This window comes from Paraburkholderia lacunae (assembly GCF_003353175.1).
Lineage (GTDB): Bacteria > Pseudomonadota > Gammaproteobacteria > Burkholderiales > Burkholderiaceae > Paraburkholderia > Paraburkholderia lacunae.
Genome location: NZ_QHKS01000025.1, coordinates 1 through 55,694 on the forward strand (window position 1 = coordinate 1; position 55,694 = coordinate 55,694).

A 55,694-nucleotide genomic window follows, 5' to 3' on the forward strand; every position below is an offset into this window, starting at 1 on the left:
GAACTTTCGCTACGCCGTCAACAGGTTTTTCCAGCTTTTCCAACCTGCCCGCCTCGCTGAAAGCCTTGCCACTGCTGGCTCTCCCGCCTCCCGCGCCCCGTTGTCCGGAGCACGAAAGAGCGAAATTCTAGCGAGCCGGACGAAGGCTTGCAAGCGTTATTTTGACAAGCGTATTAACGATGCTTGAAGACCGGCTTGCGCTTCTCCACGAACGCAGCCATTCCCTCCTTCTGATCTTCGGTCGCAAAGAGCGAATGGAATAGCCGGCGCTCGAAATGCACACCTTCGGCTAGCGTGGTTTCGTACGCGCGATTGACCGACTCCTTCACCATCATGACTGCCGGAAGCGGGAATTCCGCAATCGTCGCAGCCGCAGCGATCGCCTCGTCAATAAGAGAGGCCGCGGGAATCACTCGCGAGACCAGTCCCGCCCGCTCAGCTTCCGCGGCATCCATGAAACGGGCCGTCAAACAGAGATCCATCGCTTTTGCCTTGGAAACGGCACGCGGCAACCGTTGCGTGCCGCCGGCCCCCGGCATGATGCCCAGCTTGATTTCCGGCTGGCCGAACTTCGCGGTGTCGGCGGCGAAAATGATGTCGCACATCATCGCCAGTTCGCAGCCGCCGCCAAGCGCAAAGCCGGCCACCGCAGCAATGATTGGCTTGCGGATAGAGCGCACGGCCTCCCAATTGCGCGTGATGTAGTCCCCCTTGTAGACATCCATATATGAATAGGTCGCCATCATGCCGATGTCGGCGCCGGCAGCAAACGCTTTCTCGCTGCCCGTCACCACGATTGCACCGATCGCTTCGTCGGCGTCGAATTCGCGCAGCGCCGCACCCAATTCGTCCATCAGCGCGTCGTTCAACGCGTTCAACGCCTTCGGGCGATTCAGCGTGACCAGGCCGACTCGTCCCCGCGTCTCAACCAGAATGCTCTCGTAAGCCATGCTGCCTCCTAGTGTGAATGGCACGCGAAAACGCTTCGCGCGGCCGTCTTAATGATGCTAACATTCACCAACCAACCGGTCGGTCAATTATTAGACAGGCTTTTCCCAACGTACAGCCAAGCTCCTCTGCTATGACACATCCGCTATTCACCAAGCACGAAGCCACGTTGCAAACGGCACTCACCGCGGTCGAGACGCGCGGCTACTGGAGCCCGTTCGTCGAGATGCCCAGCCCGAAAGTGTACGGGGAAACAGCTAACGCCGACGGCGAAGCCGCGTTCAAGGCACACCTGAACAAGACTTTCGAACTGGACCAACCGTCGACCGGCAAAAGCGTCGGCGCCGAGGTTTCCCCATTCGGGTTCCCGCTCGGCGTCCGCTATCCAAAGGCCGATGCGGACACGCTGATCGCAGCCGCCGCTGCCGCGCAGCGCGATTGGCGCGCCGCCGGCCCACAGGCGTGGATCGGCGTGTGCCTCGAGATTCTCGCCCGCGTGAATCGCGCCAGCTTCGAAATCGGTTACAGCGTGATGCACACAACCGGCCAGGCCTTCATGATGGCCTTCCAGGCCGGCGGCCCGCACGCACAGGACCGAGCGCTCGAAGCCGTCGTGTATGCGTGGGATCAATTGCGCCGCATCCCCGCAGACGCCCACTGGGAAAAGCCGCAGGGGAAAAATCCGCCGCTCGCGATGCACAAGCGCTACACCGTCGTGCCGCGCGGCACCGGACTTGTGCTCGGCTGCTGCACCTTCCCCACATGGAATGGCTATCCCGGCCTGTTCGCCGATCTGGCCACCGGCAACACGGTCATCGTCAAACCACACCCGGGCGCAATACTGCCGCTCGCACTGACCGTGCGAATCGCGCGTGAGGTCCTGCGCGAAGCAGGCTTCGATCCGAATGTCGTCACGCTGCTGGCGACGGATCCGAATGATGGCCCGCTCGTCCAGGATCTGGCCTTGCGCCCGGAGATCAAGCTCATCGACTTCACCGGCAGCACGCAAAACGGCACGTGGCTCGAACGCAATGCGCATCAGGCGCAGGTCTACACCGAAAAGGCCGGTGTCAACCAGATCGTGATCGACTCGGTCGACGACATCAAAGCCGCCGCCCGCAATATTGCGTTCTCGCTTGCGCTGTACTCGGGCCAGATGTGCACCGCTCCACAAAACATCTACGTACCGCGCGATGGCATCCGCACCGCCGAAGGCACACTCGGGTTCGACGAGGTCGCTCAAGCTATTGCCAACGCCGTGCAAAAACTGGTTGCCGACCCGGCCCGCGCCGTCGAACTGCTCGGCGCAATTCAGAACGAAGGCGTAACCCAGCGTATCGACGAAGCCAGCACGCTCGGGCATGTTCTCGTTGAAAGCCAATCGCTCGAACATCCGGCTTTTGCCAGCGCCCGTGTGCGCACACCGCTCGTGCTACAACTGGATGCCGCCACCGACCATGCACAGTTCACCAAAGAATGGTTCGGCCCGATCTCGTTCGTGATCGCGACGGACTCGACCGCGCAGTCGCTCGACCTGGCCGGCGCAATTGCCGCCGAGCACGGCGCGCTGACTCTGTCGGTCTACAGCACGAACGAAGCCGTGCTCGAAGAGGCCCACGAAGCGTCGATTCGCGGCGGCGTGGCGCTGTCGATCAACCTGACGGGCGGCGTGTTCGTCAATCAATCGGCGGCGTTCTCCGACTTCCACGGTACAGGCGCGAATCCGGCTGCAAACGCCGCGCTCGCCGACGCCGCATTCGTCGCGAACCGCTTCCGCGTTGTTCAGAGCCGCGTTCATGTTGAACCGAAAGCAGCGTCGGCGGTAGCTGGCTGAGCCGCATAAGACAAAAGCACAGCCCGCGTCCTATGTCGGTTGGCCGAATGGACCGAGCCGTACCCCCCAACTAACATGAGACATCGGATTGGCAACTCATGCCAATTCGCCCCAGCAGGAATCTCACATGAACGACGCCTTCATTTGCGACGCGATTCGTACCCCCATCGGCCGCTACGGCGGCGCCCTGAAGGATGTCCGCGCCGACGACCTCGGCGCGGTACCGATCAAGGCGCTGATCGAGCGCAATCCAGAGGTGGACTGGCTCGCGCTGGACGACGTGATCTATGGCTGCGCCAATCAGGCCGGTGAAGACAACCGCAACGTTGCCCGCATGTCGGCATTGCTGGCCGGGTTGCCCACCAGCGCGCCGGGCGCGACCATCAACCGCCTGTGCGGCTCGGGCATGGACGCAGTCGGCACTGCTGCGCGAGCCATCAAGGCGGGTGAGGCGCGTCTGATGATCGCGGGCGGCGTCGAAAGCATGACGCGCGCGCCGTTCGTGATGGGCAAGGCCAGCAGCGCGTTTTCGCGGCAAGCCGAAATTCACGACACGACCATCGGCTGGCGCTTCATCAACCCGCTGATGAAACGCCAATACGGCGTCGATTCGATGCCAGAAACCGCGGAAAACGTCGCTGTCGAATTCGGCATAAGCCGCGCGGATCAGGATGCGTTTGCACTTTCGAGCCAGCAAAAGGCGGCCCGCGCCCAGCGCGACGGCACGCTGGCTCAAGAAATTGTCAGCGTTGAAATTGCGCAGAAGAAAGGCGATCCCGTGCGCGTGACGCTCGACGAACACCCGCGCGAGACTTCGCTCGAAAGCCTCGCCAAGCTCAAAGGCGTGGTCCGCGCCGACGGCAGCGTGACCGCCGGCAATGCATCGGGCGTGAACGACGGCGCCTGCGCGCTGTTGCTCGCGAATCAGGAGGCTGCCGATCAATACGGTCTGCGTCGCCGCGCACGCGTGGTGGGCATGGCAACAGCGGGGGTCGAGCCGCGCGTCATGGGCATCGGCCCGGCGCCGGCCACGCAAAAGCTGCTGAAACACCTGGGCATGTCGCTCGATCAATTCGACGTGATCGAGCTTAACGAAGCTTTCGCATCGCAAGGCCTCGCAGTTCTGCGCTTGCTCGGACTGCGCGACGACGATCCGCGTGTGAATCCAAACGGCGGAGCGATTGCGCTCGGCCATCCGCTCGGCGCGTCGGGCGCGCGTCTGATCACCACGGCGCTCTATCAGCTGGAACGAATCAACGGCCGCTATGCGCTTTGCACGATGTGTATCGGCGTCGGCCAAGGCATCGCATTGGCGATCGAACGCGTCTGAGCGCCGTCGTCGCGAGCACCGGTCAAAGAGACTTTGAGGAGACACCCAATGTCATATGAAGCGATTCGCGTCGATCTCGACGCCTCGAGCCACGTAGCGACCATCACGCTAAACCGCCCGGACAAGCTCAACAGCTTTACGCGCGCAATGCATCAGGAACTGAGCGCCGCGCTCGACCAGCTTGAAGCATCAGGCGCGCGTGCGCTCGTGTTGACCGGTGCGGGCCGCGGCTTCTGCGCCGGCCAGGATCTCGCGGACCTCGACTTCACGCCGGGCGCGATGACCGACCTCGGCAAGCTGATCGACGAGCACTTCAATCCGCTGATTCGCCGGCTGCAAGCGCTGCCGTTGCCGGTGGTCGCAGCGGTCAACGGCACGGCCGCCGGCGCCGGCGCCAATCTCGCGCTGGCTTGCGATCTGGTGCTTGCCGCCCGCTCAGCCAGCTTCATCCAGGCGTTCGTGAAGATTGGTCTGGTGCCGGACTCGGGCGGTACCTGGTTTCTACCGCAGCGTGTCGGCATGGCGCGCGCGTTGGGCCTCGCCATCACCGGCGACAAACTGAGCGCGGAGAAAGCCGAAAGCTGGGGGCTGATCTGGCAAGCGGTCGACGACACGGAGCTCGCCGCTACAGCAGCCAGACTGGCGACCCAACTTGCGCAGCAACCCACGCGCGCCATCGCCGCAATCAAGCAAGCCATGCGCGCGGGCGCAACGCAAACCCTCGACCAGCAGCTCGATCTCGAACGCGATCTGCAGCGTGAACTCGGCGCGTCTCACGATTACGCGGAAGGTGTGCAAGCGTTCGTAGAAAAGCGCGCGCCGCGTTTCGAGGGCCGCTGACATGTCCACGCAACCGAACCGCCCTGCCCAGATGACGCCGGACGAACTCGCCCGCGCGACCGCCACCGCCATGTACGAAAACGACGCTTGCAGCCGTGCGCTCGGACTTGAAGTGGAGGAGGTGCGCGCCGGATATGCGCGCTTGCGCATGACTGTGCGCGACAACTTCCTGAACGGCCATCAGATCTGCCACGGCGGCCTGATTTTCACGCTCGCCGATTCCACGTTCGCTTTCGCCTGCAACACCCACAACATCAACACGGTTGCGGCCGGCTGCTCGATCGAGTTTCTGCGACCGGTCAAAGGCGGCGATGTGCTGACTGCCGAAGCCATCGAGCAAACGCTGAGCGGCCGCACCGGCATCTACGATATCCGGGTGACGAATCTTGCCAGGCAAACCGTCGCGATGTTTCGCGGCAAATCGGCGCAAATCAAAGGCAACCTGATTCCTACGGGTGACTGAAGGTGCATCGATAGCAGCCCGTCACCCGACTCTCGCGCACCAACGCGCACCGCATATCAGACTTAAGCATTGAGGCAGCAAGGAGACATTCGATGACCACCGCCCTCCCTCTCGATCCCATCGAGACCGCCAGCCGCGACGAACTTGCCGCGCTCCAACTCGAACGGCTCAAGTGGTCGCTGAACCACGCCTATGAGAACTCGCCGGTTTATCGGCACAAATTCGACGAAGCTGGTGTCCACCCGAGCGATCTGAAGACCCTCGCGGACCTGTCGCGTTTCCCCTTCACCACCAAGAAGGATCTGCGCGACAACTACCCGTTCGGCATGTTCGCCGTACCGCAGGAGCAGATCTCGCGAATCCACGCGTCATCGGGTACGACGGGCAAACCGACCGTAGTCGGCTACACCGCGCGCGATATCGATACGTGGGCGAATCTCGTGGCGCGTTCGATCCGCGCCGCCGGGGCGAAGCGCGGCGACAAAGTACACGTGAGCTACGGCTATGGCCTCTTCACCGGCGGCCTCGGTGCGCATTACGGCGCCGAGCGCGCGGGCCTGACGGTAATCCCGTTTGGCGGCGGCCAGACCGAAAAGCAGGTGCAACTGATTCAGGATTTCCGCCCGGACATCATCATGGTGACGCCGAGCTACATGCTCTCGATCGCTGACGAACTCGAGCGGCAAGGCGTCGATCCGGCCAGTTGCTCGCTGCGCATCGGCATCTTCGGCGCGGAGCCGTGGACCAACGACATGCGCCTGGCGATCGAAAAACGCATGGGCATCGACGCGGTCGATATCTACGGTTTGTCCGAAGTGATGGGGCCCGGCGTGGCGTCGGAGTGTGTCGAAACCAAAGACGGCCCGACCATCTGGGAAGATCACTTCTATCCCGAGATCATCGATCCCGAAACCGGCAAGGTGCTGCCGGACGGCGAACTCGGCGAACTGGTGTTTACGTCGTTGACCAAGGAAGCGCTGCCGATCGTCCGTTACCGGACACGCGATCTGACGCGCCTCTTGCCAGGAACCGCACGCACCATGCGCCGGATGGAAAAGATCACCGGCCGCTCAGACGACATGATGATCGTGCGCGGCGTCAACGTCTTCCCGACGCAGATCGAAGAACTGCTGCTCAAGCAGCATGCCCTCGCGCCTCACTACCAGATCGTGCTGACCAAGGAAGGTCCACTCGACGTGTTGACGCTGAACGTCGAACCCTGCCCGGAAACGGCGCCGGATACGGCCGCGCTGAACACGGCAAAACAGGCGCTGACTTATGACATCAAGGCGCTGATCGGCGTCAGCGCGGTAGTCAACGTGTTGGCGGTGAACGGAATCGAGCGTTCGGTGGGCAAGGCGCGTCGAGTGGTCGACAAGCGGAAATCCGGACTCTAGGCTTGCGAACGGCGGCTGGTGCCTGCGCGACTGCAAAAATGCACCAGCCGAAGCAGCACGTCATAGCAGCAAATAAAGCAAGGGTGGCCTCTCCAACCAGGAAATGCCGCCCTCACGCCTCTGCCGCCGAACCATCAGGAATTCGGCAGCAACAACCACATCCGGCCACCCTGCTTCATCTTGCCGGCGAGATCTCCGGCATCGTCGCCGAGACCCCAGAAGTAGTCGGCGCGCACACCGCCTTTGATCGCGGAACCCGTGTCCTGCGCAAAGACGAGGCGATTCATCGGCGAGTTCGTCAACGGACGCGTGGTCTGCAAAAACACCGGCGTACCGAGGGGAATCGAAGTCGGATCAACCGCGATCGACCGCTCCGGCGTGAGCGGCACGCCGAGTGCGCCAATGGGACCGTCGGCGCCGCCGATCGGCACGCTCTCGCTGGACGGCATTTCACGAAAGAACACGAAGCGCGGATTCGTGTCGAGCAGCGCGTCGACCCGTGTCGGATTAGCGCGTGCCCATGCCTTGATGCCCTGCATGGTCGCCTGCGCCGGCGTGAGCTCGCCGCGATCGAGCAGCCACCGTCCAATCGACTTGTACGGCTGATTGTTCGTGCCGCCAAAGCCGACCCGCATCACGCTGCCGTCTTCCATCACGATGCGTCCCGACCCTTGCACCTGCAGAAAGAACGCTTCGATCGGATCGTCGACCCACACCAGTTCATTGCCGTTGAGCACGCCCGCGCGCTCGAGTTGCGCACGCGCCGGCAGCGGCGCGCCCGCGCGATAACTGGACGGCCAGCGATACAGCGCAGTCTGGTACACGCCGTGCCGCGTGCGCGATCCGCGCAGCAGCGGCTCGTAGTAGCCGGTGACGAGACCGTCGAGTGTGCCGTCGTTGTTGGCTAGCTGGAAAGGCGTGAAATAGGCTTCGAAAAATGCACGGGCGCTGGTGACGTCGAGATCGTCGATTTGCGAAGCCGCCGCACAGGCGCGCGCCCAGTTCGGCTGGCGCGCCAGTCTCACGCAGTTTTGCCGCAGCGCGGCCGTCGCGCCGATCAACGAGTCATCCTGCCAACCCGGCACCTGCTGCCAGGCCACTGCTGTGAGCCGCGCCGGGGCGATCTGTCCGGGTATGATCGCGGCGCCTGTGGGCGGCGAAACCGAAGACCGGAGCGCGCCGCCGCCACCGCAGGAAGCAAGCATGACAGCAACCGAAAGCGCCCCGAGCCATGCTCCGGCCGTGCGGACAAAACGCATACAATATTCGTTCTTGATGGAAACCGCCATGTCTGATCTGTTCGACGAATACCCGATGCTCATCTTCGCGTTGGAATCGCTCCTCGCGCTCTTCCTGCTCGTCTTTATCGTTGTGTGGACGTCGTCCGGCAAGAAAAAAGCCGCGCGCGCCAACCACGGCAGTGAACGGCAAAAGCAGCAAAAACCGCAGTGAAGCTGCGCAGCCAAGCTTTTTAAAGACCGCGGGACGCGCCTCCGGTTCAATGCAACGTGCGCGGCATGCGCAGGATGAACTCGGGTACGGGCGCGTCGAAGCGCTCGCCGTCCTCCGCCACGCAAAAATACTCTCCGCGCATTGTCCCGACGGGCGTGGCGATCACCGCCCAACTCGTATATTCGAACTGCTCACCGGGTTTGAGCAGCGGCTGATGGCCGACCACGCCAAGGCCTTTCACCTCCTGCACTTTCTTGTCGCTATCGGTGATCACCCAGTGGCGCGCAATCAGTTGCGCAGGCACCTGGCCGCTGTTACGGATAGTCAGCGTGTATGCGAACGCATACTGGCGGCGCTCCGGGTCTGACTCTTCGGGCAGATACTGCACCTTCGCCGAGACGCTGAATTCGTACTGGCTCATCCTGATTCCGGTCTGATGAAACGGGGCTGGAAAATCGCTGGGAAGCCCGAATGCCAATGGTTTGCGGGCGCATTGGCGAGCCTCGCTTATGGTTTGGCATTCTGCTTGATGCGCGGCATGCCCGCAACCGGACAAATCCCTTTGGCCAAGGGCGGTTAAGGCGTTTGGTCGCGTTTGGTCGCGTTTGGTCGCTTTTGGCACGCAATCCGGGACCGGCCTCGAACCGTCCGCTACCCGGTTCCCCGGCGTACAAACCGGTAAAATGGCGCTTTCCCGCCTGCATCCACCCCTGCCATGACGCAATTCCGCATCGCTCCCAGCATCCTATCCGCCGATTTCGCCCGCTTGGGTGAAGAAGTCCGCAACGTCGTCGCCGCCGGCGCCGACTGGATTCACTTCGACGTAATGGACAACCACTATGTGCCGAACCTGACGATCGGCCCGCTCGTCTGCGAAGCGATCCGCCCGCACGTAGACGTGCCGATCGACGTGCATCTGATGGTGCGTCCGGTCGACCGCATCGTGCCGGACTTCGCCAAGGCCGGCGCGAACCTGATCAGCTTTCACCCGGAAGGCTCGGACCATATCGACCGCACGCTGTCGCTGATTCGCGACCACGGCTGCAAGGCCGGCCTTGTGTTCAATCCGGCCACGTCGCTGAATTATCTGGACCACGTGATGGACAAACTCGATCTCGTGCTGATCATGTCGGTGAATCCGGGCTTCGGCGGCCAGTCGTTCATTCCCGAAGCGCTCAACAAGCTGCGCGAGGCGCGCAAGCGCATCGACGCGTACAAGGAAAAGACCGGCCGCGAAATTCATCTCGAGGTGGACGGAGGCGTTAAAGTCGACAACATTGCCGAGATCGCGGCAGCCGGCGCGGACACATTCGTGGCCGGCTCGGCGATCTTCGGAGCGCCGGATCACAAGGTTGTGATCGACAAGATGCGCGCCGCACTCGCCAACGTTCAACACTAACTATGATGGCTGCGTTCCCTGCCCCGAGTTTCACCGGCCCGCGCCTGCAAGCAGCGATCATCGACCTGGACGGCACGATGATCGATACCGCCGACGATTTCACCGCTGGCCTGAACGGCATGCTCGCGCAACTCGACGCGACGGAAACCTCGCGTGAGGAAGTGGTGGGCTATGTTGGCAAGGGTTCGGAGCACCTGATCCGCAGCGTGCTGGCGCCGCGTTTCGAAGCGAACCATGCGCAAGACCGCTTCGACGAGGCGCTCGCCATCTACCAGGCGGAATACGCGAAGATCAACGGCTTGCACACGCGGCTCTATCCCGGCGTCGAAGCCGGCCTGATCTCGATGCGCGATGCCGGCCTCAAGCTCGCCTGCGTGACCAACAAGCCGCACCGTTTCGCAGTGGAATTGCTGCAGCAGTACAGGCTCAGTCAGTATTTCAGCGTCGTGCTCGGCGGCGACAGCCTGCCGAAAAAGAAGCCGGATCCGTTGCCGATGCTCACGGCGGCGGCCCAGCTCGGCGTCGCACCGCAAGCCACCGTCGCCATCGGAGATTCGGAAAACGATGCGCTGGCGGGCCGCGCCGCGGGCATGGCGACGCTGACGGTGCCGTACGGCTACAACCATGGCCAAGCTATACAAACAATAAAATCCGATGGTATAGTTGCCTCGCTGCTCGACGCCGCCAAGGCGATCGCAGCGCACCATTCCACGACTTGAAAAGTCCTTCATCCTCATGTTTCTGAATAAAAAACGGAGTCTGATTAGCATCGACCGGGGAGCCTGGCCCTGGCGTCGCTGGTCGCGCTAACCTCGCCTGAGGTACGCTGAAGCTCGTCTTCGGCAACCGTTTTTTACTTCGCTGCGCTCACGCGTTTTTTCCATCACCTTGTATCGCTGCATCGGTTGATTCGGCCAACGTGTACCCATAAGGTATCGCTGTGCGCTGAAACCCCTTGCACGCGTCGATGGGAAACTCGCGCCGGTCGGTATCATCGGATCTACAAGCCGAACCCACGCCTGACCGGCCGCGCAATGCCCCGCTTTGTCCGACGCACGCTGCCGCCGGACCTATGAACAGGATCGGAACATGACCGAACTCGAATTCCAGTCCCTCGCCAATGAGGGCTTCAACCGCATTCCGCTGATCGCCGAAGCGCTCGCCGACCTCGAAACGCCGCTTTCGCTCTACCTGAAGCTCGCGCAAAGCGAACGCAACGGCGCCAACTCGTTCCTGCTGGAATCGGTGGTGGGCGGCGAACGCTTCGGCCGCTATTCGTTTATCGGCCTGCCCGCGCGCACCTTGCTGCGCACCCGCAACGGCGTCTCGGAAGTCGTGCGCGACGGCAAGGTCGTCGAAACGCATGAGGGCGATCCGCTCGAGTTCATCCAGCAATTCCAGAGCCGCTTCAAGGTCGCGCAACGGCCGGGTCTGCCGCGTTTCGCGGGCGGCCTCGCCGGTTATTTCGGCTACGACGCGGTGCGCTACATCGAGAAAAAGCTCGCGCACACCGCGCCGAACGACGATCTGAACCTGCCCGACATCCAGTTGCTGCTGACCGAAGAAGTCGCCGTGATCGACAACCTGGCGGGCAAGCTCTATCTGGTGATCTACGCCGATCCGGCGCAGCCCGAGGCCTACACGCGCGCCAAACAGCGCCTGCGTGAATTGCGCCAGCGTTTGCGCTCGACCGTGCAACCGCCGGTTACGTCGGCGAGCGTGCGCACCGAGACTTACCGCGAGTTCGCAAAAGACGACTATCTGGCCGCCGTACGCAAGGCGAAGGAATACATCGCCGCCGGCGAACTGATGCAAGTGCAGGTCGGCCAGCGCCTGACCAAACCGTACCGCGACAACCCGCTGTCGCTGTATCGCGCGCTGCGTTCGCTGAATCCGTCGCCGTACATGTATTACTACAACTTCGGCGACTTCCACGTGGTTGGCGCGTCGCCGGAAATTCTGGTGCGCCAGGAAAAGCGCGGCGAGGATCGCATCGTCACGATCCGGCCGCTCGCCGGCACGCGTCCGCGCGGCAATACGCCGGAACGCGATGCGGAACTCGCCACCGAACTGCTGAACGATCCGAAGGAAATCGCCGAGCACGTGATGCTGATCGACCTCGCGCGTAACGACGTGGGCCGCATCGCACAGATCGGCTCAGTGGTGGTCACCGACAAGATGGTGATCGAAAAGTACTCGCATGTGCAGCACATCGTGAGTTCGGTCGAAGGCAAGCTGAAACCCGGCACCACCAATTTCGACGTGCTGCGCGCCACCTTCCCGGCCGGCACGCTGTCCGGCGCGCCGAAAGTTCGCGCAATGGAACTGATCGACGAGCTTGAACCCGTGAAGCGCGGCCTGTACGGCGGAGCGGTCGGCTATCTGTCGTTCACCGGCGAAATGGATCTGGCGATCACGATCCGCACCGGCGTGATCGCGAACGGCAATCTGTATGTGCAGGCGGCAGCGGGTGTGGTCGCGGATTCGGTGCCGGAATCCGAATGGCAAGAGACCGAGAACAAGGCGCGCGCCGTGTTGCGCGCTGCCGAACAAGTTCAAGACGGCCTAGATAGCGACTTCTGACCGGAGACAGACCATGCTGCTCATGATCGACAATTACGACTCGTTCACCTACAACCTGGTGCAGTACTTCGGCGAACTCGGCGAAGACGTGCGCACCTTCCGGAACGACGAAATCACGCTGGACGAAATCGCGCAGCTCAACCCCGAGCGCATCTGCCTGTCGCCCGGCCCGAGCAACCCGCAACACGCCGGCATCACACTCGATGTGCTGCGCGAATTCGCCGGCAAGACGCCGATTCTCGGCGTGTGCCTCGGTCATCAGGCAATCGGCGAGGCATTCGGCGGGCGCGTGGTGCGCGCCCAGACCATCATGCACGGCAAGGTGAGCACGATCGAAACCGACTGCAAAGGCGTATTCGCCGACCTGCCGAAGCATTTCGTCGTGACCCGCTACCACTCGCTCGCGATCGAACGCGAATCGCTGCCCGACTGTCTCGAAGTGTCCGCGTGGACCGAGGACGGCGAGATCATGGGCGTGCGTCATAAGGAGCTGGCCGTGGAAGGCGTGCAGTTCCATCCAGAATCGATCCTGTCCGAACACGGCCACGCGCTGCTTGAAAATTTCGTGAAGCAGTCGAAGCTGGCCCATCGCAACGCTTGATGAAGAGAGACGACATCATGACAATTACGCCCCAGGAAGCGTTGCAGCGCACGATCGAGCACCGCGAAATTTTCCACGACGAAATGCTGCATCTGATGCGGCTCATCATGCGCGGCGAACTCTCGCCCGTGATGGCGGCGGCGATCATCACCGGCTTGCGCGTCAAAAAAGAGACCATCGGCGAAATCACCGCAGCCGCCACGGTGATGCGTGAATTTGCCAGGCACGTGGACGTGCAGGACAACTCGAACTTCGTCGATATCGTCGGCACCGGCGGTGACGGCTCGCACACCTTCAACATTTCCACCGCGACGATGTTCGTCTCCGCGGCGGCCGGCGCGAAGGTCGCGAAGCACGGCAACCGCGGCGTGTCGAGCAAGTCGGGCAGCGCGGACGTGCTCGAAGCGCTCGGCGTGAATATCGATCTGCAACCGGAACAGGTGGCGGCGTCGATTGCGGAAACCGGCATGGGTTTCATGTTCGCGCCGAATCATCATCCGGCGATGAAAAACATCGCGCCGGTGCGCCGCGAACTCGGCGTGCGGACCATCTTCAACATTCTCGGACCGCTGACCAACCCGGCCGGCGCGCCGAATCAGCTGATGGGCGTGTTTCACGCCGACCTCGTCGGCATTCAGGTGCGCGTGATGCAGCGCCTCGGCGCGAAGCACGTGCTGGTGGTGTACGGTATGGACGGCATGGACGAGGTTTCGCTCGGCGCGGCGACGCAAGTCGGCGAGCTGCGCGACGGTGAAGTGCACGAGTACGAGATCCATCCAGAAGACTTCGGCATGCAGATGGTGTCGAACCGCACGCTGAAAGTGGCCGACGCCGCCGAATCCAAAGTGATGCTGCTCGAAGCGCTGGACAACAAGCCGGGCGTCGCGCGTGAAATCGTCACGCTGAACGCAGGCACCGCGCTGTATTCGGCGAACGTGGCCGCATCGATTGCGGACGGCATCCAGTTGGCGCGGGAAGCGATCGCGAGCGGCAAGGCCCGTGCGAAGGTCGACGAACTGATCCGCTTCACCCAGCAATTCAAGCAGTAACTTTTGTAGCGAGATACTCATGAGCGACATCCTGGACCGCATCGTTGCGGTCAAACGCGAAGAAGTCCGCGCGGCCGAACGGAGCGCGCCGCTCGAAGAACTGCGCCTCGAAGCGTCCTCGCGCGATAGCCGCGATTTCGTCGGCGCATTGCGCGCGAAGCACGCGGCCGGCCTCGCCGCCGTGATCGCCGAGGTGAAAAAGGCGAGCCCGTCCAAAGGCGTGCTGCGCGAGCATTTCGTGCCGGCCGAGATCGCACGTTCGTATGAACAACACGGCGCGGCCTGTCTCTCCGTTCTCACCGACGTGCAGTTCTTCCAGGGCAGCGTCGCGTATCTGAAGGAAGCGCGTGCGGCGTGCAGCTTGCCGGTGCTGCGCAAGGACTTCATCGTCGATCCGTACCAGATCGTCGAAGCCCGCGCGATGGGCGCCGACGCGATCCTGCTGATCGCCGCCGCGCTCGACACCTCGCAGATGCAGGACCTCGAGGCGCTCGCGCATTCGCTGAGTCTCGCGGTGCTGGTCGAAGTGCATGACAACGACGAACTGATGCAAGCGCTCACGCTGAAAACACCGCTGATCGGCATCAACAACCGCAATCTGCGCACGTTCGAAACGTCGATCGAGACGACCATCGGCATGCTCGAATCGGTTCCGGACGACCGTATCGTGGTCACCGAATCGGGTCTCCTCTCACGCGCCGACGTTGAACGGCTGCGGGCGATGGACGTGCATACGTTCCTCGTCGGCGAGGCGTTCATGCGTGCGGAAGAACCGGGTGTGGAACTGGCGCGGATGTTCTTCTGAACATCCCGAACGCACGGAGCGAAGCAGGTCATGGGCATGGAACGTGAAATCAAGCTGGCGCTGCCGGTGAGCCAGTTGAAGGCGGCGACCCAGTGGTTCGTCGCGCGCACCGGCGACGAGGGCCGCCCGGTCAAGCTGGCGAATATTTACTTCGATACGCCGAAACTCGCGCTAGCGAGTGCGAAAAGCGCGCTGCGACTACGGCACACGCCGGACGGCTGGCTGCAAACTTTCAAGACGGTGGGCGAAGCGAAGGATGGTTTGCACAGCCGCCACGAGTGGGAAATGCCGGTGGCCAGCGAGCAACTGGAAATCGACGCCCTGCTGCACGCTTGCGACGATCCCGCCGCCGCCAAAGCCTTGCGTGAGGCGGCGCCGGAGTTGATCGAACTGTTCCGGACGAACTTCATCCGCACGCTATGGCATGTCGCGCTAGACGGCTCGGACATCGAGGCCGCGATCGACCAGGGCGAGGTGCTCGCCGAAGTGAACAGCGAGGTTCGCCGCGCCCCGATTTCCGAGGTCGAGCTCGAGCTGAAATCCGGCGACGAAGCCGTGCTCAATGCGCTTGCGAGCGAACTCGGCAAACACGTAGCCGGCCTCGCGCCGGACAACATCAGCAAAGCGCAGCGCGGCTATCAATTGCGAGCGGCCTGAGCGGCGGTGAGCGCGCCGCCGCGCGCCAAACGCATCTTGAGCAACACCGCGTTTGCTGCGACACTTCCCCGCCATGACCTCAGCTTCCCGCAACCGCTCCAATCCGTCGCAAGCCTCGTTGTTCGGCGACGCCACCACCACGCCGGCCAGCACCATGACCGCCCAGCCTCAGATGCCGCCAGGCACCGACGCGCCGCCGACGCTCGAAGCCCAATTCGCCGCCCTGCCGCCCGCGTGGCGCGCGCATCTCAAGCCGTTCATCGACAGCGACGCGTACGCGCCGCTCTGCCGTTTCGTCGACGGTGAGCGGGCGGCCGGCAAAACCGTCTATCCCGCCGACGTATTTCGCGCACTGCGCCTGACCGGCCCCGACGACGTGAAAGTCGTGATTCTCGGCCAGGACCCCTATCACGGCGAAGACCGCGGCACGCCGCAAGCTCATGGGCTTGCATTTTCAGTGCCGCCGGCCGTGCGTCCGCCGCCGTCGCTGCGCAACATCTTCAAGGAAATCGCCGCGAGTCTCGGCTACGAGCCGCCGCGTCACGGCTGCCTCGACGCCTGGGCACGACAAGGCGTGCTGCTGTTGAACACGGTGTTGACCGTCGAGCGCAATTCAGCCGCGAGCCACGCGAAACGCGGCTGGGAGAAGTGCACGGACACCTTGATTCACGAACTGGCGATGCGCCATGACGGCCTCGTGTTCATGCTGTGGGGTGCGCACGCGCAAGCCAAGCGCGCGCTGCTCGGCGGCAAGTCGCATTACGTGCTGGAGGCGCCGCATCCATCGCCGCTGTCGGCGCATCGCGGCTTTCTCGGCTGCGGGCACTTTGCTTTGGCCAATGAGTATCTGGCGAAACATGGCCGCCAGCCGGTCGACTGGCGTTTGCCCGACGAAGCGCAAATGCTGGCCTAACGCAATAACGCCGCATTTGTCGGCGCATTGAAGCCGAAGCAATAAAAAAACGCCACGAAACTCCCGTTCCGTGGCGTTTTTTCTTTTCACCGCGCCGAAGCTGACGCGGTGAAGACAACCTTACGCAGCAGCGATCGCTTCGCGCGCAGCGGCCAGTGCCGCACCCGCTGCGTCCGGGCCCATGTTCAGGCCTTCGGCGTAGATGAAGTTCACGTCGGTCATGCCGAGGAAGCCGAGGAAGCTCTTCAGGTACGGGGTGTGGGTGTCGTTCGGGGTGCCCAGATACTTGCCGCCGCGCGGCGCCACGACGTAGACCTTCTTGCCCTTCACGAGACCTTCCGGACCGTTCGCCGTGTACTGGAACGTGATGCCGGCGCGTGCGATGAAGTCGAAATACGTCTTCAGTTGCGACGAGATGCCGAAGTTGTACATCGGCGCGCCGATCACGACGATGTCGGCGGCTTGCAGTTCAGCAATCAGCGCTTCGCTGCGTGCCGAGATCGCGGCTTGTTCCGGCGTGCGTTGGTCGGCCGGCGTGAAGAACGCGCCGAGGACGGCGTCGTCCAGATGCGGCAGCGGTTCAGCTTGCAGATTACGGACGACGACTTGCGCGCCCGGATTCGATTGTTGCAGCTTGGCGGTCAGTTCGTTGACGAGCAACGTCGAGTTCGCGCCTTGCGAACGGGCTGCCGAGTTGATTTGCAGGATCGTGGTCATGGTTGACTCCAGTAGGGGCGCGCAGTGTTGCGCGAGTGGAGTCATTGTGTTTTTTTACCGGCCCGGGAAAAAGCCATCCAGCAGCGACGGATTGTTGCATGGATAGAACAATCCGCCGCCTTGAACCGTCGATTTGCAACGGCGTTAATTACGATCAGCTTGCAAGCCAGCGCTCGCGCGCTTTGCGCGCGGCGGGCCGCTTATCGCTCACGGTGAGCTTGTAACGCGACACCTCAGGCCCGTCCAGCTTGACTTGCGCGGTGCGCAGCTCGTCGCGGCGGAAAGCGTGAACGTCGACTTTCGCGCCCGGCAGATAGCGCGATAACAGCGCGTCAAGATTCGAGCCGGTTACGCGCAGACCGTCGATCGCGATCAGCACGTCGCCCGCCGATAGCCCGGCTTTTTGCGCCGCGCCGCCTTCGTGGACCGCCGTCAGCGTGCATTCCGCGCCGCCGCGCACGCGCGCGCCGAGCGAAGGCTTGCCGTTTTTCTCCAGATCCGGCGCAAGCGTGACGCCGAACGGCGCCAGCAGCGTGTCGAGCGGCAGATCGCGCGTCCCGTACACAGCGTCGGCGAACAGTTCGCCGAGGTGCGCGCCGGTCGCTTCCGCGAAAAGCGCCTCGATTTCGCCTTCCTCGACGCCGATCGGCTTGCCGCGATAGAAGTCGCGCCCGAAGCGCTGCCACAGCAGACGCATCACGTCATCGAGCGATTTGCGATTGCCGGTTTGCGCGCGAATCGTCAGATCGAACGCCAGCGCGACCAGCGAGCCCTTGGTGTAATAGCTGACGATCGCGTTCGGCGCATTTTCGTCCTGCCGGTAATATTTGACCCAGGCGTCGAACGCGCTTTCCGCGACCGTCTGCTTCTGGCGGCCGCTGCCGCGCAGAACGCCGCCGATCACCTTGCCGACCATGCCGAGATAGTCTTCCTGCGAAACGACGCCGCTGCGCACCAGCATCAGGTCGTCGTAATAAGACGTGAAACCTTCGAACAGCCACAGCAGCGACGTGTAGTTCTCGCGGGTCAAGTCATACGGTGCGAACACCGCCGGCTTGATGCGCTTCACATTCCACGTGTGGAAATATTCGTGGCTGCACAGACCGAGGTAGGTCCGGTAGCCTTCCGTGAGCGCGTCGCGGCCTTCCACCGGCAGATCGCCGCGATTGCAGATCAGCGCCGTCGACGCGCGATGTTCCAGGCCGCCGTAACCGTCGGCGACCGCCTGCGTCATGAACACATAGCGCTCGACCGGCGCCTTCTTCGACTTCGGCTCGAACAACGCGATCTGCACTTCGCAGATGCGCTTCAGGTCGGCGGACAGCCGCGCCATGTCGAGCCCGACCACGCGCCCGGCGATCACGATATCGTGCGGCACGCCATGCGCCTTGAAGGTCGCCAGCGCAAATTCACCCAGCGTGACCGGATGATCGATCAGCTCGTCGTAGTTCTGCGCGCGATACTCGCCGAAGCCGTAGCGCTTCGTGCCGCGAGCTTCCGGCAACGCGGTCGCGACACGCCAGTCGCGATACGCGGCGCCCTCGGGCTTCTGAATATCGACCACGCACTGCGCTTGCTCATGACCGAGCGGCGACAGAAACACGCTGGTGCCGTTGAAAAAGCCAGCCGTATCGTCCAGATGCGCGGCACGCACCGACAGATCCCATGCATACACCTCGTAGCGCAGCGTCAGCGCGCCTTTGACCGGCGCGGCCTGCCACGTGTGCTTGTCGGTCTTCTCGATGCGCACCTTGCGGCCCGCGTCGTTGAACGCACGCAGCGTGACGATGTTGCGCGCGAATTCGCGCACCATGTAGCTGCCCGGAATCCACACCGGCAGCATGAAACGCTGGCCGGCCGGATCAGGATCGGCAACGGTCACGGTGACTTCGAACAGATGGGCGGCGGGTTGCCTGGGAACGATGGTGTAACGGATCGGCTTCATCGGCGGCGCTTGGTTGGTCTTAGGGGGTCGCAGGTGCTGTCAGGCGGGGATGTTCGGGGCTTGATGCGAAAGGAGGCGCATGCCGCGCCTCCTCGGTTCGATTCGTGCGACGTGCTCAGTGCACGGCGGACATTTCCTTGTCCAGCCGGTCTGCCGGCACGGCGCCCGGCAGACGGCGGCCGTCGGCGAGGAACACGGTGGGCGTGCCGTCGACGTTCATCGCGTGGCCGAGCGCCAGGTTCTTGTCGATCGCGGCGGTGTCGCAGGTGCCGGCGGCCGTCGGCGCCTGATGATTCTGCATCCACGATTCCCACGCCTTCGCGCGGTCGGTCGAGCACCAGATCGACTTCGACTTGGCGGTCGAATCCGGCGACAGGACCGGATACAGGAAGGTATAGACCGTCACGTTGTCGAGCGACTTGAGCGAGGTTTCGAGCTGCTTGCAGTATGGGCAGTTCGGATCGGAGAACACGGCGATCTTGCGCGCGCCGTTGCCCTTCACGACCTTCACCGCGTTCGCGAACGGCAGGCTCGCGAAATCGATACGGTTGGTTTCCGACAGACGCGCTTCCGTCAGATTCTTGCGCGTCTTCGCATCGACCATGTCGCCGAGCAGCAGGTAATCGCCGTTCGCATCGCTATAGACGATCTGCGTGCCGAGGTTCACTTCGTACAGGCCGGCAATCGGCGACTTCGTAATGCTCTTGATGTTTACGTCTGTCAGGCGCGCTTGCAGCGTGGCTTTGAGCTTGTCGGTGGCTTGATCGGCCTGCGCGGAGCAGCCGATTGCCACGGCGGAGATCGCGAGCGCGACTGCCGCGATGCGGAACGATTTTTTCATGCTGAATTCCTGGGTTCTATCGCGCGCGGTGCGCGTTTTCGCAATGTGTCCGGTCTGACCAGAACGGCATCGATGCGTTCATCATACCTGTCTCGCCAGCCCGGGCATGCGGGCCGGCGCACGCTTTATCCCAACGCGGCCGACACCAGCCAGCGCTTGATCAACGGTTGCGCGCCGACGAGGGCCATGCCGGTATTGCGCAACGCCTTGGCGAACGGACCCGGAACGGAAAAGAGCTTTTGCAGACCGTCGGTGGCGATCATCAGCGCGCGAATGTCTTCGCGGCGGGCGCGTTCGTAGCGGCGCAGCAGCACCATGTCGCCGAGATCGCGGAACGCTTCCTTGCCGGCGACTGTTTCGGCGAGCGCCGCGACATCGCGCAAACCGAGGTTCATGCCCTGGCCCGCCAGCGGGTGAATCAGATGGGCGGCGTCGCCGACCAGCGCGACGCGCGGCGCCACCAACCGGTCGACGGTTTGCAGCGCGAGCGGGAAACCTTGCGCGGGCGTCACGCAGTCGAGCGCGCCGAACTGGCCGCCCGTCACGCGTTCGACTTCGGCGGCGAGTTGCGCCGGATCGAGCGCGAGCAGTTGCCCCGCGTGCTCGGTGCGCGCCGACCAGACCAACGACACGTGGCCGTCCGGCATCGGCAGCAGCGCGATGATCTCGCCGTCCTTGAACCACTGCCAGGCCGTTTCGCTGTGCGGCTTCTCCGCCTTGAAGTTCGCGACCACGCCGGTTTGCCGGTAATCGCGCCGGTTCATCTTCGACCCGATCTGCGCGCGCACCCACGAATGCGCGCCGTCCGCGCCGACCACCAGATCGGCCTCGAGCACCTTGCCGTTGTCCAGACCGACGCTCGCGCCGCCGGCATCGAGATCGAGCGCATGGGCGCGCGAGTCGACCCAGGTCAGATTCGGCTGGAAACGCAGCGCGGCATCCAGTGCGCGCTCGATCAGCGACGATTCGACGATCCACGCCAGCTGCGGCACGGACGCCTGAAATGCGGAGAAATGGAGCTCGGCGTGCGCGTCGCCGTAGACACGCATGTCGTAGACGGGACCCAGCCGCGACAGATCGAGCGCCTGCCAGACTCGCAACCGCTCCAGCAAAGCCTGCGAACTCGACGACAACGCGTAGACCCGCGAGTCGAATGTGGCGCCGGCGGGCAGCGGCGCGCAGGGTTGCGCGAGCAGCGCCACGCGCAGTCCGCTTTGCGTGAGCGCCAGCGCCGCGGTCTTGCCGACGAGCCCGCCGCCGATCACGGCGACATCGAAGGTCTGGTGGTGTGCGTTCATCCGCGCATTATAGCTGCGGGGGTTGCGGGGGACGGATCGGCACGTGCGGCATTTCAGCCCGAAAACCGGCGCCCGTTCAAGTGTGTACCCACCGCTTTCCCGCTCCGGCCCGCAGGCAGCCCACCCGAAAGAGTTACAATCGCGACTTCCGTGACAAGACTCGCACTCAATCGTTGAGCCAACGCCCCGATCCGGTGTCTTGTCCCGCTCCGCTGCGGTCCATCGCCACGCCGCCGTCACGAATGCTTTCGCATTTAGCACACAGCGTCGAGCGCATCACGCAACTTACTGATTCACTGAAGGATTTCCATGAGCCTCCAATGCGGCATCGTCGGCCTGCCTAACGTCGGCAAGTCCACCCTGTTCAACGCCCTGACCAAGGCGGGCATCGCCGCCGAAAACTACCCGTTCTGCACGATCGAGCCGAACGTCGGCATCGTCGAAGTGCCGGACGCGCGGCTGACGGCGCTCGCCGAGATCGTCAAGCCGGAGCGCATTTTGCCGGCGGTGGTGGAATTCGTCGACATCGCCGGCCTCGTGGCCGGTGCGAGCAAAGGCGAAGGTCTGGGCAACCAGTTCCTCGCGAACATCCGCGAAACCGACGCGATCACCCATGTGGTGCGCTGCTTCGAAGACGAAAACGTGATTCACGTCGCGAACAAGATCGATCCGCTGTCGGATATCGAAGTCATCAATACCGAACTGGCACTGGCCGACCTCGCCACCGTCGAGAAGGCGCTCACGCGCTATTCGAAGGCCGCCAAGTCGGGCAACGACAAGGAAGCGGGCAAGCTCGTCGCCGTGCTGGAAAAGGTCCGTGCGCAGCTCGATCAGGCGAAGCCGGTCCGTGCGCTCGATCTGTCGGCTGAGGAAAAGGCGGTGATCAAGCCGTTCTGCCTGATCACCGCGAAGCCGACCATGTACGTGGCCAACGTGAAGGAAAACGGCTTCGAGAACAACCCGCATCTGGACGCGGTGACGAAGTTCGCGGCGGCGGAAAACGCGCCGGTCGTCGCTGTGTGCGCGGCAATCGAAGCGGAAATCGCCGACCTCGACCAAGCCGACATGGAAGTGTTCCTCGAGGACATGGGCATGGAAGAGCCGGGCCTGAACCGTGTAATCCGCGCGGGTTTCAAGCTGCTGGGCCTGCAAACGTACTTCACGGCCGGCGTGAAGGAAGTGCGCGCGTGGACCATCCATATCGGCGACACCGCGCCTCAGGCGGCGGGCGCGATCCACACCGACTTCGAGCGCGGCTTCATCCGCGCGCAGACGATCGCCTTCAACGACTTCATCACCTACAAGGGTGAACAAGGCGCGAAGGAAGCCGGCAAGATGCGCGCCGAAGGCAAGGAATACGTCGTGCACGACGGCGACGTGATGAACTTCCTGTTCAACGTCTGACGCCTCGTATCAGTATCAGGCGGCGGCAATCAGCGAACCACTGAATGCCGCGGCATCATCTCCGCGAAAACAGAAAGCCCGCTCGATGCGGACTTTCTGTTTTACTGCCGGCCCGCTACGTTGGGCTTCGCGCACTGGAGCGGCATGGCGACTCCCGCCTTGATCGCCGCCATTTTCTGCGGTGAATCCGCCAGCACCGCATCGATCCCGAGACACGCCGCGGTCCGATAATCGTCCGCATTGTTCACCGCGATCGCGACGATCCGCACGTCGGGCTTCTGCCGGAAGCAGGCGAGCGTCGCGGGTGTCCACAGCGACGCCTCGACGTCGGAGCGGCCTTCGCCGAGCGTGAATTTCTCCACCACCGTCATCGCCCGATGCAACTCGAACGCTGTCGACGTATGTTCGGCAGGCGCATCCACGCAGCCTTGATTGAGCAGCACCCGCACGAGCCGCCCGCGCGTTGCGTCGCGCGACTCAAACAGCCTGGCCTGTGGATAGGCCGCGAAACTTTGCTGGTAGTCCGCTTCAGTCGAATAGATCGTCACGCGCGGCCACGCGTTCTCCTCGTCCAATACGCGCGCTACAGCCTGCGCCTGCGGCGCGGCGGGCAGCGCTTTCATATCGAGGATGATCGGCATGGCGGCCGGGATCGCCTGGAGCGCGTCGCGCAGCGCCGGAACGCCGACCGGATGATCGCGATAAGGATACGCATCGCCTCGGCGGAAACGCCAACCGGCGTTCACACCCGCCAGTTCCGCCGCAGTGAAGGCGGACACCGGCCCCTTCGCGTCGCTCAGCGCCGACAGATCGGCCGGCCGGTACAGCACGGGTACGCCGTCCTTGCTCAACTGAACCGTGAGCCACATCGCATCGGCATGATGCGCGACCGACAGGCGAATCGCTTCGAGCGTGTTCTCCGGAGCGTCGCCCGTACCGCCGCGATGCGCGATGATCTGCGGCAGCGAGGCCACAGGCGCTGCCCGATCGTCCGCCGTCACAGGCGTCAGCGCACAACCCGCCAGCATAAGACCCGCTATCGAACCGCCAATCGAACCACGAACCGCCAATCGCATTGAATCTGGCATCTGGAATCCTGATTTATGAGCAGCTTTCCGCTCCCCATCAGCCGGTGTTAGTTTGCGGCATCCGGCGCCTGGCAAAAGCGGCTCGCCGCTTGGCCAACGTCGCGAGACTGTCATCGAACACAAATAGAATCGCGCGATTCGCATCCGCGCCCCGTTCCGACCAGGAGACAAATCGATGAGTTGCAAGCCGCTGTTCCGTTCGCTGTCCGTAGCTGCCGTCCTGAGCTTAGGCGTTAGCCAGGCGGCCCACGCCGCGACTGAAATCCAGTTCTGGCACGCCATGGAAGCCGCCCTCGGCGAACATCTGAACGACATCGCCAACGCGTTCAACGCGTCGCAGAGCGACTACAAAATCGTACCGGTGTTCAAAGGCCCCTACGACCAGACGCTCGCCGCCGGCATTGCCGCTTACCGCAGCGGCAACGCGCCCGCCATTTTGCAGGTCTATGAAGTCGGCACTGCGACAATGATGCAGGCGAAGAAAGCGGTGATCCCGGTCTCCGAGGTGTTCAAGCAAGCGGGCGTGCCGCTCGACCAAAAGGCCTTCGTGCCGACCATCGCGAGTTATTACAGCGACTCCAAAACCGGCGAGCTGATCTCGATGCCGTTCAACAGCTCCACGCCGGTGCTGTACTACAACAAGGACGCCTTCAAGAAAGCCGGGCTCGATCCGAATCAGCCGCCCAAAACCTGGGCTGAAGTGGCAACGGACGCGCAGAAACTGAAGGCCTCGGGCATGGCGTGCGGCTATTCTTCCGGCTGGCAAAGCTGGATTCAGCTCGAAAACTACAGCGCGTGGCACGGCGCGCCGTTCTCTTCGGAGAACAACGGTTTCGACGGCGCGGATGCGCAGCTCGAATTCAACAAGCCGCTCCAGGTCGCGCATATCCAGTTCCTGCAGAACATGCAGAAAGAAGGCACCTTCACCTATGTCGGCCGCAAGGACGAAGCTATGTCGAAGTTCTATAGCGGCGACTGCGGGATCATCACGAATTCGTCGGGTTCGCTCGCCACCATCAAGAAGTATGCGAAGTTCAACTTCGGCAACGGCATGATGCCGTACGACGCGAGCGTGAAGGGTGCGCCGCAGAACGCGATCATCGGTGGCGCTAGCCTGTGGGTGCTGGCGGGCAAGGATCCGGCCGTCTACAAGGGTGTGGCGAAATTCCTCTCCTATTTGTCTTCGGCGCCGGTTGCCGCGAAGTGGCACCAGGACACCGGTTATCTGCCGGTCACCAACGCCGCCTATCAGTTGACCCAGCAGCAAGGCTTCTACGAGAAGAACCCGGGCAGCGACACCGCGATCAAGCAGATGCTCAACAAGCCGCCGCTGCCGTACACGAAGGGGCTGCGTCTGGGCAACATGCCGCAGATCCGCACCATCATCGACGAAGAACTCGAACAGGTGTGGGCACAGAAGAAGACGCCGAAAGAAGCGCTCGATTCGTCCGTGTCGCGTGGCGACGAGCTGCTGCGCCGCTTCGAGAAAGCCGGTAGCTAAGCAACTGGTTAAGCCTCTGGCGTAACGGATATCGGCGCTGGCACGCCGATATCCGCCTCTGCAGCCCTTTGGGAATTCTCGATGGAAAAGCGCTCTAGCTTCGGCACCAGCGTACTGCCCTACCTGCTGGTTGCGCCGCAACTCCTGATCACACTGCTGTTCTTTCTGTGGCCCGCCGGCGAGGCGCTCCGGCAATCCACGCAGACTCAGGACGCGTTCGGCACGTCGAGTGAATTCGTCGGGCTGGCCAATTTCAAGCAGCTGTTCGCCGATCCGCTTTACCTCTCGTCGTTCAGCACAACGCTGATTTTCTGTGCGTTCGTCACGGTGTCCGGCCTCCTGATCTCGCTGCTGCTGGCGGTCTGCGCCGATCGCGTGACGCGCGGTGCGAAGGCCTATCAGACCCTGCTGATCTGGCCATATGCGGTCGCGCCCGCGATCGCCGCCGTGCTGTGGTCGTTCCTGTTCAACCCGAGCATCGGCCTCGTCACCTATGGGCTCGCGAAGTACGGCATCGTGTGGAATCACGCGTTGAACGCGAGCCAGGCGATGTTTCTGGTCGTGCTGGCTTCGGTGTGGAAACAGGTCAGCTATAACTTCCTGTTCTTCTATGCGGGTTTGCAGGCGATTCCGCGCTCGCTGATCGAAGCGGCGGCAATCGACGGCGCCGGTCCCGTGCGGCGCTTTTTCGGCATCGCGCTGCCTTTGCTTTCGCCGACCAGCTTCTTCCTGCTGGTCATGAACATCACCTACGCCTTCTTCGACACCTTCCCGGTGATCGACGCCGCGACCGGCGGCGGCCCCGCGCAATCGACCCGCACGCTGATCTACAAGATCTTCGCCGAAGGTTTTCAGGGGCTCGACATCGGCAGTTCGGGCGCGCAATCGGTCGTGCTGATGGTGATCGTCGTCGCGCTGACGGTCGTGCAATTCCGCTTCATTGAACGCAGGGTTCAATACTCATGATCGAGAACCGCCGCGGTTTCGACCTGTTCTGCCATGCAGTGCTGATTCTCGGCGTCGCGCTGGTGGTGTTTCCCGTGTACGTCGCGTTTTGCGCGGCGACGATGAGCGAGCACGAAGTGTTCAGCGTGCCGCTGTCGCTGGTGCCGAGCACGCATCTGTTCGAGAACATCGCCACCGTCTGGACACAAGGCAGCGGCAACGCGGCCGCGCCGTTCGGCCGCATGCTGTTCAACAGCCTCGTGATGGCGCTGGTGATCTCGATCGGCAAGATCGCCGTGTCGATGATCTCCGCGTACGCGATCGTATTCTTCCGCTTTCCGTTTCGCAATCTGGCGTTCTGGCTGATCTTCGTCACGCTGATGCTGCCGGTCGAAGTGCGTATCTTTCCGACCGTGCAAGTCGTGTCGTCCATGCATCTGAGCAATACGTACAGTGGTTTGACCTTGCCGCTCATTGCATCGGCGACCGCGACGTTTCTGTTCCGGCAGTTCTTCATGACGCTGCCCGACGAACTGATGGAAGCCGCGCGCATCGACGGCGCAGGCGCCATGCGTTTCTTCTGGGACGTCGTGCTGCCGCTGTCCAAGACGAACATGGCGGCGCTCTTCGTCATCACCTTCATCTACGGCTGGAATCAGTATCTGTGGCCGATCCTGATCACGAGCCAGCAATCGCTGACGACCGCAGTGGTCGGAATCAAGAGCATGATCGCGTCCGGCGACACCGCGACCGAATGGCATCTGGTCATGACCGGGACACTGCTCGCCATGTTGCCGCCGCTCGTCGTCGTGTTGACGATGCAGCGCTGGTTCGTGCGCGGGCTGGTGGATTCGGAAAAGTAGACGCCGCCGCAATGCGCGCTCCGGCATCGAATTAAAAACACCGCGCGATCCGCGGATGCAACGAAAGGCTAAAACGGCATGGCTGCACTGACTCTGCAAAGCGTTAAAAAAACCTACGACGGCAACCAGTTCGTGCTGCACGGCATCGACGTAGAAGTCGCCGACGGCGAATTCGTCGTGATGGTCGGCCCGTCCGGTTGCGGCAAATCGACGTTGCTGCGGATGGTGGCCGGGCTCGAGGGCATCTCCGACGGAACGATCTCGATCGCCGGCAAGGTGGTCAATCAACTGGAGCCGAAGGATCGCAACATCGCGATGGTGTTTCAGAACTACGCGCTGTATCCGCATATGAGCGTGGCCGAGAACATGGGTTATGCGCTGAAGATCGCGGGCGTGGACCGTGCGCAGATTGTGAAGCGCGTGCAGGATGCCGCGCAGATTCTCGAGCTTGAACCACTCTTGCAACGCAAGCCGCGTGAGCTGTCCGGCGGTCAACGGCAACGTGTCGCGATGGGCCGCGCGATCGTGCGCGAACCCGCGGTGTTTCTGTTCGACGAACCGCTGTCGAATCTCGACGCCCGTTTGCGCGTGCAAATGCGCCTCGAAATCCAGCGCCTGCATGCCCGGCTTGCCACCACGAGCCTCTACGTCACGCACGATCAGATCGAAGCGATGACATTGGCGCAGCGCGTGATCGTGATGAACAAAGGCCACGCCGAACATATCGGCGCGCCGACCGAGGTCTACGAGCGGCCGGCGACGGTGTTCGTCGCCAGCTTCATCGGCTCGCCGGGGATGAATCTGCTGGAAGGCCGCCTATCCGACGACGGTTCGACGTTCGAGGTGGCCGGCAATGGTCCGAAGCTGCCCCTGGCAGGCGTGGCCGCGATTGGCCGCGAAGTCGCAAAGGGACGCGAATGGACGCTCGGCATTCGCCCGGAGCACATGACACCGGGACAAGCCGGCGCCACGCAGGCCACGCTCACCGTCGATTCCTGCGAACTGCTCGGCGCGGACAATCTCGCGCACGGCCGTTGGGGCAATCACGACGTGACGGTGCGCTTGCCGCACGCGCACCGGCCCACGGCGGGCGAAGCGCTGCAAGTGGCGCTGCCCGCGCAGCATCTGCACTTCTTCGATCCGTCGACTGGACGACGCGCGAACTGATCCCCCTGCCGCCTCACGCTCGCCCCGAAGTACAATGCCACCTGCACGCTCCGCCCGCGCGCGCCGCATCGTCTAGCTCGACGCCGCGCCGGCGGTAACCGGGCACACTGCCCGGCCCTGACACCGATTACCCATTCACCCACGACCGCCGCCCTCACGGGGCTGGCGGCGTCAACGTCTATTGCAAGCAAATGGCCCAATACGTCTTCACCATGAACCGGGTCGGCAAAATCGTGCCGCCCAAGCGTCAAATCCTGAAAGACATCTCGCTGTCGTTTTTCCCCGGCGCGAAAATCGGTTTGCTCGGCCTGAACGGCTCGGGCAAGTCGACGCTGATCCGCATCATGGCCGGTGTGGACAAGGACATCGAAGGCGAAGCCACGCCGATGCCGAACCTGAACATCGGCTATCTGCCGCAGGAGCCGCAACTCGATCCGAACAAGACGGTGCGTGAAGCGGTCGAAGAAGGTCTCGGCGACGTCTTCAATGCGCAAAAGAAGCTCGACGAAATCTACGCCGCGTACGCGGAGCCGGACGCCGACTTCGACGCACTCGCGGCCGAACAGGCGAAGTACGAAGCGATCCTCGCCACCAGCGAGGGCGGCAACGCGGAGCAGCAGATCGAAATCGCCGCCGACGCGCTGCGTCTGCCGGCATGGGACGCAAAGATCGAGCATCTGTCGGGCGGCGAAAAGCGCCGCGTCGCGCTGTGCAAACTGCTGCTCGAAAAACCGGACATGCTGCTGCTCGACGAGCCGACCAACCACCTGGACGCGGAATCGGTCGACTGGCTCGAACAGTTCCTGACGCGCTTTCCGGGCACCGTCGTCGCCGTGACTCACGATCGCTACTTCCTCGATAACGCGGCCGAGTGGATTCTCGAACTCGACCGCGGCTACGGCATTCCGTGGAAGGGCAATTACAGCAGCTGGCTCGACCAGAAAGAAGAGCGGCTGAAGCAGGAAGAGTCGTCGGAATCGGCGCGCCAGAAGGCGATCAAGAAGGAACTGGAGTGGGTGCGCCAGAATCCGAAGGGCCGTCAGGCGAAGTCGAAGGCGCGTATCGCGCGCTTCGAGGAACTGAATAGCCAGGACTACCAGAAGCGCAACGAAACCCAGGAAATCTTCATTCCGGTCGGCGACCGTCTCGGCAATGAAGTGATCGAATTCAAGAACGTCAGCAAGTCGTATGGCGACCGTTTGCTGCTCGATAACGTCAGCTTCAAGATTCCGGCGGGCGCGATCGTCGGCATCATCGGGCCGAACGGTGCGGGTAAGTCGACGCTGTTCCGCATGCTGACCGGCCGCGAACAGCCGGATTCGGGCGAGATCGTGCAAGGGCCGACGGTCAAGCTCGCGTACGTGGACCAAAGCCGCGACGCTCTGGACGGTTCGAAGACCGTATTCGAAGAGATCTCCGGCGGCGCGGACGTGCTGACGGTCGGCAAGTACGAAACGCCGTCGCGTGCGTATATCGGCCGTTTCAACTTCAAGGGCGGCGATCAGCAGAAGGTGGTCGGCAATCTGTCGGGTGGCGAGCGCGGCCGGTTGCATCTGGCCAAGACGCTGATCGCGGGCGGCAACGTGCTGCTGCTGGACGAGCCGTCGAACGACCTCGACGTCGAAACGCTGCGCGCGCTCGAAGACGCGTTGCTGGAATTCGCCGGCTCCGTGATGGTGATCTCGCACGATCGCTGGTTCCTCGACCGGATCGCCACGCACATCATCGCGTTCGAAGGCGATTCGCAAGTCACGTTCTTCGACGGCAATTACCAGGAATACGAAGCGGACAAGCGTGCGCGTCTGGGCGAAGAAGGCGCGCGTCCGAAGCGCCTGCGTTACAAGCCGATCACACGGTAAATTCCAGAGACGGCGGCCCGCTCGTCGGCTAACGGGCGGGCGGTTCGCAGGCCTGCCTTGCAGGCCCTTTTATAGGCCGTTCGCCAACCTTTTTCAGGCCATTCGAAGCCATCGGCTCGCGCGATTTCCAGGCGCCGCATGGCCACACGGTGAGCCGCGCGGTTTAAACCTTATACCGGCAGACCCAGCTCGCGCAGTTTCGCTTCGGTTTGCGCGGCACCGGTGTGATGCACGCCGTACCAGCCGAGTGCCGTTGCGGCCTCGGCGTTTTTCAGATTGTCGTCGATGAAAATCAGTTCGGCTGGCTGGATCCCCGGCAATTGCAGCTCGATGCGCCGGCGCATTTCCGCGAAGATCGCCGGATCGGGCTTCACCAGCTTCACGCGCCCCGACACGACGATATCGCGAAACCGCCGCAGCACCGGGTAGTGCTCCCACGCATACGGAAAGGTTTCCGCCGACCAGTTCGTCAGCCCGAACAACGGCACGCCGGCGGCTTCGAGTTTTTCCATCGTCGCCACGCCCTCTTCCAGCACGCCCGCCAGCATCTCGTGCCAACGCTCGTAGAACGCGCGGATCAGCGGCTCGTGATCGGGAAACTTCGCGATCAGCTCGTCCGTCGCCTCGACGATCGGCTGGCCGCCGTCCTGACGGATCACCCAGTCCATCGAACAAACGTGCGTCAGAAACCAGCGGCGCTCAGTGTCGTCCGGAATCAAATGGCGATACAGATACTCGGGACTCCAGTCGATCAACACGCCGCCGAAATCGAACACGACTGCCTTGATGGCCATGCACTCTCCGTCTGTATATCAGTGAATCGCGCCGCTGCGTTTCAGACCGGTTGCGTGCGCAACTCCAGCCACGCCTTCGCGTCGCCCGACACATGCGGCGACAGGCGCGTGCGCACCGTCTCGTGATAGGCGTTCAGCCACGCGCGTTCGTCGTCGCGCAGCAGCGACAGATCGAGGCAACGCGTGTCGATCGGGCACAGCGTCAGCGTCTCGAACCTGAGGAAATCGCCGAACTCGGTTTTCTCGGCGGATACGTTCAGCACGAGGTTTTCGATCCGCACACCCCACTTGCCCGGTCGGTAAATGCCCGGCTCGACCGAGGTGATCATGCCCTCTTCCATCGCGGTCCACGGTTCGGCCGGCGCGTAGTGCGAAATCACCTGCGGGCCTTCGTGCACGTTCAGGAAGTAGCCCACGCCGTGACCCGTGCCGTGACCGTAATCGGCGCCGGCTTCCCAGATCGGCGCGCGGGCGATCGCGTCGAGCATCGGCGAACGGATGCCGCGCGGGAATTGCGCGCGCGACAGCGCCATCGTGCCTTTCAGCACGATCGTGAAATCGCGCCGCTGCTCGTCGCTGACGGTGCCGACCGGCACCACGCGGGTGATGTCGGTCGTGCCGCTCAGATATTGCGCACCGGAATCGATCAGCAGAAGGCCGTTGCCTTCGATGACCGAATGCGCTTCTTCGGTGGCGCGATAGTGCGGCATCGCACCGTTCGCGTTGAAGCCGGCGATCGTCGCAAAGCTCAGCGACACAAAGCCGGGACGGCGTGCACGCGCAGCCGTCAGGCGTTCGTCGATGGTCAGTTCAGTGATCGTTTCACGGCCGAGCGCGCTTTCGAACCACGCGAAAAACTCCGCGAGCGCCGCGCCATCCTGCTCCATCGTTTCGCGCACATGTTCCGCTTCGGCTTCGGTCTTGCGCGATTTGAAGAAGGTGGACGGATTGACTGCCTCGACGATCTTCACCGCCGGCGGCACCGATTGCAGCGAGCCATAAGTGATCCGGCGCGGGTCGATCAGCAGCGTGCCGCTCACGGGCAATGCGGCGAGCGCGTCCGCCGTCTTCGCGTACGGCTCGATGCTGATGCCGTCACGCGCGAGCGCGTCGGCCAGTGCTTGCGGCACCTTGCCGTCGGCGACGAAGAGCGAGCCCTGCTCCAGACCGATCAGCGCATGCGCGACGAACACCGGGTTGTAGCTGACGTCGGCGCCACGCAGATTCAGCAGCCACGCGAGGTCGTCGAGCGTGGAGATGAAGTGCCATTGCGCGCCCATCTCCACCATTGCGCGGCGAATCTGCGCGAGCTTATCCGAACGGGCGAGGCCCGCGTGCGGCGCCGCGTGCTCGAACACCGCGGCGGCCGGCAGCGACGGACGCTGCGGCCAGATCGCGTCGAACAGATCGACGTCGGTGCGCAGCTTCACGCCGCGCGCGGTGAGCGCCTGGGTCAAGGCGCGCGCCGCCGCCACCGCGAGCACCGCGCCGTCTACGCCGACCGTGCCGCCCGTCACAACGTTCTGCGCAAGCCAGTCGACATGCGGCGCGGTTTGCTGGCCACCGGTCATCTTCATCAACTGAACGCCGGTGCCGGCGAGTTGCGCGTTGGCCTGTTCCCAATAGCGGCTGTCGGTCCAGACGCCCGCGAAATCGGCGGTCACGATCAACGTACCGGCCGAGCCGGTGAAACCCGACAGCCACTGCCGGCCCTGCCAGCGGCCAGGCAGATATTCGGACAGATGCGGATCCGCGGACGGCACGAGGTAGGCGGCCACGCCTTCGCGCGCCATTGCGCTGCGCAGCGTGGCGAGCCGTTCGGGAATGGAGGAGGTTTCGGGGAGTCGGGCATTCATCGGGGTCACCTGCAAATATTCATCGACGGGAAAGCAAGCCGACCGTCACAGCAACGGCGATCAACGCAATGGCGGCGCACACCGGCCATTCGAGCGTATCACCATCGTGAAAGAGACCCACCACGTTGCCGGCCATCCGGGCGACCGCCGCGCCCAGCACACCCGCCAGCAACGCCAGCCACCATTGCGCGCGGCTCGAACGGCGCAGCGGATGCAGCCACCAGCCCGCGAGGCCGATCACCGCGCCGAGCACTACGATTCCGGGCCATCCCATCAGCGATCGGCCTCACGCAGTTTCGGATTCGTCTCATGGCCGCACGATGCCTCACCAGCTAGCATTTTTGTCTCTTTCACTATATAGGTCTGCACGGCGCTTTCCGCATAGCGGTTGAGTTTAGGGGTCGGGGTGATGTTAGGCAAGCTGCAAGCCTTACGAACAAACCTAGTGCCGGTGCGTGGCCTGCTGACAAGGCGTCATGCGAATCGCCCTTATCGAGCCGGACTTGCGTCACGCTGAACTGGTTGGCCGGCTGATCTTTGCCGGCGGCCATGCCTGCCAGCACTTCGCCGCCAGCGCGCCGTTCCTGAGCCGCGCCGCCGACGAATTCTTCGATCTCCTCCTCACTGGAAGCTGGGCCGGCGACTGCCCCGCCGAAGACGTGATTCCACGCGCCCGCTCCATTCTGCCGAGCCTGCCGGTGATCGTCCTGATGTCGGAGCCGCGCGAAAGCCAGATCGTCGCCGCGCTGCACGCCGGCGCGGACGACTGCCTGATCAAGCCGGTTCGCGGACCGGAAATGCTGGCGCGCGTCGACGCGCTGCTGCGCCGTGCAGGCCTGCGGCGGCCGCACAACCGGCGGCGCGATGTCATCGGCGGCTATGCGTTCGACGCCGCACAGTTCTCCGTCACTTTCCGTAGCCAGACTGTGGCACTGACGCCGAAGGAATTCCGCTTTGCGCTGCTGCTGTTTGCCAATCTGTCGCGGCCTGTGTCGCGCGCGCATATTCTCGAAACCGTCTGGACGCGCCGCCGCGACGTAAGGTCGCGCACCGTCGACACTCATGCCTCGCGCGTGCGGACCAAATTGCAACTGCGCCCCGAGCACGGCTATTGCCTGACGCCGCTCTATGGCTACGGCTACCAGCTCGACGCAGTCCCGCCGGAAGCCGTTGAGAAAGCCGGTGAGGCGAGCGGAATGAAAGAATCGTGAAAACGCTATAATATTGGGCTAAACCATAGCTCCCCATATGCAGCTCCTAACGATCGGAATCAATCACCACACTGCGCCTGTCGCCTTGCGCGAACGCGTGGCGTTTCCGCTCGAACAGATCAAGCCTGCATTGGACACCTTCAAGAGCGTCTGGCTCGGCCGCACCGCCCGCACGGCGCCGGAGGCTGCGATTCTGTCCACCTGCAACCGCACCGAACTCTACTGCGCGACCGACGACCAGGCCGTGCGCGAAGCCGCGATCCAGTGGTTCTCGAAGTACCACAACCTGCCGGTCAACGAACTCGCGCCGCACGTGTATGCGCTGCCGCAGTCGGAAGCCGTGCGCCACGCGTTCCGCGTCGCGTCGGGGCTGGATTCGATGGTGCTCGGCGAGACGCAAATCGTCGGACAAATGAAGGATGCGGTGCGCACCGCATCCGAAGCGGGCGCGCTCGGCACGTATCTGAACCAGTTGTTCCAGCGCACGTTCGCCGTCGCGAAGGAAGTGCGCAGCACGACCGAAATCGGCGCGCAGTCGGTCTCCATGGCGGCAGCCGCCGTGCGGCTCGCTCAGCGTATTTTCGACAAGGTTTCGAACCAGCGCGTGCTGTTCATCGGCGCGGGCGAAATGATCGAGCTGTGCGCGACTCACTTCGCCGCCCAGCAGCCGCGCGAGCTGGTGGTCGCAAACCGCACCGCCGAGCGCGGCACGCGTCTCGCCGAACGCTTCAACGGGCGCGCCATTCCGCTGTCGGAACTGCCCACGCGGATGCACGAATTCGACATCATCGTGTCGTGCACCGCGTCGACCTTGCCGATCATCGGTCTGGGCGCCGTCGAACGGGCGGTGAAAGCACGCCGTCACCGGCCGATATTCATGGTCGATCTGGCTGTGCCGCGCGACATCGAACCCGAAGTCGGCAAGCTCGAAGACGTGTTCCTCTACACCGTTGACGACCTCGGCGCGATCGTCCGCGAAGGCAATGCTTCGCGGCAAGCCGCGGTCGCGCAGGCCGAAGCGATTATCGAAACGCGCGTGCAGAATTTCATGCAATGGCTCGACGCGCGCAGCATCGTGCCGGTGATCCGCCATATGCACACGCAGGCCGACGTGCTGCGCCGCGCCGAAGTCGAACGCGCGCAGAAAATGCTCGCGCGCGGCGACGATCCGGCCGCGGTGCTCGAGGCGCTGTCGCAATCGCTCACCAACAAGCTGATCCACGGGCCGACGCACGCGTTGAATCGCGCGAGCAGCGAAAACCGTGACACGCTCATTGAACTGATGAGCGGCTTCTACAAACACTCCGGCTCTTCGGAGCGTTAGCGGCGCAGCCACTGCCGCGCCGTCCGTGCCACGGAAAGTGGCCCGCGACGTGCTTCTGTTCAGGGCATCTGCCCACTTCCCTAGTCGTCGTCCTTTCCGGAGCCCGCTCCGAAACCCGTCCGATGAAAACGAGCATGCAACGCAAGCTCGACCAGCTCACTACCCGGCTGGCCGAACTAAACGATCTGTTGAGCCGCGAGGACATCACCGCGAATCTCGACCAATACCGCAAGCTCACGCGTGAACACGCCGAGCTCGGGCCGGTCGTCGAACACTACGCGCTGTGGCGTCAGGCAATGAACGACGCGGCGACCGCGCAGGAACTGCTGGCGGACACGTCGATGCGCGACTTCGCCGAAGATGAAATTCGCGCGGCGCGCGAGCGGATGGACAAGCTCGGCGCGGAATTGCAAAAAATGCTGCTGCCGAAAGACCCGAACGACGACCGCAACATCTTCCTCGAAATCCGCGCCGGCACCGGCGGCGACGAATCCGCGCTGTTCGCGGGCGACTTGCTGCGCATGTATCTGCGCTTTGCCGAACGCAATCGCTGGCAGGTGGAGATGATGTCGGCGAGCGAATCGGATCTCGGCGGCTACAAGGAAGTGATCGTGCGGATCGCCGGCGAAGCGGCGTATTCGAAACTCAAGTTCGAGTCCGGCGGTCATCGCGTGCAGCGCGTGCCGGCGACCGAAACGCAGGGCCGTATTCATACCTCGGCATGCACGGTCGCGGTGATGCCCGAAGCGGACGAAATCGGCGAAGTCGAGATCAATCCGGCCGATCTGCGGATCGACACCTTCCGCGCGTCCGGCGCGGGCGGTCAGCACATCAACAAGACCGATTCGGCCGTGCGCGTCACGCACTTGCCGACCGGGATCGTCGTCGAATGTCAGGACGACCGTTCGCAGCACAAGAACAAGGATCGCGCGCTGAAGGTGCTGGCCGCGCGCATCAAGGACAAGCAGGCGCACGAGCAGCAGGCGAAGGAAGCGGCCACGCGCAAGAACCTGATCGGCTCGGGCGACCGCTCGGAACGGATTCGCACGTACAACTTCCCGCAAGGACGGCTGACGGATCACCGGATCAACCTCACGCTGTATCGGCTCGACGCGCTCATGGACGGCGATCTCGACGAATTGATCGCGGCGCTCGTCAGCGAACATCAGGCGGAGTTGCTGGCTTCGCTGGGCGACGCGGACTAAGCGCGGATGAGTCCGACTACGCCCGCCGCGCTGTTGCGCGCCTCGCGCCTGCCGCCGCTCGAAGCGCGCATTCTGCTGACGCACGCGCTCGGCTGGCGGCGCACCGAATTGATTACGCGCAGCGACGATGCGCTGGACCCGGCTGCGGTCGCCCGCTACCAGGCGCTGGAAGCGCGGCGCGTAGCCGGCGAGCCGGTGGCGCAACTGGTCGGCACGCGGGAGTTTTTCGGGCTCGACTTCGACGTCACGCCGGACGTGCTGATACCACGTCCCGAAACCGAACTGCTGGTCGAAACCGCGTTGGTGGCGATGGAAGGCATCTCGCGGCCGCGCGTGCTCGATCTCGGCGCCGGTACCGGCGCGATCGCAATCGCGATTGCGTCGACGCGGCCGGACGCGCGGGTCTGGGCACTGGACCGTTCCGCCGAAGCGCTAGTGGTCGCCACACGCAATGCCACGCGTCTGCTCGACGCACAGCGCCCGGGCGGCGCTTTGGTGCTCACGCAAAGCAATTGGTACGAGGCGCTCGACGCCACGCTGCGCTTTGACGTCATCGTCAGTAATCCGCCTTATATTGCGAGCGGCGACCCGCACCTGTCCGAAGGCGATCTGCGTTTCGAACCGCGCGGCGCGCTCACCGACGAGGCCGACGGTCTCAGCGCGATCCGCGCGATCGTGGCCGGCGCGCCAACACGTTTGAGCGCCAAAGGCGTATTGTGGATCGAACACGGTTACGATCAGGCCGAAGCCGTCCGCGCACTGCTTTCGGCACAAGGTTTCGCGGAAGTACGCTCAGAGCAGGATCTCGCCGGCATCGAACGGATAAGCGGCGGGCGGTTGCCCGGTTGAGCCTGCCGGCCTCAATCGACATGAAGGCCATGCAGCCAACGCAACCCTCGGCCGGTCTTACCGAAATCCGCTATCATTTCAGCCTATTCCCTACACATAACGGAACCGCAAGGTCAGTCATGGATACGCAACAACGCATCAAGCAAATCGTCGACGAAAACAACGTCGTGCTCTTCATGAAGGGCACCGCCCAGTTCCCGATGTGCGGCTTTTCTGGCCGCGCCATCCAGATCCTGAAGGCGTGCGGCGTCGGTGAAATCAAAACCGTCAACGTTCTCGAAGACGACGAAGTCCGCCAGGGCATCAAGCAGTTCTCGAACTGGCCGACCATTCCGCAGCTCTACGTGAAGGGCGAGTTCATCGGCGGTTCGGACATCATGATGGAGATGTACGAATCGGGCGAACTGCAGCAGCTGTTTGCCGCGGTCTGAGCGGCCGCCGTCCGAACGTCTGCTTCACGCACCTCCACGCGATAAGGCGCCGCAAGCCATGGAAATACGCGCTGCGGCGCCACGCCGGCTGATCGTCGCGATCACCGGCGCGACCGGCGCCATCTACGGCATCCGGTTGCTCGAGACATTGCGCAAACTGGGCGGCGTCGAGAGCCACCTGCTGATTTCGAGCGCCGGCTGGCTCAATATCCAGCACGAACTCCAGCTAACCAAAGAAGACGTGCATCCGCTCGCGGACGTCGTCCATTCGGTCCGCGACGTCGGCGCGAGCATCGCGTCCGGTTCGTTTGCGACGGACGGCATGGTGGTCGCCCCTTGCTCGATGAAAACGCTGGCCAGCATCGCGCACGGCCTTTCCGACAATCTGATTACCCGCGCAGCCGATGTCACGCTGAAAGAACGCCGCCGCCTCGTACTTCTGGTACGCGAAACACCGCTCAACCTTGCGCATCTGCGCAACATGACTGCGGTCACCGAAATGGGCGGCGTGATCTTTCCGCCGTTGCCTGCCTTCTACAACCAGCCGGCTTCGATCGACGAAATGGTCGACCACACAGTGGCTCGCGTGCTGGATCTGTTCGCGCTCGGCCCGGCGCTGTCGCCGGCGTGGCAGGGATTGCGCGGCGCTCAGGGATAGTTGCCGCCTCCCATGCGCTGGCGTCATACGATGTTGCGTTGTGCCGTGTTGCGTTGTGTCGATTAACAACAATCGCGACACAATCAATTCTCTTTTCGCCCGTTTATCAAACACCGGTGCGGGCCTATATTGCTAGCAACCCAATCTCTGCGCCGCGCTCACGCGGCGGCGTTGCTGCCATGAACCGATTACCGTCGCTTTTCCTCTCCCACGGCGCGCCCACGCTGCCGATCGACCCGTCGCTGCCGTCCGCCGAATTCGCCGTGCTGTCGGCGCAATTGCCGCGTCCGGAGGCCGTACTCATGCTGTCGGCCCACTGGGGGACGGCGCAGCCGGTGGCGAGCACGTCCACCGCGCCTGAGACCATCCACGATTTCTACGGTTTTCCGCGTCAGCTGTACGAGATCCAGTACCCGGCTCCGGGCGCACCCGACGTCGCCCGCCGCGCCGCTGCGCTGCTCGGCGAGCACGGCATTCTCGCCAATGCCGAGCCGCACGGACTCGACCACGGCGCATGGGTGCCGATGCTGCTGATGTTTCCGCACGCCGACGTGCCGGTAGCGCAGTTGTCGATCCAGCCGCACATGGACGCCGCGCACCATTTCCGCGTCGGGCGGGCGCTACGCTCGCTGAGGGACGACGGTGTGATGGTGATCGGATCGGGCCAGATCACGCACAACCTGCGCGCCGCCGACTTTTCCGCGCGGCCGGAAGACGCCGATCCGCGCGTCGCCGAATTCACCGATTGGTTCGAGGCCAGGCTCGCCGCACACGACGTCGACGCATTGCTCGACTACCGCCGCCAGGCGCCCTACGCGGTGCTGATGCATCCGACCGACGAGCATCTGCTGCCGGTATTCGCAGCGCTCGGCGCGGCCGACGACGATTATTCGCTGGCCATCCAGTCGCTCGGGACCTACCAGCGATCGTTGGCCATGACGAACTATGTGTTCGGCACCGCCTGACTGAAATAAGGGTGCAACAACGACGCACCAACGAAAAAGCCCGCCTGAGCAACTCAGGCGGGCTTTTTTTCGTCATGCCCTGCCGCCAGACCGCGATCCGGCGGGCAAGGATCAGCGCGGCAAATTAATGCACGCTCATGCTTTCGAGCACTTCGTCGTGCGCCTCACGTTCGTCCAGATACTCCGAGCGATAGCCGGTATTCACGCCCCAGTAGTAGAACACCAGCGAGAATGCGATCACCACCAGCATGTCCCAGCCGTACGGCAGGATGCCGTGGCCGCCGAACTCCTTGCTGCCGATCAGCGATAGGAGCGCCATCACCGGCAGATAGGCCACCAGCCACCAGGCCGCCTTCAGATCGCGGTTCCAGCCACTGAAGCCGGACTTCGCCTGGAAGTAGAAGTACACCGGCAGCGCAACGACCATCAGCAGAATGATTTCGCCGGTCAGCGGCCACTTCGCCCAGTACAGGATCAGCGACGCGCAGACGAACGCGAACGGCGCGATCACCTTCATGCCCGGAATGTGCAGCGGACGCTCAAGATCCGTAGCCGAGCGGCGCAGCGCCATCAGGCTGATCGGGCCAGTCAGGTACGAAATCACGGTCGCGACCGAAATTACCGCCGCCAGCGAACTCCAGCCGCGGAAGAAGAACAGGAAAATGAACGACACCAGCAGGTTGAACCACATCGCCTGACGCGGCACGCCGTAGAACGGATGCACGTTGCCGAACATCTTCGGCATCGTATTGTTGCGCTCCATCGCGTAGATCATGCGCGTGGTGGTCGCCATATAGGTCGTGCCGGTGCCGCTCGGGCTCACGAACGCGTCGACGTACAGCAGGATCGCCAGCCAGTTCAGGTTCAGCGCGATCGCCAGTTCGGCGAACGGCGATGCGAAGTTGAAGTGGTTCCAGCCTTGCAGCACGTCGCTCGGGTTCACCGCGCCGATGTATGCAACCTGAAGCAGCACGTAGATCACCAACGCCAGCAGGATCGAACCGATCACCGCGAACGGCACGCTCCTGGCCGGATTGCGCGCTTCACCGGCGAGGTTGATCGGGCTCTGGAAACCGTTGAACGCGAACACGATGCCGCTCGTCGCCACCGCCGTCAGCACAGCGGACCAGCCGTACGGCGCGAACGTGCTCACTTCGCCGAAGTTTTCCTTGTGGAAACCCGTCAGCATCAGACCGGCGATCGTCGCACCCGGAATGAGGAACTTGAAGATCGTGATCGCCGAATTGGCGCGCGCGAACAGCTTGACGCCCCAATAGTTCAGCAGGAAGTAAATGATCACCAATACGGCGGACAGCAATAGCCCATTGGTTGTTAGCTCTCCATTCACGAATAATGCATGCGCCCATGGATACGGCCACGTGCTCATATATTGAATCGATGCCTCGGCCTCGATTGGAATCACCGAGACGATGGCGATCCAGTTGGCCCACGCGCTGATGAAGCCAACCAGCGCGCCGTGCGAATAGCGCGCATAGCGCACCATGCCGCCGGACTCCGGGAACATCGCGCCGAGTTCGGCATAGGTCAGCGCAATCGCGAGAATCACGACCGCCCCGATAACCCATGCACAAACCGCAGCCGGCCCAGCGATCTTGGCAGCCTTCCACGCGCCGAACAGCCAGCCCGAGCCGATGATCGAACCCAAGCCGGTCAGCAGCAGCGCGAACGGCCCGATGTTCCGTTGTATAGAACTTTTCACGTCTTCTCCTGTGTCAGAACCATGTCGGCACCGCGTGGCATCGCTTGTGGCGCTGAATACGAGGTGACGCTCATGCATGCGCGACCGGTGCAACCGGTGCGCGGCGCGTAGTTTAACGGTTGCACCGTGCCGGTGCAGCGGAACTAAGGGTTCTCCCTAGCAAAATTTTCAGATGAATAGCAAGGTTTGTAAGCGACTTTTGCTCTCGTCTGCCAAAATTTCGTAAAGATGTGGCGAGACTGTTGACCTTCTCTCGAAATCGCCGTATAACGTTCGGGCAGGATTTCAAGCGGCGAGTGAATTGGTCTTTCGTAGTTCGCCCATCAACGGTACTCCGGTTGGTCCCATTACCCCCTTCCTTGATTTTCATGCACCCATTGGGCTTCGGCCTTATTCACCATCTTTAGGAACAAGTAATATGGAAACCGGTACCGTCAAGTGGTTCAATGACGCAAAGGGCTTTGGCTTCATCACGCCGGACGGCGGCGGCGAAGATCTGTTCGCGCATTTCTCGGAAATCCGCACGGAAGGCTTCAAGACGCTGCAAGAAAACCAAAAGGTTACGTTTGAAGTGAAGACGGGCCCGAAGGGCAAGCAAGCTGCTAACATCAAGCCGGTGTAAGCAAGCACGCTTCCTTCTGGACGCAAAAAACCCCGCCTCGGCGGGGTTTTTTTATATCTGTTTCTATTAGGTAGACAGATTATCTTCGCGATATGCGGGCGGTTATCCGAACACTCGCCGTGCGTGAATCCCAAGGCCTGTTGCAACGCTGGCGAGACGATCGCCAAATACCGCTTTCGCATCCGGAAAAGCCGCCGCCAATGCGCCGGACAGAAACGCCAGACCGGTCGAGCCGCCCGTGAAGTAAATCGCGCTGACGTCGCGCGTGGCTACACCGGCTGCCTGCACCGTGTCGCGCGCCGCCTGCACGATACGCAGCGTCTCGTCGTGGCTGGCCTTGATGAGCTGAGTCTCGTCGAACGCGAGGCGCAAGTCGTCTTCCACCTGATCGAGGTCGATCACGGTCTCGCCGCCCGCCGCCACGCCGATCTTCGCCTCTTCCGCGTGCGCCGCCAGCGCATGCCCCAGGCGGCGCTCCACGACCCGTATCAGCCGGTCATGGTGCTTAACCTCGGTAAACAGATGCCGCATCAGCGCGAGTTCGCTGATGCGCTTTGGCGCGTAGACGGTATTGATCAGGTGCCAGGTCGCCAGATCGAAGTAGATCCGGTTCGGAATCTCGCGGCCTTCCGGATCGAGCGTCTGATAGCCGAGCTCGCGCAGAATCGTCACGAGTTCGACGCGGCGGTCGAAGTCGGTACCCGCGATGTGTACGCCGTGATGGGCCAGCACATCGTCTTTGCGCTCGACGCGCTTCATCCGCTCCGGCCCGACCCGCACCAGCGAAAAGTCCGACGTACCGCCGCCGATGTCGGCCACCAGCACGAGACCCTCTTCAGTCAGATGCGATTCGTAATCGAACGCCGCAGCGATCGGCTCATACTGGAAGTGAATCTCGCGCAGGCCGACCGAGCGCGCCGCCGCTTCCAGCTGCTGCTGCGCCAGCTGGTCGGCGCGCGGATCGTCGTCGACGAAAAACACCGGGCGGCCCAGCACGGCGCGGTTGATCGGACCGCCCGCGCTGGCTTCAGCCGAGCGCTTCAGATGGTCGACGAAAATCGCGATTACCTCGGTGTATTTGATCGCCGAGCCGTCGCCCAGATCGGTCGAATTCTCGGCGAGCGGCGAGCCGAGGATGCTTTTCATCGAGCGCATCAGGCGGCCGTCGAAACCGTCGACGTAGGCCTCCAGCGCCGCGCGCCCGAATTCGCGGGTGTTTTCGTCGGTGTTGAAAAAGACCGCGGTCGGCAGCGTCGTGTAGGCGCCTTCGACCGGCGCAAGCCGCAGCGCCGCGCCGTCAGGCACGGCGACGGCCGAATTGGAAGTACCGAAGTCAATCGCGCAATAGTTCATGGCAGGAATCGCCGCTCACGGCTGGCGCGGACAGAAGGGGGAGCGGCTTTGTATCACGAAAGCCCAGCTAGCATCAACTGACGCCGCAAGAACGGCCGCAACCATGGCCAGGACCGCTCTGCGGAATGAAAATTGCTCGTTGGGACAGGATACGCCGCCAATTTTCGAGAATCAGGAGACTGATAGCAATGAGCGCCCCGCCTTCCGCCTCTGTCGACGAAAAAACCTCCGCGGTCATTGACACCGATCTCCCGTCGCGGCTCGACCGCTTGCCGTGGGGACGCTTCCATTCGCTGGTCGTCGTGGCGCTGGGCGTGACCTGGCTGCTCGACGGCCTTGAAGTGACGTTGGCGGGCGCTGTGGCAAGTGCGTTGAAGTCTAGCCCGTCGTTGCACTTCACCAACGCCGAAGTGGGCCTCGCCGGCAGCGCGTACATTGCCGGCGCGGTGCTAGGCGCGCTCGTCTTCGGCTGGCTGACCGACCGCCTCGGCCGGCGCAAGCTGTTCTTCATCACGCTGACGCTTTATCTGGCCGCCACCGCGGTCACCTCGCTGTCGTGGAATCTCGCCAGCTTTCTGCTGTTTCGCTTTCTGACCGGCGCGGGCATCGGCGGCGAGTACACGGCGATCAATTCGACGATCCAGGAATTCACCCCCGCACGTGTGCGCGGCTGGACCGATCTGGGCATCAACGGCACGTTCTGGATCGGCGCTGGACTGGGCGCGGCGGGTTCACTGGTACTGCTCGATCCGCATCTGCTGCCTGCCGACTGGGGCTGGCGCGCCTGCTTCTTTATCGGCGCGGTGCTGGCGCTGGCGATCCTGCCGATGCGCAGGTGGGTGCCGGAAAGTCCGCGCTGGCTGCTTACCCACGGCGGAGAACACCACGCGCGCTCGATCGTCGAGGGCATCGAAACGCGTTTTCTCGACGCCGGCCACCAACTTGCGGACGACGCACTGACGAGGCTGCGCCTGCGCACGCGCGGGCATACGCCGCTACGCGAGGTGTTCGACACGCTGTTCAACCGGCACCGGCGCCGCGCGCTGGTCGGACTGTCGCTGATGACCGCGCAGGCGTTCTTCTACAACGCGATATTTTTCACCTACGCGCTGGTGCTCACCGATTTCTATCAGGTGCCGGGCGAGCGCATCGGCTGGTATCTGTTGCCGTTCGCGCTCGGCAACTTCCTCGGGCCGCTGGTGCTGGGACGGCTCTTCGACGTGATCGGGCGGCGCAGGATGATCGCGGCCACCTACGCACTCTCCGCGATCCTGCTGACGCTGAGCGGCTATCTATTCGAACAGCAGCTATTGACCGTCGTCACGCAGACCATCGCATGGATGGTGATCTTCTTTTTCGCGTCGGCCGCGGCCAGTTCTGCGTATCTGACGGTCAGCGAATCCTTTCCGCTCGAAATCCGCGCCCTCGCGATCGCGGTGTTCTACGCGTTCGGCACGGCGCTCGGCGGCATCGCCGGCCCCGCATTCTTTGGCCGGCTGATCGACACCCATCAGCGCAGCGAAGTGTTTTCGGGCTATCTGGTCGGCTCGGGGCTGATGCTGGCGGCGGCAGTGATCGCCGCGATCTGGGGCATCGATGCCGAGCGCAAATCGCTGGAGCATGTCGCCACGCCGCTTTCGGCCGTCACGGACGACACCGAATAAAAAACGCGCGGTCGGCGCCGCGCGTTTCTCTATACAGCGATGGCGGGACGCTCAGAACGCCTTCTTCCAGCCGCCGCTATAAGCGATGTCGGCAAGCGGCAGACGCTGACGCACCGACTTCTCGCGCTCGCGCAACACCGGATCGAGTTTATCGACGTCTCCATAATGGCCAAGCGAAATGATCGCAATCACCTCGACGTCGTCCGGCAACTTGAATGCCGCGCGAAACGCCTTCGCATCGAAGCCGCTCATCTGATGCGCGGCAAGACCCAGCGCGTGCGCCTGCAATACCAGCGACATCGCCGCCGCACCCGCATCGTACGACGCGCTACGGTTCACTTCGCCCTTGCTGGTCAGCGTGTGCGTGGTCGCAGCGATCAGCACCGGCGCCGGCGCGTTCCAGCCCTGGTTGAACGGCACGAGCGTGGCAAAAGCCTGCTTGAACGCCACTTCATCGACACTGCGGTCGAATACGAGGAAACGCCACGGTTGCACGTTATACGAAGACGGCGCCCAGCGTGCCGCTTCGAGAACCGCTTGCAGATGCTCGCGGCTCACCGGCTCGCTCGAATACGCACGCGGGCTCCAGCGGCCTGCAATCAGCTCGTGAATGGCAACTTCGGTAGGGGCGGGTTTCTTGGTCATGCGCTTCTCTCAGTCGAAATTCATGATCGACGGGCGGCTGCCCGGGGTCACATAGCATAACCGGGCTTGGCCGCGCGCGCTCCGTCAAGTGCGCAGTTAGATTTCACGTCAAGCGCGATAGAAAACGGCCCCGTGCGGGGCCGTTGGCGTTCTAGCGATTTGCTTTGATGCGTGGGCTTCAGATCGCCTGCGGCTGCGGCGCCCGCGCTGGCCGGTTGATGCGCAGCACGATCACGGCGGCGACCAGACACAAGCCGCCCGAAATCATCGACGCCACCGTATAGGTGCCGAGACTCGCACGCAGCATGCCCGCGCCGAGCGCCGCGAACGCCGCGCCCAGCTGGTGACCGGCGACCACCCAGCCGAACACGACGGGGGCCGAGTCCTTACCGTAGACATCGGTGGCGAGACGAACGGTAGGCGGCACGGTGGCGATCCAGTCGAGCCCGTAGAACACCGCGAAGAGCGGCAGACCGAAAAAGTCGATGCCGAACGCGTGCGGCAGATACATCAGCGACAAGCCGCGCAGGCCGTAGTACCAGAACAGCAGCACGCGGCTATTGAAGCGGTCCGACAGCCAACCCGACAAGGTCGTGCCGAACAGGTCGAAGATGCCCATCGCGGCGAGCAGCGATGCGCCCTGCACTTCGGTCATCCCGTAGTCGCCGCACATAGCGATCAGATGCGTGCCGACGTAGCCGTTGGTGCTCGCGCCGCAAATGAAGAAGCTGAAGAACAGCAGCCAGAAATCGCGCGTCTTGCTGGCCATGGCGAGCGTGCCGAACGCAATGGCCAGCGGATTCTGCTTCGTGACGGCGGCGGCAACCGGCGCGTCGTGCGGTTCGCCGTACGGGCGCAGCTTCATGTCGGCTGGCCGCTCCGGCAGCAGGAACACGACGAGCGGCAGCACGACCGCCGCCGCGAGCGCGACGACCCAGACGACCTGGCGCCAGCCGTAGTGCTGGGCGATGGCCGCGAGCATCGGCAGGAACACCAGTTGGCCGGTCGCCGAACTTGCCGTGAGAATGCCCATGACGAGACCACGGCGCGTGGTGAACCAGCGCGTGACAACCGTCGCCGACAGCGACAACGCCGCCACACCCGTCGACCCGCCGACCATCACGCCCCAGATCAGCACCATCTGCCACGGATGCGTCATCAGCGACGACAGCGCGACACCCGCCGCCATCGTGCCGAGCGCGGCGAGCAGCGTGGGACGCACGCCGAAGCGCTGCATGGCCGCGGCCGCGAAGGGCCCCATCAGGCCGTAAAGTGCGATGTTCACGGAGATCGCGAGCGAAATCGTCGCGCGGCTCCAGCCGAACTGATGCTCGAGCGGCACCATCATCACGCTCGGCGTCGCGCGCGTGCCGGCCGCTGCGAGCAACACCAGAAACACCACTGCCACGGTCAGCCAGCCGTAGTGGAAACGCCCGCCAATCAGTTTCGCTGCCCAGTTCATTGCTTCTCCAGTCGACGCGTATCCCGCAGGCTACGCCGTTTCGCATTATTACGACTTCGGTAAAGGACTTGTGACAGATCGGTCACAATGGGTGTTGCGATATTAGTTACTGGTCGGTAACATGTCAAGGCGTCAATTCAATTCAGGTGGCACTCCATGTCTGACAGCGAAACCCCCAAGCCAGCTGGTGCACGGCGTGCGCGCGGCACGCAAACCGCGGGGCCGCAGGCACAGCAGCACTTGCTGCGCGCCGCGGACGAGCTGTTCTATCGCGAGGGCGTGCGAGCGGTCGGTGTCGACGCTGTGGTCGAGCGAGCGGGCGTGAACAAGATGAGCTTGTACCGCCAGTTTTCGTCGAAGGACGAACTGGTGATGGCTTATCTGGAGAGCAAGGACCAGCAGTTTTTCGGTTACGTCGAGAAGAGCTTTGCGAAGCATCCCGGCGAGCCGGCCAAGCAGCTCCAGCAGTATTTCGACGACCTGGCGGTGCGCGCGTCGCTGGACGATTATCGGGGCTGCCCGTTCGTGAATGTGTCGGTGGAGTTTCCAGACACCTCGCATCCGGCACGCCAGTTCGTGTTTCGCAATAAGGCGCGGCTGATGGCGCGGCTCACGGAATTGACGACGGCTGCGGGCGCGGATGATCCGGTGGCCTTGGCGAACGCGCTCGGTTTGATGATCGAAGGCGTGTATGCCGCCAGCCAGACTTACGGGCCGGGCTGCGGGCCGATTCTTGCCGCACCGAAGGTGGCGGCGCAGTTGATCGCCGCTTCATGCGGTTCGGCGCCTGCGGCTTGAACTTTCGAGCCACGGTGGGCTTGCTTTGACCACGGCAGTGACCAGGTATTCGCCCGGTAAGATAGCGTTTTCTCTTCCGTTTTCCGCCCTGCCATGCCGCTGTCTGCCGAATCTCGTGATGCTGTTGTTGCTGCCACTCGCCGTTGGCTGACACGGGCGGTGATTGGGCTCAATTTGTGCCCTTTTGCCAAGGCCGTGCATGTGAAGGGGCAGATTCGCTATGCCGTTAGCGAGGCGGTGGATATGGAAGGGGTGTTGATCGACCTGGAAAGCGAGCTTCAGGCCCTGGTGGCGGCCGATCCCGAGGCAGTGGATACCACTTTGCTGATTTTGCCGCAGGCGCTCGGGGATTTTCTCGAATATAACGATTGCCTGTTTTTTGCCGACAGGATGCTCAAGCAGCTTCGACTTGAAGGCGTTTTGCAGATTGCAAGTTTTCACCCTCATTATCAGTTTGAAGGCAGTGAGCCGAATGATATTGAAAACTATACTAATCGGGCGCCGTATCCTATTTTGCATCTGCTTCGGGAAGACAGCATTGAACGGGCTGTTCGGGCTTTTCCCGATGCCGAGGATATTTATGAGCGGAATCAGGAGACCCTCAGAAAAATTGGCCTTGCGGGCTGGAATGAATTGATGGAACGCGATGGGGAGTGATTGGTTCCCCATATCAACTCAAGGAAGGCGAACGCCCGCGGGAGCACAAAAAATAATCCCTGCCGAAAGTAGTCTTTATACAAAAAACCTTTCCTTCAACTCCCCGATTCCAAGCGTCTCCATCACCTCATTAAGCCGTTCTGCAGGCCGCCGCCTCGGCAAATCCTTATACTGGGCAATAATGAGTTCATTCTTCATGGAATGCTCCCACCCGACGAGCTCGGTAACACTCACCTGATACCCATGAGCTTCCAGCTGTAAGCACCGCAAAACATTGGTAATCTGGCTCCCAAACTCCCGGGTATGCAAAGGATGCCGCCAGATCTCCGTCAAGGCATTCCCAAGCGATTTACTCTTGTTCTGCCGTAAAACGCCAGCCACTTCAGCCTGGCAACAAGGCACCACGACAATAAATTTGGCGCGCTTTTCCAAAGCAAACCGAATCGCATCGTCAGTAGCCGTATTACACGCATGCAGCGCCGTCACGATGTCGATCTCAGCGGGCAACCGCTCCGACGTAATCGAATCGGCCACCGACAGGTTCAGGAACGACATCCCCGTAAAGCCAAGCCGGGCGGCCAGTTCCTCAGATCTCGTCACCAGCTCCTCGCGCGTCTCAATGCCGTATATGTGCGAAGCCCCACCAGCGGCGCCCTGAAACTCCTTGAAGAAAAGGTCATACAGGATAAAACCTAGATAGGACTTGCCCGCGCCGTGGTCGACGAGCGTCACGGCGCCCTGCTTGTCCTTGATCTCTTTGAGCAGCGGCTCGATGAACTGGAACAGGTGGTAGACCTGCTTCAGCTTGCGGCGGCTGTCCTGATTCATCTTGCCGTCGCGCGTCAGGATATGAAGCTCCTTCAACAGTTCGACGGATTGGTTTGAACGGATTTCGTGGGTTTTGCTGGACATCGTGGGAACCGCCATCGATTGCAACGCGAACGTGCGACAGATGACGGAAAAAGAGAAAAGTTGCTGCCAGTTTACCCAAAGCGCGGCCCGCTCACCTAAGTCGCCGCGTAGACCGTAGGAAAAACACCGCAACCTGGAACACTTCCTGCTCAACAGATGGTACGCGGAACGTCTCCAAAGCGGCGCAACACACCATGCGTGCCGGCTCGCATGACGGCCCCGGCCGGAACACGCATAACTACAGGCTGCCGGCCGTGCCGTCGATCACGCGAACCGAATGCATGTGGGGAAGACGGACCCGGAACACGGTCCGAACGTTACGTAACCTGCAGCGCGCCGCGATCTCAAACGGAAGCGCGCTCGGATAATAGAAGAGGCGGCAATGGATACGATACCCAACGGAAACGTCGAGCAGAAGTTTCAGGAAATGCTGGCCAAGCTCACCGCCACGCCGGCGTGGTCGGAGAAACAGCAGCTCGAACTGGAGATGGCGCGCGATATCTCCAGCGAAATGCTGCGTCTCGCCGAAGTCATGCGTGACGGCAGCGTCGACATGGAAACCTGCCTGACGATGCTCAAATACGCGAAAGTGCTCGACTTCGTCATGACGACGCTCGCTTCGCGCCGCGACATCAAGCCGCAAACGCTGCGGGTCATTTTCAAACTAGCCGGACTCAAAGTGGACGAAGCTTACCCCGGCTGAATCCGCTACGCCGCGACGAAAGCGGGCGCTGCGCTGCCCGCTTTCGCCAGCCCGCATCCGGGTGCAGTTCTACGAGTGCTCGCGGAAGAACGGATCACCTGCTCGGCGCGTCGACCGGTGGCGTGCCTTCATGAAACAAGGTCTTGAGTTGGGCGCGCAGCTCCGGCGAATCCTGATGTTTGTGAACCGTGACGGCGTGTTGCACAGCCGCGTCGAGCAATTCGCTGTCGGTGTCGGCAGACATGGCGACCGTGCAATTCGTTTCGCTAGGGAATTCACGGCAGTCGATGTATTTGCGGGTCATGACAGTCTCCTTCATCTAACTAATAGCCCGCGCGCAAACCATGTCGCGAGGCCACGACGTGGCGGCGGCAGCGTGCAGCGGCATGCGGGCATTGAGCAGGTCTGGGGTGGGAAAGACGCGAACGGCGTCCGATAGAAGGTGTTTGAAAAGTATAGTTCGTGCATGCGAATTGGATAGAAGCGCGCGCGAATCCGGCGCATGCCGAAACGCTGGAATTCAGACGTTTTCAGTCGGCATGGCGGGGCGCCCGTTTGCCCTGGCGTGCCGGCGGTGTGAAAATAGCGCCCTCTTCGCGCCGCCCGATCACCGCATCCGGCAAACGCGCCGCCTCTCCGCTCATCTGCAGGACCGCATGTCACCCTCCTTCGATTCCGCTCGCGCCGCCGTGATCGGCGGCGGCCCAGCCGGTCTGATGGCCGCCGAGGCATTGGCACAGCATGGCGTGCAGGTAGACGTCTACGACGCGATGCCGTCGGTTGGCCGCAAATTCCTGATGGCCGGCAAAGGCGGCATGAACATCACGCACTCCGAGGCGCTCGAGCCTTTTCTCGACCGTTACGGCGCGCGCCGCCCACAGATCGCGCCGCTGCTCGATACCTTCGGGCCCGACGCGTTGCGTGCCTGGTTGCACAGGCTCGGCGTCGAGACGTTTGTCGGCAGTTCGGGCCGGGTTTTTCCGACCGATATGAAAGCGGCGCCGATGCTGCGCGCATGGCTGCACCGGTTGAGAGAAACCGGGGTGCGCTTTCATATGCGCCACAAGTGGCTCGGCTGGAGCGAACAGAGCAATCGCGCAGGCAGCCACGCCACCCGCCACACCCTGCGCTTCGCGACACCCGAAGGCGAACGAACCCTGACTTGCGATGCCGTGGTCTTCGCGCTTGGCGGCGCAAGCTGGCCACGGCTCGGATCGGACGCCGCCTGGGTGCCGCTGATGAGTGCGCGCGAGGTGCCGGTGGCGCCCTTGCGCCCCGCGAACTGCGGCTTCGATGCCGGCTGGAGCCCCTATCTGCGCGAGCGCTTCGCGGGCCAGCCGCTGAAGCCGGTGGCCATCACGGTCACGGATATAGACAAAAAAGTCCACAATCGACAAGGTGAAATACTTCTGACCGAAACAGGTCTCGAAGGGAGCCTGATCTACGCATTGTCAGCAGCAATCCGGGAGCGGATTCTGGCCGACGGCGAAGTCACGATCGCGCTGGATCTGGCGCCAGGCTTGACTTTGGAGCGTGTCATAGCGGAAGTCACATGGCCGCGCGGCTCACGGTCGATGTCGAGTCATCTGCACGGCAGAATCGGTATTGGAGGCGTAAAGCTCGCCTTGCTGCATGAGATTCTGTCGAAGGAAGCCTTCGCTGATACGAACCACCTGGCTCATGCAATCAAGTCGCTGCCAGTGCGGCTCACGCGCGCGCGGCCGATCGAGGAAGCGATCAGCAGCGCCGGCGGGATTCAGTTCGAAGCGCTCGACGCGCAGCTGATGATCGAGCGTCTGCCCGGCGCGTTCTGCGCGGGCGAGATGCTCGACTGGGAAGCGCCAACCGGCGGCTATCTGCTGACGGCCTGCTTGGCTAGCGGCCTGGTGGCTGGGCGCGGCGCTCTGGCGTATCTCGAAGCGCGCGGCGCATCGGTGTAACACGCTGCTTTGTTTGCGGTTGGCGGTTGGCGCGAACGCCGCTCCGCGCCCCTCGTCTAGCGAGCCTTCAGCCGCCACAACGATGTCACTTCAGCCGCACGTGCGGTGTGCAGCGCATCGGTTTCATCGGTCGACTTCGGATGCCGCGGACGAATATCCTCGCGGCCGGCCACCGTCAGCCCCGCATTGTCGATCGCGGCGAGCAGCCATTCGCGTGTGCGCAGACCGAGATGCTCCGCGAAATCCGACATGATCAGCCAGCCTTCGCCGCCAGGCGACAGATGCTCTGCCAAACCGTTCAGGAAACCCAGCAACATGCGGCTGTCCGGATCGTAGACTGCGTATTCGATCGGCGACGCGGGCCGCGCCGGCACCCACGGCGGATTGCAGATGACGAGCGGCGCGCGGCCTTCGGGAAACAGATTTGCCTGCACGACATCGACCTGCTGGTCGTAACCGAGACGCATGAGGTTTTCGCGCGCACAAGCGAGGGCTCGCGGATCCTGATCCGTCGCGATGATTTTCTTCACGCCGCGTTTGGCGAGCAACGCGGCCAGCACGCCGGTGCCGGTGCCGATATCGAACGCCTTGTTCAGCGACGGCAACGGCATGCCTGCGACCAGATCGACATATTCACCGCGTACCGGTGAAAACACGCCGTAGTGCGGATGAATGCGCTCACCCAGCGCGGGAATGTCGACGCCCTTCTTGCGCCACTCGTGCGCGCCAATCAACCCGAGAATTTCGCGCAGCGACACGACGGACGACTCGTCGGTCGACGGCCCATAGGTTTCAACGCAGGCCTGCTGCACGTCCGGCGCGCGGCGCAGCGGAATGGTGTACGCGGCGTCGAGCGGGATCAGGATCATGCCAAGGGTGCGGGCGCGTTGCGACTGCGCCTGACGATGCAGGTTGAACGCGTCGATCGGCGTTTCACCCTGCTTGCGCGGCTTGCGTTCCAGCCGGCGCGTCACTGCTTGCAGCAGTTGGCGGGCGTTCTGAAAGTCGCCGTTCCAGAGCAGCGCGGTGCCTTCGCACGCGAGGCGGTAGGCGGAGTCGGCGGTAGTGCGGTCATCGGCAAGGACGACGCGCTTGGGCGGCGGCACAGCGGCCTCCGAGCGCCAACGCGCGGTGCGGGGGCCGTCGGCTTCGGGCCAGGTGATGGTTGCGGGGCTGGTCATGATGAGGTGGGAAGTGTTTTGCGGGAGTGACGCAGTGAAACGTCGCGTCGTCGGGGGCGTTGCCCGCCGGAGTGATCTTCTTGCTATGCCGACTGACGCCCGAATAGTACCTCTGTCGCCAAGGTTCGCGCTGCGGTATTCGTTAGTGAATGCCGCTGGAGACGCCGATGCTATCGGCTTTCCCGGCGATCGACACGCGTTTCGTAGACTAAAAAGTCCAATATCGACAAGGTGAAAGAGCTTTGGGCAAAACCGGCGTTTTTTTGCTTCGGCGGGACCCGGCCGGCTGCCCTATCCCGACCTACGCCGCAGCCGCCGAATGCATGCTCAGCAAGTCGCGCGCCGCCCACCAGGCATCGGTTGCGGCGGTTTCCCGGCCGGAGATTTGCACCGCGAGCGTGGCGCCGTCGAGCAGCATCACGATCACCGGCGCCAGTACTTTTGCCTGCTCGGCGGACACGAGCTCGGCGGCCAGTTCCCCGATGAACTGCGTCAGCTCAGCCTTTTGCTCGACGGTAATACCGTGGATGCTGCTGCCTTTGTCGGCAAATTCTGACGCGGCGTGCACGAACATGCAGCCGGTGAACATCGCGCTTCTGAACCAGTCCTGATGCCATTCGAAGACACGTTCGAGACGGCCCAGCGGCGTATCCGCCTCGGCGACGAATGCCTTGAGCGACACCGCGCATTGCTCCTGACGCTGCCGCAGCACTGCGATGACGAGATCGGTTTTGGACGGGAAATGCCGGTACATCGTCATTTTCGCGACGCCCGATTCGGCAATGATCCAGTCCACGCCGACAGCATGGTAACCATGCTTGCTGAACAGAATCGTTGCGGTATCGAGAATCTGCTGACGCTTGTCGGACACGACGGCCTTGTTTGTCGAATATCTGGCAAGCGATTATACAAGCGCGTCCATTCGCGAATTGCAACAAGCGGTTTCAGTGATAAGCGCTGTACAGGCAGGATGGTCCATATGGATGTGGTGACGTGTGACTGGACTCGCAGCGTTGAAGGCGCGCGCAGTTGGACCCTTGGCTGCGAACAAACCCGCCCCATGTCTCTCGTCGACCATCGCTCGCACGCGGCCGAATAGCACGCCAGATCTATTCGACTGAATCTCGAGCATGAATCTCGGTCGATGCAAAAAATCGCGCTGCAGTATAGGAGCCCCTTTTTTTGCATTAGTGATCGACGCCGCTCACCAGAACAAAATCACGTTCACTCATTCAAATCGCATATTTATCTTCCATCAAGATAATAGACAGACCGGTATACCTCCGGTATAGTCGCTTCAGCTACGGGGATACACCGTTGCACCGAAGAACCTGAGAGAGTGGCACCGGCGCAATTACAGCCTCTAATGCGTCAATTCAAAAGACCAACATTTCAGTTGCGGACGCATATCGTGTCCGCAACTCGCATTTTCCCGAATCAGCTCGCAATTAACTCGGCGTAGTTAGCTCGACGTAGTTAGTTCGAGTTAATCAGCCGCATCCCAATCAGAACCATTATCGCCGCATTACGCCGGATTATTGCTCACGCACTGAAAGTGTCTAAACGCTGCTGAAAATAAAAAACGGGTTTCTGAAAATCTTCAGAAACCCGTTTCGTACTACTGGTGCCGGCTGCAGGACTCGAACCCGCCACCTCATGATTACAAGTCAAGCGCTCTACCTGATGAGCTAAGCCGGCATGAGGCCGTGATTCTACTTCATTTCACGATCTTAAGGCGAGCCTTTCCTCCACCTTTTGCGCCATCGTCGTCAGGTTGCGGTCCGTCTGCGGCGCTATCCGCTTTGGCGGACGCCGCATCCACCGCCGGCGACACCACGACCGCGCGTGGCGCAGCCCCGCTCGGCACGGCCGGCGACTCGATTTCGTCCGCCAGCTCCGCATCGGCGCCCGAATCCTGCGCCTCGCCGCCCGCCGACTCGACCGGGAACGCCATACCTTGCCCGTTTTCACGCGCGTAGATCGCGAGAATATTGGCGACCGGCACTTCGATCTTGTGCGACTTGCCCGAGAAACGCGCGCTGAACTCGATCCATTCGTTGCCCATCTGCAACTGGCTGGTCGCCTCGAAGCTGATGTTCAACACGATTTCGTTGTCGCGCACGAACTGGCGCGGCACCCGCGTCTGATTGTCGACCCGCACCGCGATATGCGGCGTGTAGCCGTTATCCGTGCACCACTCGTAGAGCGCGCGCAGCAGATAAGGCTTGGTGGAAGTCTCTTGCATCAACAGTCCTCTTGCTGGATGTGGGCGCGCACAAAATCATGAGCGCGCCGCCCTCACCCCAAAGCCAAACTCAACGACGCATCACCTTTTCCGAAGGCGTCAGCGCTTCGATATAAGCCGGGCGGCTGAAAATGCGCTCGGCGTACTTCATCAGCGGTGCAGCGTTCTTCGACAGCTCGATGCCGTAGTGATCCAGACGCCACAGCAGCGGCGCGATCGCCACATCGAGCATCGAGAACTCTTCGCCGAGCATGTACTTGTTCTTCAGAAAGATCGGCGCAAGCTGCGTCAGGCGATCGCGAATGGCGAGGCGTGCCTTTTCGTGATTCTTCTCGGCGGCCTTGCCCTTTTCATTTTCGAGCGTGCCGACGTGGACGAACAGTTCCTTTTCGAAGTTGAGCAGGAACAGGCGGGCGCGGGCGCGTTGAACCGGATCGGCCGGCATCAGTTGCGGGTGCGGGAAGCGCTCGTCGATGTACTCGTTGATGATGTTCGATTCGTACAGAATCAGGTCCCGTTCGACGAGAATCGGCACTTGACCATACGGATTCATCACCGCGATGTCTTCCGGCTTGTTAAACAGGTCGACGTCGCGGATCT

The 55,694-nt window shown here is 62.7% G+C and carries 55 protein-coding genes and 1 tRNA gene (1 of these 56 running past the window's edge); 34 read left to right on the forward strand and 22 right to left on the reverse strand.

The genetic code is table 11. The features are described from left to right. A partial coding sequence (locus DLM46_RS39915) for a hypothetical protein (RefSeq protein WP_208866349.1) occupies window positions 1–187 on the forward strand: 187 nt, incomplete at its 5' end. Here the strand turns inward: DLM46_RS39915 and DLM46_RS29455 are convergent. Then, window positions 174–950 carry an enoyl-CoA hydratase gene (locus DLM46_RS29455; RefSeq protein WP_115106494.1) on the reverse strand — a complete coding sequence of 259 codons (777 nt, stop codon included), beginning with the start codon at window positions 948–950 and terminating at the stop codon, window positions 174–176. The two genes, DLM46_RS39915 and DLM46_RS29455, sit on opposite strands and share 14 nt — an antisense overlap. 131 nt (window positions 951–1,081) lie before the next feature. Here DLM46_RS29455 and paaN point away from each other — a divergent pair, with 131 nt between their 5' ends. The 5 genes from paaN to paaK all read left to right on the forward strand — a co-directional run bounded on the left by paaN (window position 1,082) and on the right by paaK (window position 6,812). Further along, window positions 1,082–2,782, forward strand: coding sequence for a phenylacetic acid degradation protein PaaN (gene paaN / locus DLM46_RS29460; RefSeq protein WP_115106496.1), 1,701 nt, complete (start codon window positions 1,082–1,084; stop codon window positions 2,780–2,782). Between the two features lie 127 nt (window positions 2,783–2,909). After that, window positions 2,910–4,112 carry a 3-oxoadipyl-CoA thiolase gene (gene pcaF / locus DLM46_RS29465; RefSeq protein ID WP_115106498.1) on the forward strand — a complete coding sequence of 401 codons (1,203 nt, stop codon included), beginning with the start codon at window positions 2,910–2,912 and terminating at the stop codon, window positions 4,110–4,112. A 48-nt stretch (window positions 4,113–4,160) separates the two neighbouring features. After that, the gene (paaG, locus tag DLM46_RS29470; RefSeq protein ID WP_115106500.1) at window positions 4,161–4,952 is read left to right on the forward strand and encodes a 2-(1,2-epoxy-1,2-dihydrophenyl)acetyl-CoA isomerase PaaG; all 792 of its coding nucleotides are present in this window, start codon (window positions 4,161–4,163) and stop codon (window positions 4,950–4,952) included. A 1-nt stretch (window position 4,953) separates the two neighbouring features. Further along, entirely contained in the window at window positions 4,954–5,415 is a 462-nt protein-coding gene (gene paaI / locus DLM46_RS29475; protein ID WP_115106502.1) for a hydroxyphenylacetyl-CoA thioesterase PaaI, read from the forward strand. A 92-nt stretch (window positions 5,416–5,507) separates the two neighbouring features. After that, window positions 5,508–6,812 carry a phenylacetate--CoA ligase PaaK gene (paaK, locus tag DLM46_RS29480; RefSeq protein ID WP_115106505.1) on the forward strand — a complete coding sequence of 435 codons (1,305 nt, stop codon included), beginning with the start codon at window positions 5,508–5,510 and terminating at the stop codon, window positions 6,810–6,812. A gap of 134 nt (window positions 6,813–6,946) precedes the next feature. On the opposite strand, the gene mltA is transcribed toward paaK, so the two are convergent. Then, a complete protein-coding gene (mltA, locus tag DLM46_RS29485; protein ID WP_115106740.1) occupies window positions 6,947–8,071 on the reverse strand; it encodes a murein transglycosylase A in 1,125 nt (374 codons plus the stop codon). Between mltA and DLM46_RS40585 the strand changes: the two genes are divergently transcribed. Continuing rightward, window positions 8,016–8,264 carry a hypothetical protein gene (locus DLM46_RS40585; protein ID WP_165848082.1) on the forward strand — a complete coding sequence of 83 codons (249 nt, stop codon included), beginning with the start codon at window positions 8,016–8,018 and terminating at the stop codon, window positions 8,262–8,264. The genes mltA and DLM46_RS40585 overlap by 56 nt on opposite strands. A gap of 46 nt (window positions 8,265–8,310) precedes the next feature. On the opposite strand, the gene apaG is transcribed toward DLM46_RS40585, so the two are convergent. Next, entirely contained in the window at window positions 8,311–8,685 is a 375-nt protein-coding gene (apaG, locus tag DLM46_RS29490) for a Co2+/Mg2+ efflux protein ApaG (RefSeq protein ID WP_115106507.1), read from the reverse strand. A gap of 294 nt (window positions 8,686–8,979) precedes the next feature. Between apaG and rpe the strand changes: the two genes are divergently transcribed. The 8 genes from rpe to DLM46_RS29530 all read left to right on the forward strand — a co-directional run bounded on the left by rpe (window position 8,980) and on the right by DLM46_RS29530 (window position 16,271). Then, complete coding sequence (gene rpe, locus DLM46_RS29495) at window positions 8,980–9,663, forward strand: ribulose-phosphate 3-epimerase (protein WP_115106509.1); 684 nt, start codon at window positions 8,980–8,982, stop codon at window positions 9,661–9,663. Between the two features lie 2 nt (window positions 9,664–9,665). Continuing rightward, complete coding sequence (locus DLM46_RS29500) at window positions 9,666–10,382, forward strand: phosphoglycolate phosphatase (RefSeq protein WP_115106512.1); 717 nt, start codon at window positions 9,666–9,668, stop codon at window positions 10,380–10,382. Between the two features lie 370 nt (window positions 10,383–10,752). Then, on the forward strand, window positions 10,753–12,246 hold the full coding sequence (trpE, locus tag DLM46_RS29505) for an anthranilate synthase component I (protein ID WP_115106514.1): 1,494 nt from the start codon (window positions 10,753–10,755) through the stop codon (window positions 12,244–12,246). A gap of 13 nt (window positions 12,247–12,259) precedes the next feature. Continuing rightward, a complete protein-coding gene (locus DLM46_RS29510; protein ID WP_115106516.1) occupies window positions 12,260–12,847 on the forward strand; it encodes an aminodeoxychorismate/anthranilate synthase component II in 588 nt (195 codons plus the stop codon). A gap of 17 nt (window positions 12,848–12,864) precedes the next feature. After that, window positions 12,865–13,896: an anthranilate phosphoribosyltransferase gene (trpD, locus tag DLM46_RS29515; RefSeq protein ID WP_115106743.1), complete on the forward strand. Its 1,032-nt coding sequence runs from the start codon at window positions 12,865–12,867 to the stop codon at window positions 13,894–13,896. 19 nt (window positions 13,897–13,915) lie between these two features. Further along, on the forward strand, window positions 13,916–14,701 hold the full coding sequence (gene trpC / locus DLM46_RS29520; RefSeq protein WP_115106519.1) for an indole-3-glycerol phosphate synthase TrpC: 786 nt from the start codon (window positions 13,916–13,918) through the stop codon (window positions 14,699–14,701). A gap of 30 nt (window positions 14,702–14,731) precedes the next feature. Beyond that, on the forward strand, window positions 14,732–15,358 hold the full coding sequence (locus DLM46_RS29525; RefSeq protein ID WP_115106521.1) for a CYTH domain-containing protein: 627 nt from the start codon (window positions 14,732–14,734) through the stop codon (window positions 15,356–15,358). A gap of 73 nt (window positions 15,359–15,431) precedes the next feature. Then, window positions 15,432–16,271 carry a uracil-DNA glycosylase gene (locus DLM46_RS29530; protein WP_115106524.1) on the forward strand — a complete coding sequence of 280 codons (840 nt, stop codon included), beginning with the start codon at window positions 15,432–15,434 and terminating at the stop codon, window positions 16,269–16,271. 120 nt (window positions 16,272–16,391) lie between these two features. Here the strand turns inward: DLM46_RS29530 and DLM46_RS29535 are convergent, their stop codons facing one another. From DLM46_RS29535 to DLM46_RS29550, 4 genes are all read right to left on the reverse strand, one after another. Continuing rightward, window positions 16,392–16,988 (reverse strand): FMN-dependent NADH-azoreductase, encoded by a 597-nt coding sequence (locus tag DLM46_RS29535; RefSeq protein WP_115106527.1) that lies wholly within the window; start codon window positions 16,986–16,988, stop codon window positions 16,392–16,394. A gap of 154 nt (window positions 16,989–17,142) precedes the next feature. Beyond that, window positions 17,143–18,933 carry a M61 family metallopeptidase gene (locus DLM46_RS29540; protein ID WP_115106529.1) on the reverse strand — a complete coding sequence of 597 codons (1,791 nt, stop codon included), beginning with the start codon at window positions 18,931–18,933 and terminating at the stop codon, window positions 17,143–17,145. Window positions 18,934–19,048: 115 nt separating this feature from the next. Next, window positions 19,049–19,774 carry a DsbC family protein gene (locus DLM46_RS29545; protein ID WP_115106531.1) on the reverse strand — a complete coding sequence of 242 codons (726 nt, stop codon included), beginning with the start codon at window positions 19,772–19,774 and terminating at the stop codon, window positions 19,049–19,051. Between the two features lie 125 nt (window positions 19,775–19,899). Further along, the gene (locus tag DLM46_RS29550; RefSeq protein ID WP_115106533.1) at window positions 19,900–21,072 is read right to left on the reverse strand and encodes a UbiH/UbiF family hydroxylase; all 1,173 of its coding nucleotides are present in this window, start codon (window positions 21,070–21,072) and stop codon (window positions 19,900–19,902) included. A 309-nt stretch (window positions 21,073–21,381) separates the two neighbouring features. Between DLM46_RS29550 and ychF the strand changes: the two genes are divergently transcribed. Next, a complete protein-coding gene (gene ychF, locus DLM46_RS29555; protein ID WP_115106536.1) occupies window positions 21,382–22,476 on the forward strand; it encodes a redox-regulated ATPase YchF in 1,095 nt (364 codons plus the stop codon). Window positions 22,477–22,577: 101 nt separating this feature from the next. Here ychF and DLM46_RS29560 read toward each other — a convergent pair whose 3' ends face one another. Next, entirely contained in the window at window positions 22,578–23,504 is a 927-nt protein-coding gene (locus DLM46_RS29560; protein ID WP_244306417.1) for a glycerophosphodiester phosphodiesterase family protein, read from the reverse strand. A 235-nt stretch (window positions 23,505–23,739) separates the two neighbouring features. Here DLM46_RS29560 and ugpB point away from each other — a divergent pair, with 235 nt between their 5' ends. The 5 genes from ugpB (at window position 23,740) to ettA (ending at window position 29,899) form a co-directional block, all read left to right on the forward strand. After that, window positions 23,740–25,065 (forward strand): sn-glycerol-3-phosphate ABC transporter substrate-binding protein UgpB, encoded by a 1,326-nt coding sequence (ugpB, locus tag DLM46_RS29565; RefSeq protein WP_115106540.1) that lies wholly within the window; start codon window positions 23,740–23,742, stop codon window positions 25,063–25,065. 81 nt (window positions 25,066–25,146) lie between these two features. Continuing rightward, window positions 25,147–26,031 carry a sn-glycerol-3-phosphate ABC transporter permease UgpA gene (gene ugpA, locus DLM46_RS29570; RefSeq protein WP_115106542.1) on the forward strand — a complete coding sequence of 295 codons (885 nt, stop codon included), beginning with the start codon at window positions 25,147–25,149 and terminating at the stop codon, window positions 26,029–26,031. Then, the gene (ugpE, locus tag DLM46_RS29575; RefSeq protein ID WP_115106545.1) at window positions 26,028–26,873 is read left to right on the forward strand and encodes a sn-glycerol-3-phosphate ABC transporter permease UgpE; all 846 of its coding nucleotides are present in this window, start codon (window positions 26,028–26,030) and stop codon (window positions 26,871–26,873) included. Before ugpA ends, ugpE begins: the two co-directional genes overlap by 4 nt. Before the next feature lie 78 nt (window positions 26,874–26,951). Next, a complete protein-coding gene (locus DLM46_RS29580; RefSeq protein WP_115106547.1) occupies window positions 26,952–28,040 on the forward strand; it encodes a sn-glycerol-3-phosphate import ATP-binding protein UgpC in 1,089 nt (362 codons plus the stop codon). A 191-nt stretch (window positions 28,041–28,231) separates the two neighbouring features. After that, on the forward strand, window positions 28,232–29,899 hold the full coding sequence (gene ettA / locus DLM46_RS29585) for an energy-dependent translational throttle protein EttA (protein ID WP_115106549.1): 1,668 nt from the start codon (window positions 28,232–28,234) through the stop codon (window positions 29,897–29,899). A 170-nt stretch (window positions 29,900–30,069) separates the two neighbouring features. On the opposite strand, the gene DLM46_RS29590 is transcribed toward ettA, so the two are convergent. From DLM46_RS29590 to DLM46_RS29600, 3 genes are read right to left on the reverse strand one after another with little or no spacing between them, the layout of a single operon-like run. Further along, the gene (locus DLM46_RS29590) at window positions 30,070–30,693 is read right to left on the reverse strand and encodes an HAD family hydrolase (RefSeq protein ID WP_115106551.1); all 624 of its coding nucleotides are present in this window, start codon (window positions 30,691–30,693) and stop codon (window positions 30,070–30,072) included. A 41-nt stretch (window positions 30,694–30,734) separates the two neighbouring features. Continuing rightward, a complete protein-coding gene (locus DLM46_RS29595) occupies window positions 30,735–32,549 on the reverse strand; it encodes an aminopeptidase P family protein (RefSeq protein ID WP_115106554.1) in 1,815 nt (604 codons plus the stop codon). Window positions 32,550–32,568: 19 nt separating this feature from the next. After that, window positions 32,569–32,823 carry a hypothetical protein gene (locus DLM46_RS29600; RefSeq protein WP_115106556.1) on the reverse strand — a complete coding sequence of 85 codons (255 nt, stop codon included), beginning with the start codon at window positions 32,821–32,823 and terminating at the stop codon, window positions 32,569–32,571. 202 nt (window positions 32,824–33,025) lie between these two features. Between DLM46_RS29600 and DLM46_RS29605 the strand changes: the two genes are divergently transcribed. The 7 genes from DLM46_RS29605 (at window position 33,026) to DLM46_RS29635 (ending at window position 39,192) form a co-directional block, all read left to right on the forward strand. Further along, on the forward strand, window positions 33,026–33,760 hold the full coding sequence (locus DLM46_RS29605; protein ID WP_115106558.1) for a response regulator transcription factor: 735 nt from the start codon (window positions 33,026–33,028) through the stop codon (window positions 33,758–33,760). 37 nt (window positions 33,761–33,797) lie between these two features. Then, window positions 33,798–35,084 (forward strand): glutamyl-tRNA reductase, encoded by a 1,287-nt coding sequence (gene hemA, locus DLM46_RS29610; protein WP_115106561.1) that lies wholly within the window; start codon window positions 33,798–33,800, stop codon window positions 35,082–35,084. Between the two features lie 122 nt (window positions 35,085–35,206). Beyond that, a complete protein-coding gene (gene prfA, locus DLM46_RS29615; RefSeq protein ID WP_115106563.1) occupies window positions 35,207–36,289 on the forward strand; it encodes a peptide chain release factor 1 in 1,083 nt (360 codons plus the stop codon). A gap of 6 nt (window positions 36,290–36,295) precedes the next feature. Next, a complete protein-coding gene (prmC, locus tag DLM46_RS29620) occupies window positions 36,296–37,138 on the forward strand; it encodes a peptide chain release factor N(5)-glutamine methyltransferase (RefSeq protein WP_115106565.1) in 843 nt (280 codons plus the stop codon). A 119-nt stretch (window positions 37,139–37,257) separates the two neighbouring features. Further along, window positions 37,258–37,569, forward strand: coding sequence for a Grx4 family monothiol glutaredoxin (gene grxD / locus DLM46_RS29625; RefSeq protein ID WP_115106568.1), 312 nt, complete (start codon window positions 37,258–37,260; stop codon window positions 37,567–37,569). A gap of 58 nt (window positions 37,570–37,627) precedes the next feature. Next, a complete protein-coding gene (locus tag DLM46_RS29630; protein WP_115106570.1) occupies window positions 37,628–38,227 on the forward strand; it encodes a UbiX family flavin prenyltransferase in 600 nt (199 codons plus the stop codon). A 179-nt stretch (window positions 38,228–38,406) separates the two neighbouring features. Further along, window positions 38,407–39,192, forward strand: a complete 786-nt coding sequence (locus DLM46_RS29635) for a DODA-type extradiol aromatic ring-opening family dioxygenase (protein ID WP_115106572.1) — start codon at window positions 38,407–38,409, stop codon at window positions 39,190–39,192. A gap of 124 nt (window positions 39,193–39,316) precedes the next feature. Here DLM46_RS29635 and DLM46_RS29640 read toward each other — a convergent pair whose 3' ends face one another. Continuing rightward, window positions 39,317–40,912, reverse strand: coding sequence for an APC family permease (locus tag DLM46_RS29640; RefSeq protein ID WP_115106574.1), 1,596 nt, complete (start codon window positions 40,910–40,912; stop codon window positions 39,317–39,319). A gap of 418 nt (window positions 40,913–41,330) precedes the next feature. On the opposite strand from DLM46_RS29640, the gene DLM46_RS29645 reads away from it, so the two are divergent. After that, the gene (locus tag DLM46_RS29645) at window positions 41,331–41,534 is read left to right on the forward strand and encodes a cold-shock protein (RefSeq protein ID WP_007180251.1); all 204 of its coding nucleotides are present in this window, start codon (window positions 41,331–41,333) and stop codon (window positions 41,532–41,534) included. Window positions 41,535–41,636: 102 nt separating this feature from the next. Here DLM46_RS29645 and DLM46_RS29650 read toward each other — a convergent pair whose 3' ends face one another. Further along, window positions 41,637–42,887, reverse strand: a complete 1,251-nt coding sequence (locus tag DLM46_RS29650) for an Hsp70 family protein (protein ID WP_115106576.1) — start codon at window positions 42,885–42,887, stop codon at window positions 41,637–41,639. A 188-nt stretch (window positions 42,888–43,075) separates the two neighbouring features. On the opposite strand from DLM46_RS29650, the gene DLM46_RS29655 reads away from it, so the two are divergent. Then, entirely contained in the window at window positions 43,076–44,551 is a 1,476-nt protein-coding gene (locus DLM46_RS29655) for an MFS transporter (protein ID WP_115106579.1), read from the forward strand. A 51-nt stretch (window positions 44,552–44,602) separates the two neighbouring features. Here DLM46_RS29655 and DLM46_RS29660 read toward each other — a convergent pair whose 3' ends face one another. Both DLM46_RS29660 and DLM46_RS29665 read right to left on the reverse strand, forming a co-directional pair. Then, on the reverse strand, window positions 44,603–45,196 hold the full coding sequence (locus DLM46_RS29660; RefSeq protein WP_115106581.1) for a nitroreductase family protein: 594 nt from the start codon (window positions 45,194–45,196) through the stop codon (window positions 44,603–44,605). 178 nt (window positions 45,197–45,374) lie between these two features. Next, complete coding sequence (locus tag DLM46_RS29665) at window positions 45,375–46,658, reverse strand: MFS transporter (protein WP_115106583.1); 1,284 nt, start codon at window positions 46,656–46,658, stop codon at window positions 45,375–45,377. Window positions 46,659–46,814: 156 nt separating this feature from the next. On the opposite strand from DLM46_RS29665, the gene DLM46_RS29670 reads away from it, so the two are divergent. Together DLM46_RS29670 and DLM46_RS29675 are read left to right on the forward strand one after the other, a co-directional pair. Continuing rightward, window positions 46,815–47,456, forward strand: a complete 642-nt coding sequence (locus tag DLM46_RS29670; RefSeq protein WP_115106586.1) for a TetR/AcrR family transcriptional regulator — start codon at window positions 46,815–46,817, stop codon at window positions 47,454–47,456. A gap of 93 nt (window positions 47,457–47,549) precedes the next feature. Continuing rightward, on the forward strand, window positions 47,550–48,113 hold the full coding sequence (locus tag DLM46_RS29675) for a DUF1415 domain-containing protein (protein WP_115106589.1): 564 nt from the start codon (window positions 47,550–47,552) through the stop codon (window positions 48,111–48,113). A 75-nt stretch (window positions 48,114–48,188) separates the two neighbouring features. On the opposite strand, the gene DLM46_RS29680 is transcribed toward DLM46_RS29675, so the two are convergent. Next, a complete protein-coding gene (locus DLM46_RS29680) occupies window positions 48,189–49,025 on the reverse strand; it encodes a class I SAM-dependent methyltransferase (RefSeq protein ID WP_115106745.1) in 837 nt (278 codons plus the stop codon). Window positions 49,026–49,407: 382 nt separating this feature from the next. On the opposite strand from DLM46_RS29680, the gene DLM46_RS29685 reads away from it, so the two are divergent. Then, the gene (locus tag DLM46_RS29685) at window positions 49,408–49,728 is read left to right on the forward strand and encodes a type II toxin-antitoxin system HicA family toxin (RefSeq protein ID WP_115106591.1); all 321 of its coding nucleotides are present in this window, start codon (window positions 49,408–49,410) and stop codon (window positions 49,726–49,728) included. Window positions 49,729–49,822: 94 nt separating this feature from the next. Here the strand turns inward: DLM46_RS29685 and DLM46_RS29690 are convergent, their stop codons facing one another. Further along, entirely contained in the window at window positions 49,823–50,032 is a 210-nt protein-coding gene (locus DLM46_RS29690) for a DUF1059 domain-containing protein (RefSeq protein ID WP_115106747.1), read from the reverse strand. A 352-nt stretch (window positions 50,033–50,384) separates the two neighbouring features. Here DLM46_RS29690 and DLM46_RS29695 point away from each other — a divergent pair, with 352 nt between their 5' ends. Continuing rightward, window positions 50,385–51,668: a TIGR03862 family flavoprotein gene (locus tag DLM46_RS29695; protein WP_115106749.1), complete on the forward strand. Its 1,284-nt coding sequence runs from the start codon at window positions 50,385–50,387 to the stop codon at window positions 51,666–51,668. A 56-nt stretch (window positions 51,669–51,724) separates the two neighbouring features. Here DLM46_RS29695 and DLM46_RS29700 read toward each other — a convergent pair whose 3' ends face one another. The 5 genes from DLM46_RS29700 to DLM46_RS29720 form a co-directional block, all read right to left on the reverse strand. Further along, complete coding sequence (locus DLM46_RS29700; protein ID WP_115106594.1) at window positions 51,725–52,849, reverse strand: methyltransferase; 1,125 nt, start codon at window positions 52,847–52,849, stop codon at window positions 51,725–51,727. 301 nt (window positions 52,850–53,150) lie between these two features. Continuing rightward, window positions 53,151–53,720 carry a TetR/AcrR family transcriptional regulator gene (locus tag DLM46_RS29705; RefSeq protein ID WP_115106597.1) on the reverse strand — a complete coding sequence of 190 codons (570 nt, stop codon included), beginning with the start codon at window positions 53,718–53,720 and terminating at the stop codon, window positions 53,151–53,153. Window positions 53,721–54,471: 751 nt separating this feature from the next. Next, window positions 54,472–54,547, reverse strand: a tRNA-Thr gene (locus tag DLM46_RS29710). Between the two features lie 19 nt (window positions 54,548–54,566). After that, window positions 54,567–55,094 carry a ClpXP protease specificity-enhancing factor gene (locus tag DLM46_RS29715; protein WP_115106599.1) on the reverse strand — a complete coding sequence of 176 codons (528 nt, stop codon included), beginning with the start codon at window positions 55,092–55,094 and terminating at the stop codon, window positions 54,567–54,569. A gap of 70 nt (window positions 55,095–55,164) precedes the next feature. Continuing rightward, window positions 55,165–55,694, reverse strand: partial view of a glutathione S-transferase N-terminal domain-containing protein gene (locus DLM46_RS29720; protein ID WP_006052302.1) — the 3' portion only. The gene runs 82 nt beyond the window's last position; only the last 530 of its 612 coding nucleotides appear in the window; its start codon lies beyond the right edge, outside the window; its stop codon occupies window positions 55,165–55,167.

Excerpts from the sequence above, each read along its gene's own strand:
- DLM46_RS29455 (WP_115106494.1), bottom strand. The coding sequence starts at position 950 with ATGGCTTACGAGAGCATTCTGGTTGAGACGCGGGGACGAGTCGGCCTG.
- paaN (WP_115106496.1), top strand. The coding sequence starts at position 1,082 with ATGACACATCCGCTATTCACCAAGCACGAAGCCACGTTGCAAACGGCA.
- pcaF (WP_115106498.1), top strand. The coding sequence starts at position 2,910 with ATGAACGACGCCTTCATTTGCGACGCGATTCGTACCCCCATCGGCCGC.
- paaG (WP_115106500.1), top strand. The coding sequence starts at position 4,161 with ATGTCATATGAAGCGATTCGCGTCGATCTCGACGCCTCGAGCCACGTA.
- paaI (WP_115106502.1), top strand. The coding sequence starts at position 4,954 with ATGTCCACGCAACCGAACCGCCCTGCCCAGATGACGCCGGACGAACTC.
- paaK (WP_115106505.1), top strand. The coding sequence starts at position 5,508 with ATGACCACCGCCCTCCCTCTCGATCCCATCGAGACCGCCAGCCGCGAC.
- DLM46_RS40585 (WP_165848082.1), top strand. The coding sequence starts at position 8,016 with ATGACAGCAACCGAAAGCGCCCCGAGCCATGCTCCGGCCGTGCGGACA.
- mltA (WP_115106740.1), bottom strand. The coding sequence starts at position 8,071 with ATGCGTTTTGTCCGCACGGCCGGAGCATGGCTCGGGGCGCTTTCGGTT.
- apaG (WP_115106507.1), bottom strand. The coding sequence starts at position 8,685 with ATGAGCCAGTACGAATTCAGCGTCTCGGCGAAGGTGCAGTATCTGCCC.
- rpe (WP_115106509.1), top strand. The coding sequence starts at position 8,980 with ATGACGCAATTCCGCATCGCTCCCAGCATCCTATCCGCCGATTTCGCC.
- DLM46_RS29500 (WP_115106512.1), top strand. The coding sequence starts at position 9,666 with ATGATGGCTGCGTTCCCTGCCCCGAGTTTCACCGGCCCGCGCCTGCAA.
- trpE (WP_115106514.1), top strand. The coding sequence starts at position 10,753 with ATGACCGAACTCGAATTCCAGTCCCTCGCCAATGAGGGCTTCAACCGC.
- DLM46_RS29510 (WP_115106516.1), top strand. The coding sequence starts at position 12,260 with ATGCTGCTCATGATCGACAATTACGACTCGTTCACCTACAACCTGGTG.
- trpD (WP_115106743.1), top strand. The coding sequence starts at position 12,865 with ATGACAATTACGCCCCAGGAAGCGTTGCAGCGCACGATCGAGCACCGC.
- trpC (WP_115106519.1), top strand. The coding sequence starts at position 13,916 with ATGAGCGACATCCTGGACCGCATCGTTGCGGTCAAACGCGAAGAAGTC.
- DLM46_RS29525 (WP_115106521.1), top strand. The coding sequence starts at position 14,732 with ATGGGCATGGAACGTGAAATCAAGCTGGCGCTGCCGGTGAGCCAGTTG.
- DLM46_RS29530 (WP_115106524.1), top strand. The coding sequence starts at position 15,432 with ATGACCTCAGCTTCCCGCAACCGCTCCAATCCGTCGCAAGCCTCGTTG.
- DLM46_RS29535 (WP_115106527.1), bottom strand. The coding sequence starts at position 16,988 with ATGACCACGATCCTGCAAATCAACTCGGCAGCCCGTTCGCAAGGCGCG.
- DLM46_RS29540 (WP_115106529.1), bottom strand. The coding sequence starts at position 18,933 with ATGAAGCCGATCCGTTACACCATCGTTCCCAGGCAACCCGCCGCCCAT.
- DLM46_RS29545 (WP_115106531.1), bottom strand. The coding sequence starts at position 19,774 with ATGAAAAAATCGTTCCGCATCGCGGCAGTCGCGCTCGCGATCTCCGCC.
- DLM46_RS29550 (WP_115106533.1), bottom strand. The coding sequence starts at position 21,072 with ATGAACGCACACCACCAGACCTTCGATGTCGCCGTGATCGGCGGCGGG.
- ychF (WP_115106536.1), top strand. The coding sequence starts at position 21,382 with ATGAGCCTCCAATGCGGCATCGTCGGCCTGCCTAACGTCGGCAAGTCC.
- DLM46_RS29560 (WP_244306417.1), bottom strand. The coding sequence starts at position 23,504 with ATGCTGGCGGGTTGTGCGCTGACGCCTGTGACGGCGGACGATCGGGCA.
- ugpB (WP_115106540.1), top strand. The coding sequence starts at position 23,740 with ATGAGTTGCAAGCCGCTGTTCCGTTCGCTGTCCGTAGCTGCCGTCCTG.
- ugpA (WP_115106542.1), top strand. The coding sequence starts at position 25,147 with ATGGAAAAGCGCTCTAGCTTCGGCACCAGCGTACTGCCCTACCTGCTG.
- ugpE (WP_115106545.1), top strand. The coding sequence starts at position 26,028 with ATGATCGAGAACCGCCGCGGTTTCGACCTGTTCTGCCATGCAGTGCTG.
- DLM46_RS29580 (WP_115106547.1), top strand. The coding sequence starts at position 26,952 with ATGGCTGCACTGACTCTGCAAAGCGTTAAAAAAACCTACGACGGCAAC.
- ettA (WP_115106549.1), top strand. The coding sequence starts at position 28,232 with ATGGCCCAATACGTCTTCACCATGAACCGGGTCGGCAAAATCGTGCCG.
- DLM46_RS29590 (WP_115106551.1), bottom strand. The coding sequence starts at position 30,693 with ATGGCCATCAAGGCAGTCGTGTTCGATTTCGGCGGCGTGTTGATCGAC.
- DLM46_RS29595 (WP_115106554.1), bottom strand. The coding sequence starts at position 32,549 with ATGAATGCCCGACTCCCCGAAACCTCCTCCATTCCCGAACGGCTCGCC.
- DLM46_RS29600 (WP_115106556.1), bottom strand. The coding sequence starts at position 32,823 with ATGGGATGGCCCGGAATCGTAGTGCTCGGCGCGGTGATCGGCCTCGCG.
- DLM46_RS29605 (WP_115106558.1), top strand. The coding sequence starts at position 33,026 with ATGCGAATCGCCCTTATCGAGCCGGACTTGCGTCACGCTGAACTGGTT.
- hemA (WP_115106561.1), top strand. The coding sequence starts at position 33,798 with ATGCAGCTCCTAACGATCGGAATCAATCACCACACTGCGCCTGTCGCC.
- prfA (WP_115106563.1), top strand. The coding sequence starts at position 35,207 with ATGAAAACGAGCATGCAACGCAAGCTCGACCAGCTCACTACCCGGCTG.
- prmC (WP_115106565.1), top strand. The coding sequence starts at position 36,296 with ATGAGTCCGACTACGCCCGCCGCGCTGTTGCGCGCCTCGCGCCTGCCG.
- grxD (WP_115106568.1), top strand. The coding sequence starts at position 37,258 with ATGGATACGCAACAACGCATCAAGCAAATCGTCGACGAAAACAACGTC.
- DLM46_RS29630 (WP_115106570.1), top strand. The coding sequence starts at position 37,628 with ATGGAAATACGCGCTGCGGCGCCACGCCGGCTGATCGTCGCGATCACC.
- DLM46_RS29635 (WP_115106572.1), top strand. The coding sequence starts at position 38,407 with ATGAACCGATTACCGTCGCTTTTCCTCTCCCACGGCGCGCCCACGCTG.
- DLM46_RS29645 (WP_007180251.1), top strand. The coding sequence starts at position 41,331 with ATGGAAACCGGTACCGTCAAGTGGTTCAATGACGCAAAGGGCTTTGGC.
- DLM46_RS29650 (WP_115106576.1), bottom strand. The coding sequence starts at position 42,887 with ATGAACTATTGCGCGATTGACTTCGGTACTTCCAATTCGGCCGTCGCC.
- DLM46_RS29655 (WP_115106579.1), top strand. The coding sequence starts at position 43,076 with ATGAGCGCCCCGCCTTCCGCCTCTGTCGACGAAAAAACCTCCGCGGTC.
- DLM46_RS29660 (WP_115106581.1), bottom strand. The coding sequence starts at position 45,196 with ATGACCAAGAAACCCGCCCCTACCGAAGTTGCCATTCACGAGCTGATT.
- DLM46_RS29665 (WP_115106583.1), bottom strand. The coding sequence starts at position 46,658 with ATGAACTGGGCAGCGAAACTGATTGGCGGGCGTTTCCACTACGGCTGG.
- DLM46_RS29670 (WP_115106586.1), top strand. The coding sequence starts at position 46,815 with ATGTCTGACAGCGAAACCCCCAAGCCAGCTGGTGCACGGCGTGCGCGC.
- DLM46_RS29675 (WP_115106589.1), top strand. The coding sequence starts at position 47,550 with ATGCCGCTGTCTGCCGAATCTCGTGATGCTGTTGTTGCTGCCACTCGC.
- DLM46_RS29680 (WP_115106745.1), bottom strand. The coding sequence starts at position 49,025 with ATGTCCAGCAAAACCCACGAAATCCGTTCAAACCAATCCGTCGAACTG.
- DLM46_RS29685 (WP_115106591.1), top strand. The coding sequence starts at position 49,408 with ATGGATACGATACCCAACGGAAACGTCGAGCAGAAGTTTCAGGAAATG.
- DLM46_RS29690 (WP_115106747.1), bottom strand. The coding sequence starts at position 50,032 with ATGACCCGCAAATACATCGACTGCCGTGAATTCCCTAGCGAAACGAAT.
- DLM46_RS29695 (WP_115106749.1), top strand. The coding sequence starts at position 50,385 with ATGTCACCCTCCTTCGATTCCGCTCGCGCCGCCGTGATCGGCGGCGGC.
- DLM46_RS29700 (WP_115106594.1), bottom strand. The coding sequence starts at position 52,849 with ATGACCAGCCCCGCAACCATCACCTGGCCCGAAGCCGACGGCCCCCGC.
- DLM46_RS29715 (WP_115106599.1), bottom strand. The coding sequence starts at position 55,094 with ATGCAAGAGACTTCCACCAAGCCTTATCTGCTGCGCGCGCTCTACGAG.